Origin of the sequence: Arthrobacter sp. MYb224, assembly GCF_002975455.1 — a bacterium.
Taxonomy (GTDB): Bacteria; Actinomycetota; Actinomycetes; order Actinomycetales; family Micrococcaceae; genus Glutamicibacter.
Map to the genome: position 1 here is coordinate 56,992 of NZ_PCPU01000012.1, position 44,817 is coordinate 101,808.

At 62.2% G+C, this 44,817-nt stretch carries 44 protein-coding genes (1 of these 44 only partly in view); 14 read left to right on the forward strand and 30 right to left on the reverse strand.

Going from position 1 to position 44,817, the window contains the following annotated elements; genetic code table 11:
* The 9 genes from miaB to CQ017_RS16885 all read right to left on the reverse strand — a co-directional run.
* A protein-coding gene (miaB, locus tag CQ017_RS16845) for a tRNA (N6-isopentenyl adenosine(37)-C2)-methylthiotransferase MiaB (RefSeq protein WP_105554685.1) crosses the window boundary here: on the reverse strand, positions 1-1,333 show its 5' portion. The gene continues 179 nt to the left of window position 1, outside the view; 1,333 of the gene's 1,512 nt are visible here — the first part of the coding sequence; the start codon lies at positions 1,331-1,333; its stop codon lies off the left edge, out of view.
* A gap of 345 nt (positions 1,334-1,678) precedes the next feature.
* Positions 1,679-3,754: a hypothetical protein gene (locus CQ017_RS16850; protein WP_105554686.1), complete on the reverse strand. Its 2,076-nt coding sequence runs from the start codon at positions 3,752-3,754 to the stop codon at positions 1,679-1,681.
* Positions 3,755-3,888: 134 nt separating this feature from the next.
* A complete protein-coding gene (locus CQ017_RS16855; RefSeq protein ID WP_146112525.1) occupies positions 3,889-4,653 on the reverse strand; it encodes a regulatory protein RecX in 765 nt (254 codons plus the stop codon).
* 98 nt (positions 4,654-4,751) lie between these two features.
* Positions 4,752-5,795, reverse strand: a complete 1,044-nt coding sequence (gene recA, locus CQ017_RS16860) for a recombinase RecA (protein WP_105554688.1) — start codon at positions 5,793-5,795, stop codon at positions 4,752-4,754.
* A gap of 235 nt (positions 5,796-6,030) precedes the next feature.
* Positions 6,031-6,255, reverse strand: coding sequence for a DUF3046 domain-containing protein (locus tag CQ017_RS16865; RefSeq protein ID WP_096288099.1), 225 nt, complete (start codon positions 6,253-6,255; stop codon positions 6,031-6,033).
* Positions 6,256-6,331: 76 nt separating this feature from the next.
* Positions 6,332-6,754, reverse strand: coding sequence for a helix-turn-helix domain-containing protein (locus CQ017_RS16870; protein ID WP_105554689.1), 423 nt, complete (start codon positions 6,752-6,754; stop codon positions 6,332-6,334).
* Between the two features lie 198 nt (positions 6,755-6,952).
* Complete coding sequence (locus CQ017_RS16875) at positions 6,953-7,435, reverse strand: CinA family protein (RefSeq protein ID WP_105554690.1); 483 nt, start codon at positions 7,433-7,435, stop codon at positions 6,953-6,955.
* Between the two features lie 15 nt (positions 7,436-7,450).
* Positions 7,451-8,062 carry a CDP-diacylglycerol--glycerol-3-phosphate 3-phosphatidyltransferase gene (gene pgsA, locus CQ017_RS16880; RefSeq protein WP_105554691.1) on the reverse strand — a complete coding sequence of 204 codons (612 nt, stop codon included), beginning with the start codon at positions 8,060-8,062 and terminating at the stop codon, positions 7,451-7,453.
* 4 nt (positions 8,063-8,066) lie between these two features.
* Entirely contained in the window at positions 8,067-10,982 is a 2,916-nt protein-coding gene (locus CQ017_RS16885) for a DNA translocase FtsK (protein WP_105554692.1), read from the reverse strand.
* A gap of 139 nt (positions 10,983-11,121) precedes the next feature.
* Between CQ017_RS16885 and CQ017_RS16890 the strand changes: the two genes are divergently transcribed.
* A complete protein-coding gene (locus CQ017_RS16890) occupies positions 11,122-12,192 on the forward strand; it encodes a ribonuclease HI (protein ID WP_105554693.1) in 1,071 nt (356 codons plus the stop codon).
* A 54-nt stretch (positions 12,193-12,246) separates the two neighbouring features.
* On the opposite strand, the gene CQ017_RS16895 is transcribed toward CQ017_RS16890, so the two are convergent.
* The 11 genes from CQ017_RS16895 to CQ017_RS16945 all read right to left on the reverse strand — a co-directional run bounded on the left by CQ017_RS16895 (position 12,247) and on the right by CQ017_RS16945 (position 22,955).
* Complete coding sequence (locus CQ017_RS16895; RefSeq protein ID WP_105554694.1) at positions 12,247-13,041, reverse strand: ABC transporter ATP-binding protein; 795 nt, start codon at positions 13,039-13,041, stop codon at positions 12,247-12,249.
* 28 nt (positions 13,042-13,069) lie between these two features.
* A complete protein-coding gene (locus CQ017_RS16900) occupies positions 13,070-14,194 on the reverse strand; it encodes an iron ABC transporter permease (RefSeq protein WP_105554695.1) in 1,125 nt (374 codons plus the stop codon).
* On the reverse strand, positions 14,191-15,438 hold the full coding sequence (locus tag CQ017_RS16905) for an MFS transporter (protein WP_105554696.1): 1,248 nt from the start codon (positions 15,436-15,438) through the stop codon (positions 14,191-14,193). The genes CQ017_RS16900 and CQ017_RS16905 overlap by 4 nt, the downstream gene beginning before the upstream one ends.
* Positions 15,435-16,730, reverse strand: a complete 1,296-nt coding sequence (locus tag CQ017_RS16910; RefSeq protein WP_105554697.1) for an opine metallophore biosynthesis dehydrogenase — start codon at positions 16,728-16,730, stop codon at positions 15,435-15,437. The genes CQ017_RS16905 and CQ017_RS16910 overlap by 4 nt, the downstream gene beginning before the upstream one ends.
* 3 nt (positions 16,731-16,733) lie before the next feature.
* A complete protein-coding gene (locus CQ017_RS16915) occupies positions 16,734-17,579 on the reverse strand; it encodes a class I SAM-dependent methyltransferase (RefSeq protein ID WP_258133779.1) in 846 nt (281 codons plus the stop codon).
* Positions 17,572-18,495, reverse strand: a complete 924-nt coding sequence (locus tag CQ017_RS16920; protein WP_105554698.1) for a diaminopimelate epimerase — start codon at positions 18,493-18,495, stop codon at positions 17,572-17,574. The genes CQ017_RS16915 and CQ017_RS16920 overlap by 8 nt, the downstream gene beginning before the upstream one ends.
* Positions 18,492-19,514: an ABC transporter substrate-binding protein gene (locus tag CQ017_RS16925; protein WP_105554699.1), complete on the reverse strand. Its 1,023-nt coding sequence runs from the start codon at positions 19,512-19,514 to the stop codon at positions 18,492-18,494. The genes CQ017_RS16920 and CQ017_RS16925 overlap by 4 nt, the downstream gene beginning before the upstream one ends.
* A gap of 264 nt (positions 19,515-19,778) precedes the next feature.
* On the reverse strand, positions 19,779-20,681 hold the full coding sequence (locus CQ017_RS16930) for an ABC transporter substrate-binding protein (RefSeq protein ID WP_105554700.1): 903 nt from the start codon (positions 20,679-20,681) through the stop codon (positions 19,779-19,781).
* Positions 20,678-21,448, reverse strand: a complete 771-nt coding sequence (locus tag CQ017_RS16935; protein ID WP_105554701.1) for an ABC transporter permease — start codon at positions 21,446-21,448, stop codon at positions 20,678-20,680. Before CQ017_RS16935 ends, CQ017_RS16930 begins: the two co-directional genes overlap by 4 nt.
* Positions 21,445-22,131 (reverse strand): ABC transporter permease, encoded by a 687-nt coding sequence (locus CQ017_RS16940; protein WP_105554702.1) that lies wholly within the window; start codon positions 22,129-22,131, stop codon positions 21,445-21,447. Before CQ017_RS16940 ends, CQ017_RS16935 begins: the two co-directional genes overlap by 4 nt.
* Positions 22,128-22,955, reverse strand: coding sequence for an ABC transporter ATP-binding protein (locus CQ017_RS16945; protein WP_096288127.1), 828 nt, complete (start codon positions 22,953-22,955; stop codon positions 22,128-22,130). Before CQ017_RS16945 ends, CQ017_RS16940 begins: the two co-directional genes overlap by 4 nt.
* 220 nt (positions 22,956-23,175) lie before the next feature.
* Here CQ017_RS16945 and CQ017_RS16950 point away from each other — a divergent pair, with 220 nt between their 5' ends.
* Positions 23,176-23,487: a hypothetical protein gene (locus tag CQ017_RS16950; RefSeq protein ID WP_105554703.1), complete on the forward strand. Its 312-nt coding sequence runs from the start codon at positions 23,176-23,178 to the stop codon at positions 23,485-23,487.
* Here the strand turns inward: CQ017_RS16950 and CQ017_RS16955 are convergent.
* From CQ017_RS16955 to dapA, 5 genes are all read right to left on the reverse strand, one after another.
* Positions 23,484-24,002 (reverse strand): hypothetical protein, encoded by a 519-nt coding sequence (locus CQ017_RS16955; protein WP_105554704.1) that lies wholly within the window; start codon positions 24,000-24,002, stop codon positions 23,484-23,486. The genes CQ017_RS16950 and CQ017_RS16955 overlap by 4 nt on opposite strands.
* A gap of 78 nt (positions 24,003-24,080) precedes the next feature.
* A complete protein-coding gene (locus CQ017_RS16960; RefSeq protein WP_105554705.1) occupies positions 24,081-24,587 on the reverse strand; it encodes a hypothetical protein in 507 nt (168 codons plus the stop codon).
* Between the two features lie 82 nt (positions 24,588-24,669).
* Positions 24,670-24,792: a hypothetical protein gene (locus CQ017_RS18455; RefSeq protein ID WP_258133780.1), complete on the reverse strand. Its 123-nt coding sequence runs from the start codon at positions 24,790-24,792 to the stop codon at positions 24,670-24,672.
* Positions 24,793-24,878: 86 nt separating this feature from the next.
* Positions 24,879-26,546, reverse strand: a complete 1,668-nt coding sequence (locus CQ017_RS16965; protein ID WP_374954802.1) for a ribonuclease J — start codon at positions 26,544-26,546, stop codon at positions 24,879-24,881.
* Positions 26,547-26,604: 58 nt separating this feature from the next.
* Positions 26,605-27,516 (reverse strand): 4-hydroxy-tetrahydrodipicolinate synthase, encoded by a 912-nt coding sequence (dapA, locus tag CQ017_RS16970; protein ID WP_105554706.1) that lies wholly within the window; start codon positions 27,514-27,516, stop codon positions 26,605-26,607.
* Between the two features lie 66 nt (positions 27,517-27,582).
* Between dapA and CQ017_RS16975 the strand changes: the two genes are divergently transcribed.
* Positions 27,583-28,755: a heparan-alpha-glucosaminide N-acetyltransferase domain-containing protein gene (locus CQ017_RS16975; RefSeq protein ID WP_181148510.1), complete on the forward strand. Its 1,173-nt coding sequence runs from the start codon at positions 27,583-27,585 to the stop codon at positions 28,753-28,755.
* A gap of 80 nt (positions 28,756-28,835) precedes the next feature.
* Complete coding sequence (locus CQ017_RS16980; protein WP_105554708.1) at positions 28,836-29,711, forward strand: hypothetical protein; 876 nt, start codon at positions 28,836-28,838, stop codon at positions 29,709-29,711.
* A 90-nt stretch (positions 29,712-29,801) separates the two neighbouring features.
* Here CQ017_RS16980 and CQ017_RS16985 read toward each other — a convergent pair whose 3' ends face one another.
* Together CQ017_RS16985 and dapB are read right to left on the reverse strand one after the other, a co-directional pair.
* Positions 29,802-30,263 carry a hypothetical protein gene (locus tag CQ017_RS16985; RefSeq protein ID WP_096288151.1) on the reverse strand — a complete coding sequence of 154 codons (462 nt, stop codon included), beginning with the start codon at positions 30,261-30,263 and terminating at the stop codon, positions 29,802-29,804.
* A complete protein-coding gene (gene dapB / locus CQ017_RS16990; RefSeq protein ID WP_096288153.1) occupies positions 30,260-31,018 on the reverse strand; it encodes a 4-hydroxy-tetrahydrodipicolinate reductase in 759 nt (252 codons plus the stop codon). Before dapB ends, CQ017_RS16985 begins: the two co-directional genes overlap by 4 nt.
* A gap of 196 nt (positions 31,019-31,214) precedes the next feature.
* Between dapB and CQ017_RS16995 the strand changes: the two genes are divergently transcribed.
* The 3 genes from CQ017_RS16995 (at position 31,215) to CQ017_RS17005 (ending at position 33,054) form a co-directional block, all read left to right on the forward strand.
* Positions 31,215-31,622, forward strand: a complete 408-nt coding sequence (locus tag CQ017_RS16995; protein ID WP_105554709.1) for a hypothetical protein — start codon at positions 31,215-31,217, stop codon at positions 31,620-31,622.
* 161 nt (positions 31,623-31,783) lie between these two features.
* On the forward strand, positions 31,784-32,485 hold the full coding sequence (locus CQ017_RS17000; RefSeq protein WP_181150584.1) for an alpha/beta fold hydrolase: 702 nt from the start codon (positions 31,784-31,786) through the stop codon (positions 32,483-32,485).
* Positions 32,486-32,607: 122 nt separating this feature from the next.
* A complete protein-coding gene (locus CQ017_RS17005; protein ID WP_096288159.1) occupies positions 32,608-33,054 on the forward strand; it encodes a hypothetical protein in 447 nt (148 codons plus the stop codon).
* 83 nt (positions 33,055-33,137) lie between these two features.
* On the opposite strand, the gene CQ017_RS17010 is transcribed toward CQ017_RS17005, so the two are convergent.
* Together CQ017_RS17010 and CQ017_RS17015 are read right to left on the reverse strand one after the other, a co-directional pair.
* Positions 33,138-34,508, reverse strand: coding sequence for a M16 family metallopeptidase (locus CQ017_RS17010; protein ID WP_374954803.1), 1,371 nt, complete (start codon positions 34,506-34,508; stop codon positions 33,138-33,140).
* 627 nt (positions 34,509-35,135) lie between these two features.
* Complete coding sequence (locus tag CQ017_RS17015) at positions 35,136-35,627, reverse strand: S-ribosylhomocysteine lyase (protein ID WP_105554711.1); 492 nt, start codon at positions 35,625-35,627, stop codon at positions 35,136-35,138.
* 144 nt (positions 35,628-35,771) lie between these two features.
* On the opposite strand from CQ017_RS17015, the gene CQ017_RS17020 reads away from it, so the two are divergent.
* The gene (locus CQ017_RS17020; RefSeq protein WP_105554712.1) at positions 35,772-36,353 is read left to right on the forward strand and encodes a purine-nucleoside phosphorylase; all 582 of its coding nucleotides are present in this window, start codon (positions 35,772-35,774) and stop codon (positions 36,351-36,353) included.
* Positions 36,354-36,515: 162 nt separating this feature from the next.
* Positions 36,516-37,388 carry a PaaX family transcriptional regulator C-terminal domain-containing protein gene (locus CQ017_RS17025; protein WP_105554713.1) on the forward strand — a complete coding sequence of 291 codons (873 nt, stop codon included), beginning with the start codon at positions 36,516-36,518 and terminating at the stop codon, positions 37,386-37,388.
* Between the two features lie 91 nt (positions 37,389-37,479).
* Here the strand turns inward: CQ017_RS17025 and CQ017_RS17030 are convergent, their stop codons facing one another.
* On the reverse strand, positions 37,480-37,899 hold the full coding sequence (locus CQ017_RS17030) for a RidA family protein (RefSeq protein ID WP_105554714.1): 420 nt from the start codon (positions 37,897-37,899) through the stop codon (positions 37,480-37,482).
* Between the two features lie 145 nt (positions 37,900-38,044).
* Here CQ017_RS17030 and CQ017_RS17035 point away from each other — a divergent pair, with 145 nt between their 5' ends.
* The 5 genes from CQ017_RS17035 to CQ017_RS17055 all read left to right on the forward strand — a co-directional run bounded on the left by CQ017_RS17035 (position 38,045) and on the right by CQ017_RS17055 (position 44,445).
* Positions 38,045-38,905 (forward strand): fumarylacetoacetate hydrolase family protein, encoded by an 861-nt coding sequence (locus CQ017_RS17035; RefSeq protein ID WP_105554715.1) that lies wholly within the window; start codon positions 38,045-38,047, stop codon positions 38,903-38,905.
* Between the two features lie 41 nt (positions 38,906-38,946).
* Positions 38,947-39,429 carry a cupin domain-containing protein gene (locus CQ017_RS17040; RefSeq protein ID WP_105554716.1) on the forward strand — a complete coding sequence of 161 codons (483 nt, stop codon included), beginning with the start codon at positions 38,947-38,949 and terminating at the stop codon, positions 39,427-39,429.
* Positions 39,426-40,319: an acyl-CoA thioesterase II gene (locus CQ017_RS17045; RefSeq protein WP_105554717.1), complete on the forward strand. Its 894-nt coding sequence runs from the start codon at positions 39,426-39,428 to the stop codon at positions 40,317-40,319. The genes CQ017_RS17040 and CQ017_RS17045 overlap by 4 nt, the downstream gene beginning before the upstream one ends.
* 34 nt (positions 40,320-40,353) lie before the next feature.
* The gene (locus tag CQ017_RS17050; protein ID WP_105554718.1) at positions 40,354-41,985 is read left to right on the forward strand and encodes an AMP-binding protein; all 1,632 of its coding nucleotides are present in this window, start codon (positions 40,354-40,356) and stop codon (positions 41,983-41,985) included.
* Positions 41,986-42,054: 69 nt separating this feature from the next.
* Entirely contained in the window at positions 42,055-44,445 is a 2,391-nt protein-coding gene (locus tag CQ017_RS17055) for a bifunctional salicylyl-CoA 5-hydroxylase/oxidoreductase (protein WP_105554719.1), read from the forward strand.
* Positions 44,446-44,817: the final 372 nt, after the last annotated feature.

Below are 44,817 nucleotides of genomic sequence, written 5' to 3' on the forward strand. Positions count from 1 at the left end.
CCTCGGTGATCGGCACGGTGACCAGATCGCCTGGGCGTGGCTGATCGGCGCCTTGCGGTACGGAGAAGTGCACCAGCCGCTGGTCTTGGGCGCGGCCGGCCAGGCGGTGGGTTTCCTCGGACTTGCGTCCGGACTGCTCGGTGACCATGACTTCCACGGTGCGCCCGAGCTGCTTGGCGTTTTCTTCCTTGGCGATGCGGTCCTGCAGTGCGGTGAGCCGCTCGAAGCGTTCCTGCACCACTGCCTTGGGCAACTGGTCGGGCAGCTCGGCGGCAGGGGTGCCCGGACGCTTGGAGTATTGGAATGTGAAGGCGGTGGAGAAACGCGATGCCTCGACCACGTCGAGAGTCGCCTGGAAGTCTTCCTCGGTTTCGCCCGGGAATCCGACGATGATGTCGGTGGTGATCGCCGCCTGCGGGATGCGCGTGCGCACCTTGTCCAGGATGCCGAGGAATTTCTTCGAGCGGTAGGAGCGGCGCATGTCCTTGAGGACCTTGTCGGAGCCGGACTGCAGCGGCATGTGCAACTGCGGCATTACATTCGGGGTTTCGGCCATCGCGTCGATAACGTCGTCGGTGAACGCGGCAGGGTGCGGGCTGGTGAAGCGCACCCGTTCCAGGCCTTCGATTTCGCCGCAGGCACGCAAGAGCTTGCCAAAGGCCAGCTTGTCGCCGAATTCGACGCCATAGGAGTTCACGTTCTGTCCCAGCAAGGTCACCTCGATCGCCCCGTCGGCGACCAGCGCCTCGATTTCGGCGAGGATCTCTCCCGGGCGGCGGTCGCGTTCCTTGCCGCGCAGCGCGGGCACGATGCAGAAGGTGCAAGTGTTGTTGCAGCCAACCGAGATTGACACCCAACCGGCGTAGACCGATTCGCGGCGGGTCGGGAGCGTGGAAGGGAAGACATCCAGAGATTCGAGGATCTCCAGTTCCGCCTTTTGGTTGTGTTCGGCGCGGTCCAGCAAGGCCGGCAGCGAACCGATATTGTGCGTGCCGAAGACGACGTCCACCCAGGGGGCCTTCTTCAGGATCGTTTCGCGGTCTTTCTGCGCGAGGCAGCCGCCAACGGCGATCTGCATTCCCGGTCGGCGGTCCTTGACGCTTTTGAGCATTCCGAGGTTGCCGTAGAGCTTGTTGTCAGCATTTTCACGGACCGCGCAGGTATTGAACACCACGACGTCCGCCGCTTCGTCGTCGTCCGCCTCGGCTTTGCGGGCAAGGCCAGCGCTTTCGAGCAGCCCGGAGAGCCGTTCGGAATCGTGCACGTTCATCTGGCAACCGTAGGTGCGTACCTCGTAGGTGCGCGATGGATTCTCGGTATCTGCTGGGGTCATCTCGTCGAACTCACTCACCCCTCAAGGTTACCGAATCTTGAAGGGCGCGGAAACGTAGGCATGCCTAGGACGAAATATGCCAACTTGTGCTTAGCGCACGGTGCGGGAACCCTGCAGCAATGACATAATCCCAGGAACCGGATTCCGCTAGTTTCCGCGAATTCCCGAACAGGCGAAATCGTCGCTCCTACGTGTACGAACAAATCGGCGAGCCTCACCCAGCGCACGAGAACTATGCGGTAACGGTTACTCCACAGGCAACGGAAGCATTGCCGGAGACCCCGGCCGGCCTACGGGCTCGGTTCATTTCGTGCCGGTCTTGTTGCGGGTCCGGCTCGGGAAATCCTATTTGAACTGTTCGGGCACTCTGCCGTAGCTGTACCAGACGACGTCATCGTCCATCGCGTTCTCATAGGCCAGACGCGGGTATGTCAAGGAACCCCCTTCAAAAGTCAGCGAACCGGCGGCGCATTCGCCCGGAGCCAGCACGCGTTCATCCAGCTGATTGGGGGTTGGGACCAATTCCGCATAGACGTAGCCGTCGTTGAGCATCGTGAAGTCATTGGGTGAAATCCGGCGTTGCGTATCCGGGGCGACGCCATCAGTCTTGGTGTCCTCGCCCGCGCAGATATTCACGTCCACGCTCACCACGTACTCTTGGCGTTCGAGGGTGGGATGCCTGATCTCGAAGTCCGAGGTGGTCAGGACGGTGCCGTTGGCCAGTTCGGCCGGTTCGGTGATGTTCAGCCGTTCGAAGACCGGGCCCGCCGCGCGTTCGGCTACTCCCTGGATCACGGCGGCGCCAATCAGCGCGCCGCCGACGGCCGCAATGCTGCCCCACATGAGGCCAAGCCCGGTTCTGCGGCGCTTGCGCCAGTGCGCAGCGTCGGCTTGGGTGAGCCGTGACGCGACGCGCAACCGAGGTGTGGCGGCAGCGACGCGTTGCGCGACACGTTTGCGCAGAGATTTTGTGAAGAGGTAAAGCTGCGGGTAGATGGTGACCATGCGCAGCTTTTCATCGAGGATGAACATGTTGCCCAGCGAGTCTTCCAGAACCGCGAGTAGGTTTGCGGTTTCTACGGCGTTGCCTGCCGTGGAGCCCGGACGTTTCATCCGCTGCCAGTGCTCCATGAAGATTGAGTCACGTCCCACCACCAGCGGTGGAATCGGTGCGAACGGCCCGCCTTTAAAGCCGCGTGGGGCCCAGGACTTGTAGCGGTGCGGCCATACAACGGCTGGCAGGGACAGAGCGTTGAATACCTCCACGGAAATCTCGGTCGTCGATTCCGTGTGCTTGGGACTGTGCCCGGCTAGCAGGTCATCTGGATCGACGGCCGCATGCAGAGTACCGGAGGCGCGGATAATGATCTCGCGGATGTCGCTTTCCAGCGGGCTGCCATCCGGTGCCATCCCGAGTACGGCTCGTGTTCGCTGCATCGGTGCCGGGACTGCATCCCCGGCGTAGGCCATCATGTCCGCGATCCAGGCATCCGGAATCAGCGACGTTGAGGTGGCGAAGTCGCGGATCAGCTTCCGACGCTGCTGTTCGTCGAGCATGTGGCTCAGGTGGAAGATCGCGCAGAAGTCTTCGCCCATGCCGAGATGTTCTACCCCGACATTCAATTGCCCGTTGACGATGTCTTGGGCGCGTTGGGCCAACTGGCGTTTGAGTATCTGGGAGGCCAGCAATCCGGCCGCGGAGCGTGGGACCAAAACCGAGAGAGCGACCGGAGAATTGTTTCCGTGCACAGCGCCGGTGCTGTTTCCTGCAGCCGGTTGGCTGAACGGATCGAGCGTCGCGAATCGCGCGGAGGGATTCTGGGAACCATGCCGTTTGGGTGTGCCATCGGCCCAGGTTGCGGTCATGCGTCCCACCGGATCGGTGCGCACCGGATAGACGTGGCCGATGAGCGAAGCGTCATTGGTATAGAAGACCGCCGGGGTGCGCTCGGAGTACGGGTTGAGCCGGGCGAAGGTCTCCCGGGCCGGTGTTTCGAGCTGTTCGGGGTAGGCCAGCAACGCGGTTAGTGCCGCAGCGTTCTTTCCCGTGCGTTGCAGAACGTCGGCTGGCCAGAAGGTGTTTTCGTGTTGGATGGGCAAGGTGCCGGCCGGGATGGCCGCGGATGCGAAGAGCGCGGGCAGGCGTTTCCATGCTTCGGCAACGGTGAGGCTGTCACCGCGTACGGTGAGGTCGGTGGTGTCGCTGGCCACGCGCACAAACACTTCGGGCAGCGAGCTGCGGCCGGGGCCCAGTTCCACCGGGCGGGCCAGCTCCGCGCGAATGACCGCGACGATGGTGGCGAGGCTGCCCGTATTCTCCAGCGCCTCATCGAGCAGACCAGTTCCGAAGGTGACGCCGAGGACGGTTTGCGAGTCGATGGGTTCTTCAAGCTGCCAGTTGCTGCCATGCCACACGGCCATATTTCTTCCCCTATTTATTCGGAACGCGGCAACGTGGGCTTGCTCCGGTATCCGTGCCGAGGTCTTAATCTACCAAGCGAAGGACCGGCGCTCGCTGAATTGCCCGGCGGGTGGGGCGGTGTTGCAGAACACAGTTACCGGGCTCCGTAGCGCTCTTCCCATTCTTCGCGCGCCACCTTGAAGGCCATCGAGCCGTGATAGCCCTTGCGCCCGAGCATTCCCACCAGCCGGCGCAGCGCCTTGTCGCGGTCCAGGCCCATGGAGGCCGGGCGTAGTTTGGCGCGCACCAGTTCGCGGGCGCGCGCTTCCTCGGTTTCGTCGTCGATCTGCTCCAGCGCTTCGGCGGCGACCTCGTCTTCGATGCCTTTGCTGCGCAGCTCGTGGCGGATGGCGCCTCGGGCGAGGCCGCGGGAACGGGCCCGGGCGACGACCCAGGATTTCGCGAAGCGCTCGTCATCGACCAGGTTCAGTTCGGCATAGCGTTCGAGGACCTCGTCGGCGATGTCTTCGGGGCATTCCTTTTCCAGCAGCTTGTCTTTGAGCTGTTTGCTGGTTTTGTCGCTCGCGGTGAGCTGCCGCAAGATGATGCCTCGGGCCTTTTCCTGCCACTGGTCATCGCTGAGCTCTTCCGGTTCGCCCGATGCGCGTGCTGCACGGCGTTCGGCTCTGGCCTGCCGGCGTTCTTTTTTGCTAGGGCTTTCGGCTGCCGGGGCGTTATTGGCAAGGATGCTGTCCATCGCGGCGCGAAGCTCATCGACGGTTTGCGGTTTCGCCGGTTCGGCGGTGCCCTGCAGTATTTGCGTTCGCTGGCTGGACTTGGCGGGGCGTGCGGCGCGCTTGGGCGCAGGTTCTTTTAGCTCTTCCAGCTCTTGCTCGGTGGGCTTGGCCCAATCCGGCATTTGGTCGAAGTCGCCCTGAAACTGCGCGGAGACGGACGTAGCGTCCGACCCGGATCTCGATCCGGGTCGGACGCTACGTTTCTGAAAGCCTGAGGCCACTACTTATCGCCCTCGACGATTCGCAGGTCGGCCTCTCCTTCTTCTCCGGTGTCAAGGATGCCCAGCTTGGTCAGGATCTGGCGTTCCAGCTCGTTGGCCAGATCTGGGTTGTCACGCAGGAAGCGGCGTGCGTTTTCCTTGCCCTGGCCCAGCTGGTCACCGTCGTAGGTGAACCAGGCACCGGACTTCTTGACCATGCCGTGCTCGACGCCCATATCGATCAGGCTGCCCTCGCGGGAAATGCCATGGCCATAGAGGATGTCGAATTCGGCCTGCTTGAAGGGTGGGGCCATCTTGTTCTTGACGACCTTGCAACGGGTACGGTTGCCGACGGCGTTGGTGCCCTCCTTGAGGGTTTCAATGCGGCGGATGTCGATGCGCACCGAGGCGTAGAATTTCAGCGCCTTGCCACCGGTGGTGGTTTCCGGGCTGCCGAAGAAGACGCCGATCTTTTCACGCAGCTGGTTGATGAAGATCGCGGTGGTCTTCGAGTTTGAGAGGCGACCGGTGATCTTACGCAGCGCCTGCGACATCAAACGTGCCTGCAGGCCCACGTGGCTATCGCCCATTTCGCCTTCGATTTCGGCGCGTGGAACCAAGGCCGCCACGGAGTCGATCACGATGATGTCCAGCGCGCCGGAGCCCACCAGCATATCCATGATTTCCAGGGCCTGCTCACCGGTGTCCGGCTGGGAAACCAGCAACGCATCGGTGTCCACGCCAAGCTTCTTGGCATATTCAGGGTCCAGTGCGTGCTCGGCGTCGATGAAGGCCGCCACGCCGCCGCCGCGCTGAGCGCTGGCTACCGCGTGCAGTGCGAGGGTGGTCTTACCCGAGGATTCCGGGCCGTAGATCTCTACGACACGGCCACGAGGCAGTCCGCCTATGCCCAGCGCGACGTCCAATGCCACCGAACCGGTGGGGATGACCTCAACGGCGGCGCGGGTGGTGTCACCCAGACGCATGAGCGAGCCCTTGCCGAAAGCCTTGTCGATTTGGCCCAGAACGGACTCGAGAGCCTTTTCCCGATCATTACTTGCCATGGTTCACCTTTGGTCATGCAGGCCATCGCGCGACCTGCCAATCAATCTTTGTACTGTATCTAGACAGTATGAGCGCCAACCGACACTTTAGACCGCTTGGGCCCGAGGTGTGGACAAACTCTTCGTGCTGTTGTTTCTAGAATAACCTAATCCGAACAGATGTTCGAAATTGCGGCGCGGTGTTTCGAATATTTCGTTTCTTCGAAGACGCCGGGGGCGCCTTCGCCGCGTGCGGCTAGGCTTCCTTGGGCTCGATGTCCATGCCGAGCCAGCGCTCGGGCGGGACATCTTGCGCGCGGCAGATCGCTTCCCACACCTGCTTGGGCTTGATTCCCTTGCGTAGCGCCTGGGTGGCGTTGAGGCTGCCCAGCTCCGTCAGCGCGAGCGAGTCGGCCAGCATGTGCGAGTAGCCCGAACCGAATTCATGATCCATGTTCCGCCAGAATTCACTGTTTTTCACGAGTTGTATTCTTCCATGCATAACACGAGGGCCCTCGCATTTGCGAAGGCCCTCGGGTCGAAAACTTAGGTCGGGGTTAAACCGATGCCAGAGGTTTGCCGTTGCGTCCATCGACGTCCATGGCGAACTCGTTGGTCAGATCCAGCGGAACGGTGTCCGGGATGACCACGCCTTCGGCCAAGGCGATGCGATCGGACACTTCACGGAGCATCAACGACAGCGGCACCTCCAACGCGGTGCAGATCGAGGAGAGCAGCTCGGAGGATGCCTCCTTCTGTCCACGCTCGACCTCGGATAGGTATCCAAGCGAAACGCGGGCGCTATGGGAAACCTCGCGCAGGGTTCGGCCCTGGCGCTGGCGAACATCGCGAAGGACGTCACCGATTTCATGTCGGAGTACTACCATTTTGTGTTCCTCCTTCTCGGGCTGGACCGAATGGGCGTCTCCCATATCGCGCCAACGGACGACACCATTGACAGTTACGGGTTGCTTCACCATGTGTATAGCCTCTACTCCTAGGTCCTTCTCGAAAGATGCTTCTTATCCGAAGAGCCAGACCTTGCGGCCCTTCAATTCGTACAACATCAAGTTATACGCTTTTGTTCCCGACACCTTACCCTAATCACAAATATGCGACATACGCCACATTTAGACGGATTATTGTGAAGATCAAGGGGAATAATAGTATCTCGCCTCTTACTGTGAAGAAGCTTTATCCAAAATGGCAGCTAGCTGATTGATTGCAGCTTGCGCGCTTCGTTCGCGAATCTGCGCCCTGTCCCCGACGAAGTGGTGGGCCACGAATCCGGAGTCCTCGCCGTGCGCCCAGCCGATGAAGACCGTGCCTACGGGTTTGCCGTCATGGGCCTGCGGCCCGGCGACACCGGTGGCCGAAACCGCCAGGTCCGCCGCGCAGGCGCGCTGGGCCCCGACCGCCATCTGCCGGGCGACTTCGCCATCCACCGAACCGACCTCGCTCAGCAGCTGGGTATCCACGCCGAGCAGCTCGGCCTTCACCTGCGTGGAGTAGCTGATCACTCCCCCGCGCAGCACGGCCGATGCCCCGGAGATCTCGGCCAGGGTGGCGGCGATCAGTCCCGCGGTCAGCGATTCGGCCGTGGCAAGTTGCTTGCCTTGGGCGATCGCCGCGGCGATCACCGCGGCGCCGTGGTGTTCCATGAATTTGAACCTTTGCTAGTTGGCCTTGGCGGCGGCGCGCAGCTTGGCGGCCTTCCACAGGTATTCCAGCCCGGTGAGCACGGTGACCGCGACGGTGGCCAGCATCAGCACCCAGGCGGTGGTGTGCAGCCAGGAGATGGTGTGGGTGAACGGCAGCAGGTAGAGGCCGATGACTACCGCCTGCATCACGGTTTTGACCTTGCCGCCCATATTCGCGGCGATCACCCCGTAGCGGATGACCACCAGGCGCAATAGGGTGATGCCCCATTCGCGGACCAGGATCACGATGGTGACCCACCACGGCAGCTCGGTGAGGATGGAGAGCACCACCAGCGCGGAGCCGGTGAGCAGCTTGTCCGCGATGGGGTCCGCGATCTTGCCGAAGTTGGTGACCAGCCCGCGGCTGCGGGCCAGGTCCCCGTCGAGCTTGTCGGTGTACATGGCCACCACGAACAGCCCCAGCGCCACCCAGCGCCAGAGCCCCTGCTCCCGGTCGTCGGCCAGCAGGGCCCAGACGAAGAAGGGCACCATCAGGATGCGGATGCTGGTCAGCACGTTGGCGATATTCAGGTTCGGGACCGGGGCGTGCGCCGGTGAGTCCTCCGGCTGCGGGGCGTGCGCGCTCATGGCTTTAGTTTCTTCCTGTCAGGTCCCAGGCGTCCTCGCCCGGTTCGTCGGCTTCGTCGTAGTACTCGGTGGCCGTCTCGCGCTTGGCGAGGTCTTCGGCGACCAGGTCCACCGGCTCGGCGTGGTTCACGTTGGCCTCGTCGACCAGGGCCTGCTCGGCGGCGCTGGCCTGGTGGGCGGCGCCGTCATCCCCGCGCATGGCGGCCAGCACCATCGGCAGGTCATCTGGCTGGATCAGCACATCGCGGGCCTTGGAGCCCTCCGAGGGGCCGACCACTCCGCGCGATTCCATCAGGTCCATCAGCCGTCCGGCCTTGGCGAAGCCGACGCGCAGCTTGCGCTGCAGCATCGAGGTGGAGCCGAACTGGCTGGTGACCACCAGCTCGGTGGCCGCCAGCAAGAGCTCCAGATCGTCGCCGATGTCCTCGTCGATCTGCTTCTTCTTCTCGGCCACCGGGGTGACGTCGTCGCGGTATTCGGGCGTCAGCTGCCCCTTCACGTGGGTGACCACGCGCTGGATCTCGGATTCGGTGACCCAGGCGCCCTGCACGCGCATCGGCTTGGAGGTGCCCATGGGCAGGAAGAGCGCGTCGCCCTGGCCCAGCAGCTTCTCCGCTCCGGGCTGGTCCAGGACCACGCGGGAGTCGGTGACCGAGGAGGTGGCGAAGGCCATGCGCGAGGGCACGTTGGCCTTGATCAACCCGGTGACCACGTCCACGGACGGGCGCTGGGTGGCCAGGACCAGGTGGATGCCGGCGGCGCGGGCCAGCTGGGTGATGCGCACGATCGAGTCCTCGACGTCGCGCGGGGCGACCATCATCAAATCGGCGAGCTCGTCGACGATCACCAAGAGGTACGGGTAGGGCTTCATCACGCGCTTGGAACCCTCGGGCGGGATCACCTTGCCGGCGCGCACGCCCTTGTTGAAGTCGTCGATGTGCTTGTAGCCGAAGTTCGCCAGGTCGTCGTAGCGGGTGTCCATTTCGCGGACCACCCACTGCAGCGCCTCGGCGGCCTTCTTCGGGTTGGTGATGATCGGGGTGATCAGGTGCGGCACGCCCTCATAGGCGGTGAGCTCCACCCGCTTGGGGTCGACCATCACCATGCGCACCTCATCCGGGGTGGAGCGCATCAGGATGGAGGTGATCATCGAGTTCACGAAGGAGGACTTGCCGGCGCCGGTGGCACCGGCGACCAACAGGTGCGGCATCTTGGCCAGGTTCGCCACGACGAAGCCGCCCTCGACGTCCTTGCCCACGCCCATCACCATCGGGTGCTCGGTCTTGCGCGCGTTATTCGAGCGCAGCACATCGCCCAGGGCGACGATTTCCTTATCGGTGTTCGGGATCTCGATGCCGATGGCGGACTTGCCGGGGATCGGCGAGAGGATGCGCACATCCGAGGAGGCCACCGCGTAGGAGATGTTCTTGGACAGCGCCGTGACCTTTTCCACCTTGGTGCCCGGGGACAGCTCGATCTCGTAGCGGGTCACCGTGGGGCCGCGGGAGAAGCCGGTGACGTGGGCCTCCACCTTGAACTGCTGCAGCGTATTGGTCAGCGCCGCGACGATGGCCTCGTTGGCCTCGGAGGCTTCCTTGGCCGGCGGGCCGGCGGGCAGGAAGTCGTCCTGCGGCAGCGTGTAGGTGACATCTCCGGAAAGCTGGAGCTGTTCGGTGCGCTGCGGGATGGGGGCCAGCGCCGGGGCCGGGCGGGTGTGGTTGACCGCGACGGTCGGGATCGCGTCGGTCTCCAGTTCCGGCTCGGCATTGCCCAGGCCCACCTGGTCCATGATCGCGGCCATCTCGGTCTCGGCCTTGGTGGGGCGCTTGACTCCGGGCGGCGGTCCGGCGGGCGCCGCCGGCTTGGCCTCGGCGGCGGGCCGGGAGATCGCCTGGGTGGCGGTGGAATCCGCGTCGTAGACGTCGGTGACCGGCAGCGCGTTGGTGGCCGGTTCGTTCGGTTCGATCACCGCCTTGTCGTAGGCGACGTCGCCGGTGCGCTCGTCGCCGGTCTCGCCGTCCACGTTGTAGACCTCGGAGACGCGCTTGGCCTCGGCCCGGCGTTCGAAGAAGTTCTTCTTCTTGGGTTTCGGAGCCGGCGCTTCCTGCTCCGCGTCCGCGTAGAGGTAGGACTGGTCGTGCGACTCGGAGTTCGGATCGAGCACCGGGGCCTGCGCCACGGTCGGCGCGCTGCGCTCGCGGTGCGGATCCTGGCCGAGCAGCCGGTTATAGCCGATGCGCACCCGCGAAGCGATCTGCAGCGGCGGGGTGGCGGTGACGACCAGCAGCGAGAGCACGAGGAAGAAGATGTGCACGGCCATCGCGCCGGGAACCGAGATCAGCAGGCCCAGCGGGGTGCCCAGGATCGAGCCGACCATGCCGCCGGCGGCCCAGAGCGCCGCGAAGTCGTCGGTGACCGCGGGCGAACCATTGGCCAGGGCGGCCAAGGAGGATCCGGCCATGGTCATCATGAACAGCCCGATGCCGATCCGGTTATTGGCCGAATCCGCTTCCGGGTGGCGGAAGAGGCGGAAGGCACCGATGACCAAAACCACCGGCAGCAGCACCGCCATGAACCCCAGCGAGCCGCCGGCCACCGAGTGCACTCCGCGGCCGAACCAGCCCACGTCGCGCAGCCCCCACCATTCGACGATGGCGACGGTGATCGCGATCAGCGTCAGGAACAGCCCGGTTCCGTCGCGGCGCAGCTCGAAGTCGGGCCGGACGGTGGCGCCGATCCGGCGGAAGGCGCCGCCGAAGATCCGGGCGATGCCCATCCACATGCTGCGAATTGCGCGCAGCGGAAGAGCGAGATCCTGTTCCGGGTTCTCGGGAGTTTTTTTGGCAGGCGAAGCGCCCGACGTCCGCGGTTTGCGCGTCGTCGGCTTCTTCGCCCCCTGCGACTGGGTGCGTGAGGCCATAGTTCTAGGGTATCTCCACCTACCGGATACCGGCCGAATTTACACGTCTCGACGGGGTTTGGCGCCAGCTAGATACTCATCACGTGGAATTGCTCCGGGGTCGAACCTAAATGTCGGTGGGCACCGAGATACTTTGTTCATGGCTGATCTTGTTGAGAGCAAGCAATCCACGGCACTGCTTGAACGACGCCCGCGTGCCGCCTCGATTCCGTGCGCGCCGACATCGGACCATCTCGCGTCGGCATTCCATGCGGCTTTTATTGCGTGGACGACGCCCGAAATCGCCGGCAGCGCGGAGCATATCTACTGGATGATCGCCATTCGCGACGAGCATCAGCGCGTGTCCACGCACCAGGGGCAGTCCAGTTCGCCGCGGCCATTGGTCGAAATCATCGAGCACTTCGAGCAGCTGCTAGCGCAGCACAAATCCAGTATCTGGGTTTCGATTCCGAAGAGGCATTGGTACCTGCCCAGATATCTCCAAGAGGCCGGATTCGCAGTGACGCGAGGACTGAACGACGTGAATCAAGCATCCGGCGTGGTGCATCGGGAAGTGGAGCTCGCGAAGCAGCTTCAGACCAGCGCCGCGCTCCAGGCAGGAAGCGTCTTGGATATGCCGATGGCCATTCCGCCTCGGGGACACCATCCCCAACACGATCCGGCGCCTCAGCAGTGGCAACCGGAGTATTGGGATCTCGCTTCACAAACGCCATCGCGCATCGCCCTGGCGGTCGATGCCTCAACCGATCCCACCGGCGCTTGTGCGGTCGCACTGCTCAGCGAACACGGGGACGCGATCCTCTACGCCGGGGAATCCTTCGACACGATCAGCATGCTCGAATTTGCTGCGCTGGTCGTGGCGCTGGAATACCTCGCGACCACCGGACCGGCCAGCGCAACGATCCATACTGATTCTGCCGATGCCTATCGTGTAGCCCAGGCGCTGGCCCTTGATGGCCGGTGCGCGACCGGCTATTGCGGCATCAGCGAGGACTCCAAGCACCGGTTCCTGCAGGCATGGAACTCCACCGAATCGCAGGTTGCCTTTGAACTGGTCAAAGGGCACAGCGGAGAAAAGCTGAATGAAGGAGCGGATCAACTGGCGTGGGCCGGTCGGGCGGCTTCAAAACGTCCGCGCGAACAGGTCGAAGCAGCGCTGATGTCCCGGATTGCAGAGATTCGCCAAGCATTCGCCAGCCCTCGGGACTGAGCCGGAAGTTGCCTACCTGCCTCGGGGCTGGAACCGGCGGATTCCGCCGCGGTGCTAGCGCACCGCCGCCGGGGACTGCGGCTCGGAATGCTCATCGGCCATGCTGAAGACCAGCTGCAGGGCGCCGCGCACGGAAAACGGTTCGACGTGGATCCCGTACACCCGCAGCAGCAGCTCGGGGGTGAGCACCTCCTCGGGAGTGCCGCTGGCCACTGCCTGGCCGTTTTCGAGCATAACCAGCTTGGTGCAATAGCGGGCGGCCAGGTTCAGGTCGTGCAGCACGACCACGGTGGTGACCCCCAGCTGCCCGACCATGCGCAGCAGCTCATGCTGGTAGCGGATGTCCAGGTGGTTGGTCGGCTCGTCCAGCAGCAGGTGGTCCGCCTGCTGGGCCAGCGTGCGGGCCACCAGCACGCGCTGCTTTTCCCCGCCCGAGAGCGTGGCGTAGCGGCGGTCGGCCAGATCCCGTGCCCCGACCCGGCTCAGCGCCGCGGCCACCGCCTGGTGGTCCTCGCGGGTGAAGGCCGCCAACGCCTTGCGGTGCGGGGCGCGGCCGAGCAGCACCATGTCGGCGACGGTCACCGGCAGGTCGGTAGGCGTCTCCTGCGCGACCACGGCCACCCGGCGGGCCAGCTCGGTGCCGCGCAGCTCCTCGAGGGGCTGCGCGTCCAGGGTGACCAGCCCGGCGCGCGGGCGCAGCGCCGCATACAGGGTGCGCAGGAAGGTAGACTTGCCGCTGCCGTTCGGGCCGATCAGCCCGACGACCTCGCCTTGCCCGGCATGCAGGCCGACGGATTTCACTACCAGTTTGCCGCCGTAGCCCACGGATACATCGGTGGCTGTGATCATGCTTTATGCCCCTTCGGGTGATTGGTTGTCATTGGGTCGGGTTCAGCTTGCGCACCAGCACGAAGAGCAGCGGGGCGCCAAGCAGGGCGGTGACGATGCCCAGCGGCAGCTCCTGCGGGGCCATGGAAGTGCGGGCGAGCACGTCGGCCCAGACCAGGAAGATCGCGCCGAGCAGGGCGGCCACAGGAAGCAGCTTGCGGTGCGTGGAGCCCACGCACAGCCGGGCGATATGCGGGATGATCAGCCCGACGAATCCGATGCCGCCGGAGGCCGCGACCAGCGCGCCCACGCACAGCGCGGTCACCACCATCACCGCCGCGCGCAGCTTCGCCGGGGAGATCCCCAGCGTCTGCGCGGTGGAATCGCCGATGGCCAGCGCATCCAGCGGGCGGGACCAGAGCAGCAGCAGCACCAAGGTGCCCAGCACCACCGCCCAGGTGAGCAGCGCGGACTGGACGGTGGCCTGGCCCAGCGAGCCGAGCGTCCAGAAGAGCACCGAGCGGCCCGCATTCGGGTCATCGGAGGCGAAGATCAGCAGCGAGGTCAGCGCGTGCAGCACGTAGCCCACGGACACCCCGGCGAGCACCAGCCGGGTGGAGGTCATCTGCGAGCCGACCCGGGCCAGCAGGAATACCGCAATCCCGGCGGCCAGCGCCCCAGCGAAGGCGCTGCCGGCCAGCGAAGCCGAGCCGATGCCGGCCGCGCTCCCGAAGAGGATCGAGGCCGCCGACAGCGTGGACGCCCCGGAAGTCACCCCCAGCAGGTAGGGTTCGGCCAGGATATTTCGGGTCAAGGCCTGCAGGGCCACCCCGGCCAGCGCAAGCCCGGCGCCGACGGCCGCGCCCAGCAGCACGCGGGGCCCGCGCAGCAGCAGCACGATGGATTCCTCGGAGTCGGTCCAGGCGCCTATCATTTGGCCGCCGGTCAGATGCTGGCGCAGGATCTGGATCACGGTGCCCGCCTCGATGGCCACCGGCCCGAGGCCCACGGCCACCGGCAGGGTAATCAGCAGCGCGCCGAGCAGCCCGGCGATCCACAGCCAGGTGTGCCGGGTGCGTTTGCCGTGCTCCAGGTCGTCTCCGGTGAACACCAGCGGCGCCGCCGGTGGTGTTGCGCCGCGCGGTTCGCCCAGCGCGGGATCCAGTTGGGTCATGGCTGCCTTTCCATCGATTCGTCATTCGTTGCGGTGCGCAGCGTCAGCGCGGCAATCAGGGCAAGCAGGGTGAACCCGCCGAGCACTGCGGCCGCGGCCAGATACCCCGCCGTACCCAGCGCCGCCCCGGCGGCACCCGCGCCGAGGAACAAGCCCAGGGACATGCCGGCGGCGTTCAGGCTCAGCGCGGTGCCACGCACTTCGGCGCAGCGGCGCACCAGCAGGGTCATCACCGCGGCGGAGACCACCGCGTGGCTGGCCGAGAGCACCGAGGTGCACAGCATCGCCAGCGGCAGCACCGGGGAAAGGTACACCCCGAGCAGGGCCAGCAGCGCCGCGGCCAAGGCGATGCCCATCACCGCCCGGGTGCGCCGCTCGGAGTCCTCGGCGTTCAGCATCCGTCCGGCCAGCAGATGCCCGAGGAAAAAGGATCCTCCGCTCAGCGACCAGACGAAGGCGAACCAGCCGGTGGATAGCTGGAATTTGTCTGCATACAGCGGGGCGAGGAAGGCCAGGTGCCCCATGAGCGCGCCGGCCCGCCCGAAGGAGACCAGCAGCAGGGCGCGTGCCCCGGGGATGGCGGCCAACGAGCGGAAGGCGGCCAGGTAGCCCAACCGCGGGGCCGGTTGGGCCGGTTGCCCCGCCACAGATTCCATCCGGCCGTAGCGCAGCAGTGCGGGCACCAGCGCAAAGGAGGCGATGGCGATGGCTACGAGGTTCCCCTGCCAGCCCCACCACAGTGCCGGCAGCACCAGCAGCGGTGCGCCCACCGTGGAGGCCAGGGTCTGGGCGGTCATCACCAGGGTGGCGGCGCGGCCCGCGGTGGGAGTATTCCCGAAGCGGTCCGCCGCGGCGGTGGACAGCGCCGGGTAGAGCAGCGCGTTGGATATGCCGGTGGCCAGGCAGAAGGCGGCCAGCGCGGCGAGCCCGGAAAAGGTCCCGAGCACCGCGGCGATCCCCAGCAGCGCCAGCGCGGCGGCGGCCACCCGTCCCGGGGCGATGCGCCCGATCAGCGGGGCCAGCGCAACGCCGGTGAGCACCGCGCCGACGCCGGCCAGCCCGCGCAGCGAGCCGACCTCGGCATAGCCGGCCCCGGCCCAGTCGGCGATCGGCACGAGGAAGGTGGAGAGCACGGTGAAGGGCAGCAGGCCCACGGCCGAGGCCAGCAGGGCGGGCCAGATCTCGGCGATGATCTTCCGCTCGCCGGGCAGCTTGCCGGTGGTGTCCAGTTCGGCCCGGCTCATGCGACGCTTCCGATCCCGGCGCGGATCATGCCCAGGTCTTCGCCGAAGTCCTGCACGGCGAAGGCCGCGGAGCGCGGCTGGGTGCCCAGTGCATGCGCCGCCTGCGTCAGCGCGCTCTCGTAGGCGGCCAGCAGGCGGTCGATCGTCGGGCAGGGCACCGCCAAGTGCCGGGCGAGGCCCTGGATGATCTTGGTGCGGTAGTAGTCTTCCCTCGGCATCCGCGGCACGTCCCAGCGGCCTGCGTCGTTGCGGAAGATCGGCCGAATGGGAATGGCGGAGAAGTCGAAGTAGCGCCCGTGGGCATCCGGTTCGGAGAAGGGGTCCACGAGCAGCGAGGCGTAGCGCACGTAGACGAGGTACTCCTGGTGGATGGCCGGCAGCTGCTCGAATGCCGCCACCTGCTCCGGGTCGATGCTCTGCGGGTGGACCGGGTAGCCGTCCTGGAGCATGAAGGCCAGCAGGTTGACTCCCTTCCCGCCCAGCGCGGCGATGATGGCCGAAAGCTCGCGCCACTGCTGGACCATGGCGTGGATCATGGATGGGGTGACCGGCCCCTCTGGGTAGAGCTTGTAGACGTACTGCGTCGGCGGCTTCGCGGCGAACACGGCGCGCAGCGTGACCTCGTTCATGAACAGCGCCGGATGCACGTACAGCGAAATATTCCGCGCCTCGGCTTCGGCTGGCAGGCCGAGCACCGCCAGCTCGGTGCCCGCCGCCTCATGCACGGCGCGCAGCCGTTCCAGTCCCGGCGAGCTGCCGCGATTCGATGCGGCGTAGATGCGGGCCTTGGCTCCGGCGGTCAACACCGCGGCGCCCGGGTATCCCTGCGGCCAGCGGGTGTCGCCCAGGTAGCTGGAGAAGCTGATCACCTCCGGATCCGCGCCCCGGGCGTTGGCGTATTCGCGCACCAGTGACCCGGAGCCCAAGGTGGGCGAGAGCAGGACGATGCGTTCGAACCCGGCCAGCACCTCACCGGCCAGTTGGCGCAGCACCGGGAGGTAGGCATCCGCAGTGACCGCCAGGAGCAGCGTGTCCCATTCCCCGGCCACCGATCCGTACCCGTGGAAGACGTGTTCGATCTGTGCTTCCCCGGCCAGTGCCGCGTGGGCGAGGTTCTGCACCTCGGCGCGCACGGTGCCCGCAGTTGTCTCCAGCGCGGCGAAGAATGCCGCCGCGCGCTGCGATTCGCGGCCCGCAAGGCCCAGGGTCCCGGGGAGCCGCCCGAGCAGCACCGCGCTTTGCACGGCCACCGGACCGGTCCCGGCGATGAGGATATTTCCCAATTCGTCCATCTGCTAAACGTCTTTTCCTATTGAGCGCTGCTTCACGTACAGCGCGATGTCGAATACCTGGTCCGGCTGGCGGATGATGTCGACCAGCCGCCAGAGCGCCGGGTCGACCTGCTGCATCGGGTAGTTGAACAGCGATTTAAGCCCGTCCCCGAAGCGCATGGCCACCACGATGTCCTCGCGGGTCAGCGCATGCATCTGGTGCAACAGTTCGTATTTCACGCCCACCGTGGAGCTGATCACCACGTGGGTGGCCTGCGCGGTGAAGTCCAGCTCGTGGAGCGCGCGTTCCTCCAGCACGATGTCCAGGCCCTCACCGAGCTGGGCCACGACCCGGCGCCCGAGCGCAATGGACTCGGCGTCGATGTCGATCCCGAGCGCGGACGCGCCGGTGCGTGAGGCGACGTTCAGCAGCGTCATCGGGAAGGATCCCGAGCCGACGAGCAACAGCTTGGAATCCCCGGTCAGCGCGACGGCCCCGAATTCCTTGGCGATGCAGGATTCGATATTGGCAAAGTATCCCTCCGCTCCCGCCTGCCCCTCCAGCAGCCGCAGCGCGCGGTACTTCTCGATGACCGCCACGCAGCGCGCCGACTGGCAACGCAGTTGGTCCACCAGCTCATCCGTGCCGGCGGCCGCGGCAAGTTGGGCGAAGGGGGTCACGTTGCCCGGATCGGTGACGAAGCGCGCGTAGTCCGCCAGCAGCTCCTCGAGCTCGCCAGCGTGCCGGGTCGAGCCGTCGTAGCCGTCGGCCGCCGCGCTGAAGTGGCGCAGGCAGCCGCGCAGCGTGGCCAGCATGGCCTGCGCACCGGAGCTCAGTTCCGGGCTTGCGCCAATCGATATTTCAGTCATGGATATATGCCCTCCCCTCGGCCACGATGGCCACGTGTCCGGCGACCCGCAGCCCGGTTACCGTTCCGGAGCCGTAGTCGGCTTCCACGTCCATGGTGCCGCCGGGTTGCCGTACGCTGGCGCAGACCGGAGCGCGGTTCTTCGCGGCCAGGTACGCGCCGAGCGCGGCGGTTCCCGAGCCGCAGCTGCGTTCCCAGAGCAGGCTGCCCAGTGCGGGCACGTTGATCAGCGGGTCCAGCGCCCCGCGCGCCGGATCGTAGAGCATCACCCCGGCAACGGAGACGCCTTCGCTATTGCCCAGCTGCAAAGCCGCCTGTTCGGCGTGCTCGCGCAGCCCCTGGCCGTGGCCGGCGCATTCAATGACAAGGTGCACCGAATCCGCATACCGCACCAGGGCCGTTCCCGAGCGGGCTCCCGGGGACGGGTAGGGTTCGATGCTCAGCGGCAGCGGGCTGTCCAGCTGGCAGCGGTAGCCCGAATCCCGGGGCTCGACTCGGCAGCTCAGCAGCTGATCGGCGCCCGAGGCTTCTAGAAAGAGTTCAACCCGGCCGGTCTGCCCCTGCCTCGAGGCGTGCAGCGCTGCCAGCGCCATCGCGGCGTTAGCGCAGAATTCGTCCCCTGCCATGTGCAGGCGCAACTGCGCCGCGGAGGATTCCGCCGGCAAGATGAACCCGACCTGTTCGGCATGCAGATGCTCGGCGCGCAACAACTGCTCCGCGATGGTGCGGTACTGCCGGGGCGGATGCTGGCTGGTGACCAGCACGGTGGTGTTGGATGTCGGGCTCAGCTTCGCGAAGTCCACTTCGGTGGTGCCCCTGGCCGCAGTGGAACGCGCGTATCTACGTGCAGGCAGCGCGGAGGCGTGCCGGCGGCCGGTGTGGCGCGGGGTCCGGCGCAGCTGTGCTGACTGGCTCATGGGGCGGACAACCGGTCCGCGAGCAGCTCCACGCCGTCCACGGCCAGCGGGCCGGGTGAGGAATAGTAGTAGTTCAGCGGCACCACGGCCGCGTCCTCCTCGATGGCAGCGAGGCCATCGAGCTCGGGTCGATCGCGCAGCGCCTGGAGCACCTCCTGGTCGGTTTCCAGTGCCGAGGAACCGGTAGGCAGGTACATCGCGAAGACCTTGTCGGCGGCGCTGGCGATCAGTTCTTCCGCGGAAGGGTCGAAGTAGCGCTTGGGCACATCGCCGAAGGCATTCTCCAGGCCGAGCAGCTCCATCTGCTCCGAGACCAGCGATTCCCCTCCATAGGATCCGAGGCCGCCGGCGCTCGGCACGTATAGGGACAGCGCGCGCTCTCCGCTGCCCTGCTCAACGCGCGCCGCGGCGGCCGCTACACGCTCGCGCATGTCCTCCACCGCATTCTCGGCCGCCTGATCGGTGCCGAACAACTGGCCGTAGGACTGCACGTCACGGTAGATCTGCTCGAATCCGCTCACTCCTCCGGTGGAGCGGTCTTCGAATCCGGCGCAGTAGCCGCTCACGGTCAGCATCTGGACCCCGGCCTCGTCCAGTCGTTCGGCCAGGGAATCCAGATCGACTCCGGCTGCGATATCGGTGCCGATGACCACGTCGACTCCCGAACCAAGGATCATCTCGTAGGAGACGTCGTGCGAGTCCTCCGTGATCCGCTCGGCGTCCTCCACCACGGCCTTGGTGGCCGCGTCGAAAGGCACCTCCAGGCTGCCAGCGTAGTGCGTCAGCTTGTCGCCGGCTCCAGCTGCGGACAGCAGCGCCGGAGCCTCCGAACCGACCGCGAGCACGCTGCGCGGTGCCGCGTCGAACACCACCTCCCGGCCGCAGCTGTCAAGGGTGATGCTGCCGGCGGCCGATTCATTCTGCGCGCTGTTCACGGTTCCGCCGGGGACGGCGCAGGCGGTGGCCACGGCCAGGATGACGGCGGGCATGGCCACCATCCAAGGATTGATTCTTCTCATAGATCATTGCTCCATTCGGTGCGGCCAGGGCGGGGACCTTAGGTCTCTGAGTACGCCTTTTAGCCAACAATCGTAAACACTAATGAGAATCATTCTCAAAAGTCAAAACGATGACGGCCCGCCGTCTCCTTGAACCCACGCCAGCCCCGCTCGCCCGGATAGGCCGCAGCGCACCTCGGAACAAAAATAGATCGCCCGCCGTACCCGGAATTTCCGGGTACGGCGGGCGATCTCCTGGATATCCAGCCTAGAGAGGATCTGGCATTAAAGCCCTTCAGCGGTCAACCAGGCCGAAGCGATATCGGCGGCCGACTTCTGGTCAACGGTGCTTTGCACATTCAACTCAACCAGGGTCTCGGCACTCAGCTTTTCGCTAACCGGGTTGAGCACCTCGGCCAGATCCGCTGACAGCTCGGCGGAGACCACCGGAACGACGTTCGAAGCCAGGAACAGCGACTCGGGATCTTCTAGCACCACGAGATCTTCAGTTTTGATGCGCGGGTCGGCGGTGAACACGTTGGCAATGTTCACCGTGCCGGCGACCAGATCTTCAACGGTGGTGTCGCCGGTCCCGGAGAAGTCAGCCTTCACCCTATAGACGCTTTCGAGCCCCTTAGGGCCGTAGGGGCGTTCGGCAAGCTCCGGTGGCCCGCCGAGGGTCAACGGCTCGCTAACATTCGCCAAGTCCTTGATGGACTTCAGGTTATTTTCCTCAGCAAACGCCCGGGTCACGGTGTAGGAGTCCTGGTCAGAGGCCTCGGCCGCTTCAAGGACCGCCAGAGAATCCGGAAGCTCCGACGTCAGCTCGGTGTAGACCTCATCGGCGGCACGCGCTTCGGTGTCTTCCTTGAAGAATTGCAGCAGATTGCCGGTGTACTCGGGGAACACATCGATACTGCCCTCTTCGAGCTGAGGCATGTACGCGTCCCGCTGACCAATGCTGTACTTGCGTTCCACCTCTTTGCCGGCACCTTCCAGCGCCTGGGCGTAGATCTCGGCAACGATCTCATTCGAGTAGTAGGCCTGCGAGCCGACAACAATCGTTTCTCCGCCGCCTTGTTCGGCGTTGCTCTCGGTTGCCAGCGGGTCTCCCCCTGCGCAACCAGCCAAGACAAGACTGCCGGCCAGCATTGCGGCTGCGCTCGGGATAGTGCGTTTCAGTTTCATGGCTTTTCCCTTTCCTGGGATGTCGAGTGATCTATTTTCGGGTTTGCATCTTCACCGGCGGTTTTGTCTGGGGCGAGCTTGCGCGGTGCCTTCTTCCTAGCTTTTCCCAGGCCCTCCGGAACTGCCGTCTTTTGAATCACGGCGAACAACAGGTCCAGGAGCAGCGCAAGCACCGCCACCATGAGCGCTCCGCCGAGAACCATGTCGAAGCGCCGCAGATTCAGCCCGGTAATAATTGGCAGGCCCAGCCCGCCAAGGTTCACGTAGGCCGCGATGGTCACCGTTGCGACCACTTGCAGCATGGCTGACCGGATTCCGCCTACGACCAGCGGCAGGCCGAGCGGGATTTCAACCTTGAAGAGGATCTGCCACTCGGTCATCCCCATAGACCGAGCCGCGTCAAGGGTCTTGCGGTCTATGGCTTCAAACCCCGTATAGGCTCCGGCCAGCAGCGAAGGGATGGCCAGTAGAACAAAGGCGACCATGGCTGCTTCGGGTTTGTGCAGCACGCCAAAGAGCAGCACCAATAAGATCAGCAGGCCGAAAGAAGGTATCGCACGGGCGACACCCGCGGCGCCCACGGCGATCTCGCGCCCAATGCCGGTGTGCCCGATCGCCCAACCGGCAGGGATGGCAATGACTCCCGCAAGAAGCACCGCCGCCACCGTGAACAGCAGATGCTGGCCAAGCAATGCCTGCAGTCCCCCGCTGCCTTCCCACTGCTCTGGCGCGGAAATCCATTCAAGTGCCTTGGCAATCAGGTTCATAGCGACACCCGCATTCTGGCCGCATGCGTAGCTTTTCGCTTTGGTTGCTTAATTTGACGTGTCCAAGGCATCAGCCATCGTCCGAGGAGGACTAAGAACAAGTCGATGGCCAGGGCAATCAAGGCCACCGCAAGGATCCCCGAAAAGACTTCTTCGATGATGCGCCGCTGGAGGCCGTTCGTGAACAGGTATCCCAGGTTCGTCACACCCACCAAGATTCCCACGGTCGCTAGCGAGATGGTGCTGACCGCGGTGACGCGCAGTCCGGCGAGAATCACCGGACCGGCAAGCGGCAGGTCCACCTCGAAAAACCGGCGCCCGGGCCCGTAGCCCACGGCAGTTGCGGCCGCGCGCGCGGCAGGGTCTACGGAGTCCAGTCCGTCCACGACGCCGCGGACCATAATCGCAATCGCGTAAATGCTCAGTGCCACGATCAGGTTGGCTTCACTGATCGCGCTCATTCCGGTGAGCACCGGCAGGAGCATCAGCAACGCGAGCGAGGGGATGGTGTAGAGCAGGCCGGTGGTTGTCACTACCGGTCCGCGAACGATTCGAAATCGCCAAGCTACCCAGCCCAGCGGGATGGAAAGCAGGAATCCGATGACGATCGCTATCAGGCTCTGCCGCAAGTGCTCTAGCGACAGCGACCCGATGAGTCCCAGATTCTCGAGTATCCAGTTCACGCCTTGGATCCGTCCTCGACGAGTCTTCCCTGGGTCCGGCCTTGGGAATCCACGAGCACGGCACCGTGGGGCGTATTTTTGACGCTCAGTGCTCTGGCTCCACGGTCTGTGCCGATGAAAGAAGCCACGAACTCGTTGGCTGGGTTTTCAATGATTTCACTCGGGCTACCCACCTGCAGCTTCTGCGCACCGGCGGACAGGATCACCACCTGGTCGCCGAGGAGGAATGCCTCATCGATATCATGGGTGACGAAGACAATCGTCTTATCAAGTTCTTGTTGCAGCCGAATCAGTTCCTGCTGCAGTTCGGCGCGCACAATGGGATCGACGGCACCGAAGGGCTCATCCATGAGCAAAATATTCGGGTCAGAAGCCAAGCCACGGGCCACTCCGACACGTTGCTGCTGGCCTCCGGATAACTGGTGCGGGTATCGGTCAGCCATGGTTGAGGGCAGGCCTACGGTCTCCATAAGTTCCAGTGCCCGGGTTCGGGCAACCTTGCGAGATTTGCCTTCGAGCCGGGGAACCGTGGCGATGTTCTCTGCCACGGTGAAATGCGGGAGAAGCCCCGAGTTCTGCATGACGTAGCCGATACTGCGGCGCAGGCCCACCGCGGGCTTTGTGGATACATCCTGGTCGTCTATGCGGACCGTGCCGGCACTGGGGTCAACCATGCGATTGATCATGCGCAGCAGTGTCGTCTTGCCGCAACCAGAGGAACCCACGAATACGGTGGTGCGATGGGCTGGAATCGTCAGGCTGAAGTCCTCAACAGCTGTGGTGCCGTCTGGATAGTGCTTGGAAACGGTATCAAATTCGATCATGCACTGTTGCTCCCCACTAGCTCGTTGTGATCAGCTGCGTCGTGCCTGTGCATACATTGGCTCCTTGCGGTGGCGTTGAGCCTAATTCTGCCCTAAAAATCCGTTGACGGCACGGCAGACTATGAATTGATTTTCGCTCGATCTTCGAGACAATACGCACTAAACCTTCAAGCCACATTAGGATCGACATAAACATAGTTACTACTTTTGGAGGAATATCTTGCTTATCCCCGCCGTTGTCCTAGCGTCCCTCTCGCTGACCACCGGGATTTTTACGGCCTCTGCGCCAGCGGTGACTGGCCCCGAAGCAGAATTACTGACAGAAATGTGGGATTCGGTGCTGACCCTCGATGCGGCCACCGGGTTGGTCCTTGACGAAAACATGCAGCAGGAATGGGTCTCAATGACGGTCGTGGACGTCCAAACAGGAAAAATTCTAAGTGAGACCACACTGACTCCTGGGTATGCAGGAACTCCGGTCCAGGTTCCGATATCGGTTCTTCCGCTTCGAGATCGCTTGGGCTGGAATTAGTCGCTTTTCGCCGAAGACGGAATGCTCCGACCTCCACAACCGTTCGCTGGACGGAGCTTTGCCTGTTTCCATCGCACGATCATCGTTCTGATAAGCGCCACGAAGGACAGCGGGATCACCATTGCCCCGGCAGCCAGCGATAGATCAGCGGTGATTCGGAATACTCCAGCCTCAGGGAAAGCATCGCTCAGCAGCAGTGCCCATATGGTGCTTGGAATAATTCCCAGAGCCAGCGAGAGCAACGTGAACAGCAGAACGCTCACCCGAGTTGAAACGACGAATCCAAGGAACGCCATCAACCCAGCGAATCCGAGCCACGGCAGCAGCGGGAAACCCAGTGCAAACCACAAACCCGCGTCGAGATAAGTCCACCAAGGGGCACGGGCAAGCAACGGATCCACGACAAGCAACAAGATCGCCCATCCTGATCCGCAAAGCAGCGGCAGAAATCGCCATTTGTTTTTTGTTACCAGTTGATTGTTCCCGACACCGCGCGTTTGCTCAGAGATCTCCACGGATTCGTTCCTGTCGGGTTTTGAAAGTCTTAGTGATTGGACCTGCACCGAGGAGATGCGCTTCGATTGGAGCCTTGCCTATTCCGCGGGTGCTGCCGACTGTGGCCGAATCCAAGTTGCTGCCCTTCGTTGCGCTAGCCCACGAATGCTCATCCACGCGATAGCGAAGCACAGCATGAGGAAGGCCAAAGCAGAGGCAAGCCCGGATACGAGGTCCAGCGCTTGGGAGAAAATTGCGCCGAGCGCCAGTACCACGAAGACCCCGCCGGCGGCGGAACCGATCGCGCCCATCAGCGCCTGGGAGTTTCCGGTAGCTGCGGGTCGCTTCTTCTCACGAATCGCCAGGGCGATGGTTGCCCCCGTGGCGGGAAAGACCGCGGCGATCGCGCCGATCCACGCGCCGTTGGCCAAGGCCAGCACCAGCCCCCCACCAATGCCGGACAGCGAGAACGGTGATTCCTTAGCCAGAATTGGCCAGAAAATTGCGGCGCCGAGCGCGGCGCCAAACACAATGCCGGCCAGGATCGCCAGCCCGAAGAGCGGCAAAGTGAACGATTCGGCCTTCTGCCCAGCAATTTTCACCATATGGTGATCATATCCGATTGCTATTTGACTTGTCGATATTTAATGCGTTGCAGTGATACGTCAGTCTTTGCCGGTTAGTCGTTCAGGTCGTTTGCCCCACGGACCCGAGCTTGGCGGTCAGGGAATCCCGCCGCTGCCAGCAGCCGAGCAGGCCCAGTCTGGGGAGCAGCAAGCTGGCTGAACGCTGCGCGCGGAGCGTTAACATGGCCCCAGCATCGGCAGAGTTCCTTGCCTTGGATACACGAAATGCCCCAAACCGCTGGTGGTTTGGGGCATTTCGAGGATTGAAGCTTAGGCTTCGAGCACTACCGGAACGATCATCGGACGGCGGCGCAGCTTGCGCGACACCCACGAACCGATGACGCGGCGCACGATCTGCTGCAGCTGGTGGGTGGAGTGGTTTGGATTGTTAGCCACTGCCTCCAAGATCGCTGCGGCGATCTTTGGCTTGATCTCGTTGAAGACCGCATCGTCCTCGGCCACGCCGCGGGCGTGGATGTCTGGCCCGGAGATCAAGGTGCCGTTCTGGCGGTTGATCACGGTGATCACCGAGATGAAACCTTCTTCGCCCAGGGTGACACGGTCCTTGAGGTCCTCGTCGGTGATGGTGCCGACCTTGGAACCATCCACGTAGACGTAACCGCATTCGACCTGGCCAACGAGTTCGGCTACGCCGTCCTTGAGGTCAATGACCGAACCGTCTTCCGCGAGGATGACGCTCTCTTCCGGAACACCGGACAGCGCGGCCAAACGGCCATTGGCGATCAGGTGGCGGGTTTCGCCGTGGACCGGAAGAACGTTCTTCGGACGGACGATGTTGTAGCAGTACAACAGCTCACCGGCCGAGGCGTGGCCGGAAACGTGGACCTTGGCCATGCCCTTATGGATGACCTCGGCGCCCAAGCGCATCAGGCCGTTGATCACGCGGAAGACCGCGTTCTCGTTGCCCGGGATGAGGCTGGAGGCCAGGATCACGGTGTCACCCGGGTTGATCTGGACCTTGTGTTCACCGTTGGCCATGCGGGACAGTGCCGCCATTGGCTCACCCTGCGAACCGGTGGACATCAGCACCACCTTGTGATCCGGCAGCTGGTCAACCTGCTTCAGGTCAACAACGACCCCCTGCGGGATGTGCAGGTAGCCGAGGCGCTCGGCGATGCCCATATTGCGCACCATCGAACGGCCGATGAAAGCAACCTTGCGGCCGTGCACGGCTGCAGCATCCAGCACCTGCTGGACGCGGTGCACATGCGAGGAGAAGGAGGCGACGATGATCCGGCGGCGGGCCCGAGCAAACTTCGCTTCCAGCACCGGACCGATTTCGCGTTCGGCGACGGTGAAGCCCGGCACCTCGGCGTTGGTCGAGTCGGTGAGGAACAGGTCCACGCCCTCCTCGCCGAGCTTGGCGAAGTGGCGCAGGTCGGTGATGCGGCCGTCGAGCGGCAGCTGATCCATCTTGAAGTCACCGGTGTGCAGCACGGTACCGGCTTCGGTACGCACGAACACGGCCAGCGCGTCTGGGATCGAGTGGTTCACCGCGACGAATTCGCACTCGAACTCGCCGATCTGAGCCACTTCATTCTCGGTGACCACGTTGGTGATCGCCTTGATGCGGTGCTCGGCCAGCTTGGCTTCGATGAAGGCAAGGGTCAGCTTCGAACCATACAGCGGGATATCTTCGCGCAGACGCAATAGGTACGGAACCGCACCGATGTGGTCTTCGTGGCCGTGGGTGAGCACTACGCCCACCACGTCGTCCAGACGATCCTTGATGTAGGAGAAGTCGGGCAGAATCAGGTCAACGCCCGGCTGGTGCTCTTCGGGGAAGAGCACACCGCAGTCGATGATCAACAGCTTGCCGTTGATCTCGAAAACGGTCATATTGCGGCCGACCTCGCCCAATCCGCCCAGCGGAACGGTACGTAGGGTCCCCTTCTTCAGCTTGGTCGGCTTCTGCATACGCGCAGTATCGGCCTTGCCTACTGAACTTTCAGTCATAAGTGGTTAAGCCCTTTCGTTAAAGATCCCATCCACCTTCACGTAGGTCCGCGCGGATGGCATCGAGTTCTGCGTCCGATGGTGCCAGTAGCGGCAATCGAACGACGGTGTTCGGCAGGACACCCTGCCAGTGAAGTCCATATTTTGCGGCAACTGCGCCCTGAATGTGGCCCATGATGCCGCGCTGGATCGGGTCCAGCTCGAAGTGTGTAGCGCGTGCAGTCGCCAAATCCCCGGCATGCATCGCATCAACAAGCGTACGGTACTTAGCCGCTGCGACGTGAGCCGTCACGGAAACGACACCGGCGGCGCCGGCTGCCATCAGTGGCAAAGTCAGTCCGTCGTCCCCGGAGTACACGTGCAAATCGGTGTTAGCCAGCACGGTGGTGGTCGACTGGTAGTCGGCCTTTGCATCCTTCAACGCAATGACCTGAGGAATCTGCGCTAATTCAATGATAGTTTCCGGGCTCAGCGCGATTCCGGTGCGTCCAGGGATGTCGTACATCATGATCGGCAGGTCAATGGCCTCGGCAATCGCCTTCACGTGGGCGATGATTCCAGCCTGACTTGGCTTGTTGTAATAAGGCGCGGTGACCAGGATGCCGTGAACTCCGGCCTCCTTAGCACCGAGCGACAAACGGATGGAGTGGCGAGTGTCATTAGTTGTGGAGCCTGCCAGCACCGCTGCGCGGTCGCCCACCGCATTGACGACGGTGCGGAACATTTCGATGTTCTCTTCGTCGGTGAGCGTCGAGGTCTCCCCGGTAGTGCCGGTGACGACCAGACCGTCGCAGCCTTCATCAACGAGTTTGACAGCCAGCTTGGCGGCGACATCATAGTCAACCTCACCTGCCTCGGTGAAGGGGGTGACCATCGCGGTCAGCACGGTACCGAACGGGAACGACTGATTATCAATTTCACTAGTTGCCATGGCTTAAATCTACACGCGGAAGTGTCTTGATGGCATATTCATGTTGTTCCGTGATGCGATATGTCTATGGACGTGGAAACAAAGGCCCGCAGACTGCCCGGATTAGATGCAGCCAGGGCGCTAGCCATCTTGGGAATGTTTGCCGCCCATATCTTTGATCTCTTCGCCCGCGATGCGACGGGTGCGCTGCAGCCAACCCTGACCGGAGCCGCGGCAAATGGCCGCTCCTCGGTGCTCTTCATGGTGCTCGCCGGTGTTTCGCTGACCTTGTTCGCCCGCGCGCTGGAACGCAAGGGCATGGATCGCAAGTCCTCGTCGCTGGTGCTGCTGCGCCGCGCGGCGGTTATCGCGGCGCTGGGCATGCTGATCGGCCCGGCGAACGAGTCCATCGCGAACATCCTGGTGCACTACGGATTGCTGTTCCTCGTGCTGATCCCGGCGTTATTCGTGCCAGCGAAAGTTCTGTGGGCACTGGCCGGTGGCTGGCTGCTGCTCGCTCCACTCATCTGGCGGCCGCTGGCGGCCGGTGATGCCGGAGCGTCGCTGAACCACAACCCGACCTTCACCGACTTTGCGCACCCGGGATTGCTGCTTGAGGACCTGCTGGTCACCGGGTACTACCCGCTGCTGATCTGGATCGGCTATGGCCTGCTCGGGGTAGCTGTGGGGAAACTTCGACTGGCTAGCCGAGGCACGGTGGCATGGTTGGCAGCTGGCTCGGTAGTCGTCGCGGCGCTAAGCCTGCTCATTGGATGGCTGAAGATCCTGCCTTGGGTCGATGGGATCGGCGCGGTCTCCGGGGTTCCTCGCTCGCAGCTGTTTACCGCGCTGGTCACCGGGCGCTCACCGTCCGGGAACCTCGACTCGTTCATGACTCAATCCGCTTATATTTGGCTTCCCACCGCGCACTCAGGGTCGCTGATTTTCACCATTCATGCAGCCGCCTGCGCCGTTGCGCTCTTGGCGGTATCGCTGCTCTCAATCCCCTATCTGGGCTATTTCGGCCAGCTCATTGCAAGCGCCGGGAGGGCTCCGCTGACACTCTACATCGGTCATTTGATCTTGTTGCCGATGCTGCAGCTGGGGCTCTCGCAGTGGACCCAATGGTGGGTATTGTGCGTGCTGATGCTGCTCACCGCGTTGATCTTGCACCACACCCGTAGGGCAGGCCCGCTGGAAGCTGGAATTCGCTACCTGAGTGAATTGCCGAATGCGGACCACAAAGAGAACCCAAGCTAAGCTCTCCGCCAGTCCCCGAAGGCAAGAAATATGCATCTCGCTATTAGGCCAACTGACAAGGGATTAGTTAGACTTTCCTTATGATCAAACGCGTCCATTCCCGGCAGAGGCTGCATAATATTCCGCTCAAATCTTCGTGCATTTTGCTTGCTCTTGCGCTCATCGGATGCTCTTCGGCGCCCATCGATCCACCGCGCGAACCTTCATCTGCACCATCCGAATCCCCCGCTGCCCCAAGCCTTCGCGAATTTGATCTTGACAACGCGTTATGGGAATTAAGCGACGGATACGGTTCCGAAGAATCCACAGCGCTTCAGTTCAAGAACGGCAAGGCGAACCTCAACACCGCCGAATACTCCATTGGGGACGTAGTCTATTCGGATATGAACGGCGATGGAGTCGAAGATGCCTTAGCGCCGGTCGAAATGCTAGACGGCAACAGCTTCTCCTCGCTTTGGTTTATCTGGCTAGCGGCCATCGAACAGCCAGAACAATTAATCCACCCTGTAGCGGCCAGCAGAAGCTGCGGTGATTTCATCAATGAGGTGACCGCCATACCCGGTGGCATAGAGATTACGGAAACTCGTCGCACCATCTTCGATGAGGACCGATCATGCGCAGAGGGAGGAACCTGGGAGGAAACGCGAACCATCGCCGTCGAGCAATTTGGCGAGGACAAGATCTGGCTTCCCGTTCAAACGGGCCCCGAACGCGGCTACGGCGGCGTTTGCAATGAAGAACTGCCCGGCGATGTCGTGCCCTTTGACGAGCCCTACTACCTGGCGCCCACGACGGAAGCCAAGGAGGAATTCTCATCTGGTGAGATCCGCGGGATCAGCATTGCTGGACTTGAAGATCAAGGCACTGAGGGCGGAGAACCCGGCGGGTGGCGGCTCTACAACGTGGTGGAGAATGACGACTCCGTAGAGCGCTGCATCTGGCTCCCCATCCACTAGAGCTAGACTTCTGAAATATCTCAATTAAAACGGCAGGAGCTTCGAAACCAAGAGTAGGTTGCGAAGCTCCTGCCGTTTCATGTGTTCAGATCACTTGCTCGTTGTGCTCGCGTTCTTCTCGGCCACGAAGAAATTCACGGCAGTTCGCATCGAAGCTCGTGCACGTTTCCGGTCTCCACTGGCGTCATAAGCCAAAGCCAAGCGGTACCAAGACTTCCAGGATTCAGGATGGGCCTCGACGTCTTGCTTGTGGATCGGGAAGTCAGCGTCAGCAGCTTCTCGCACGAACCTGCCCGAGGGCATGCGTGGCAAGTCTTCCGGCAGTTCGCCGAGTTCTGCGAGAATTTTTCCCATCTTCTCGGTGCGCAGTCCGAAGAGAATCTCGCGGATCAAGATCCACACGCCCAGCGCAGGAATGACGAAGACCGCAACGCCTATGGCGATGGCGATCGGTTCGCCGGTGCGCATGAAGCGCATCGCTTGGGTGAAGGACATGGCAATATACAAAACGAACAGCAGCAGAATGCCGCCTACCCATAGTTTGGTTTTCACTGGCCCAACTCCAAGTAGCCGTCGAGCCCATAGGTAAGTCCTGGGCGCGAGGCGACGGTACGCAGGCCGAGCAGCACCCCTGGCATGAAGGATGCCCGGTCATAAGAATCGTGGCGCAGGGTGAACTGCTCGCCGGGGCCGCCGAAAAGAACTTCCTGATGGGCCACCAGACCGCGCAGACGCACTGAATGTACGTGCACGTCGTCCACGAGGGCGCCTCGGGCACCGTCAAGTTGGGTTTCCGTTGCGTCCGGGCTTTTCGCCACGCCGGCGTCCCTGCGGGCTGCGGCAATCAGCTCGGCGGTGCGCACCGCGGTGCCGCTGGGTGCATCCACCTTGTTGGGGTGGTGCAGTTCGATAATCTCTACCGACTCAAAGTATTTTGCGGCCGTGGCCGCGAAGGCGCTGGCAAGCACCGAACCAAGAGCAAAGTTTGGGGCGATCAGCACACCTGCTTCGGGGTGCTGCGCGAGCAGGTGCTCAAGCTTCGCACGGCGCTCGTCGTCCCACCCGGTGGTTCCCACTACTGCGTGCAAGCCATTCTCCACGGCGAAGCGCACGTTGGCTTCGGTGGCTGTCGGTACCGACAGGTCAACGATGTGGGTTGCGCCTGCCTCAAGAATTTCTTTCAGGTCTGCGCCTCGTCCAAGGCTCGCCACGAGATCCATATCGGCGGCTTCGGAGACGGCTTTAACCGCTTCCGCGCCCATTCGTCCTGCGGCGCCAAGCACCGCAACCTTAATCTGTGCACTCATGGGTTTAAGCCTATCGCCTGTACCCTGCAGGTCTTCGCATCGGTGACGTGATCTGCGCCTGATCCAGTCGCGACGGCACCGCGGGGATCCACCTCCAAGATTTTGCGATCATCTCGAGATATACGGCGTGTAGCTTGTAATTCAATTCTTCACAAGGAAAAATGGAAGACAGGATCTTTCTAGGAGTTGTCAAGTAATGGGGACCGTCCTGAAGCGATGGCGCGCTATCACATTCATCTTATTTGCTGTTGCTTGTGGAACTGTCGCTTGCGGTTCCGGCGATGTACCGACGTCGTTAAGCGATGAAGAGCGCTCTAGGCTCGTTGATCTGCTGGAGCAGGAAAGCTCGTGGATCGACACGCCATCATGCCAAGTCGAAGTTTTCCGTCAGGACGCCGATACCACCTATGGCTGGGCGACTTGCGTGACCGCAGCCTCGGCACCCGATCAGGAAATAGACCAGGGGCATTCCTACCCTTTCCGTGCCGATGGCAGTGAAGTAAGCACTCCCGGTGACGGCAGCGACTATCAAAAAAACGTTGAAAAGCTCTTCCCCAAGGACCTTTGGCCGGCAATCGAGCAACACGCGGTGGGTCTGCCTTAAAGCTGCAATGCACCATTGCTCGCGATGATTGGCTATCCTTGATCCTCAGTTAACTGAATACTAGATTTTTCGTGGAATCGTCCGCGGACGGAAGGTTATGTGTGCGGCACGGTTATTTTGGACAGGTCCCGGAGTCTTTGCGCACTCGATTATCGGTGCGCGTGGCCGGCGAAGGTCCGGACGTGGTTCTCATCCACGGGTTGGGAGCTTCAAGCCGCTATTTCACTCCTCTGGCCACGGAGTTGGCCTGTGACCATCGAGTGATTGTGCCCGAGCTACCCGGGCATGGCAAAAATATGGATGATGGACGCCCAGTCAGCGTGGCACGCTTCGCCCACGAAGTGTCCCTAGCGCTGCGCACGCTCAACGTGAAAAATGCGGTGATTCTCGGGCATTCGATGGGGGCACAGGTGTCCATTGAGATTGCACGGACCCGACCCGAACTGCTCGAACACCTCATCATTGCCGCACCCGCGGTCAATGACCGGGAAGACACGCTTTTTCGTCAAGCGCGCCGTTTAATCCAAGACTTCCCTCAAGAGTGGAACGCGGTCAAGGCGATCCTGCTCGTTGACTACCTACGCTGCGGGATTCCGTGGTGGGCTAAGAGCTGCTCGGAAATGCTCGACTACTCGACCATTGATCTGTTGCGCACCGTCCCCGTTCCCGTGGATGTGGTCTGCGGTACGCAAGATTCACTTTCACCGCCTGAATTTGGGCTACGGCTGACGGCTAAGGCCCCGCAGGCGAAACTGACGGTGTTCCAGAACGCTGCTCACGGTTTTAATTACTCGCATTTCGAAGAGCTCGCTGAGCTTGTACGCAAAGCAAAAAATTCGGCTGTTTCAGCGTCAACGTGCTGACGTTCAAAAGCAAGAAGTGTATTGGCGGACTGTCCAAACCTGTATCTCCAACCCCTTGAATTAGAGTTTCGCTCGGCATAGGGTTGCCCTGAGAAACATCAACCCAGCATGTGAGGTAAGCGATGAGGCGCACTCTGCGAACATTTGCAGCAGCGGCAGCGCTTACCCTGGCAGCCACGACTCTGGCGGTTCCCGCACAGGCCTACGAGAGCTACAACATGGACAATTCTTGGGCGAAAAGCAGCGGTAAAGTATGGCGCGATGACAATCGAAGCATCGGTTTCAATCTGGCGCTCACCGATGACAATCGCGATGGCAAGTGCGTCTACTACCAATACCAGGGAGTACGCAACAATGCTCCGGATACCGGATGGTCCCGGCTGACCACCAACGTGTGTGGTGCGGGAACGACAAAATACTATCGAGACGATTCCAAGCGCGTCATTCCGTACTATTCGCTCACCGTCAACGGGTTCCGCGTGCGAGCCTGCAAGGCAATCAACAACGCTCCCGACACTTGCACCGCGGCCTCGTACGTCGCCACTCGAGGCAAATACAACAAGGGATAGCGTTTTTCCGGCACAAATGAAGGGACGCCAGGTCAAGCAACATTTAGTGCGACCTCGCGTCCCTGCAAATTCTCTGCTTGCGTTTAGCGTCCGAGCGCCTGCGCCGACTCGAATGGGCCAACCACGGTGATGGTCCGCTCCTTGGCCGCAAGCTCTTGAGCCAATGCCTGTACGTCCTTGGTGGTGACCGCGTTTACGCGGCTCAGCGCCTCATCTATGTCCTGGAATTCGCCGGTGACCATCTCGGCCCGACCCAGACGCGACATACGGCTTCCCGGGTCTTCCAGTGCCAACACCGTTCCGCCGGCGAGCTGGCCTTGGGCCTGAGCCAGCTCGGAATCGGTGATGCCGTCGCTTGCCAAACGGTCCAGCTCGGATTCGAGCAAGCCGATGACTTCCCCGGCTTTTGCCGGTGAGCAACCTGCGTACATGCCGAAGTAACCGGCATCCGTGTATGCGGCCGAGAATGAATAAGTGGAGTAGGCAAGACCGCGCTTTTCACGGATTTCTTGGAAGAGTCGTGAACTCATGCCGCCGCCGAGGACCGCGTTGAGGACCGCGAGGACCTGACGCCGGTCGTCTTGTCCGCTAATGCCAGGGCAGCCGATGATGATGCTGGCCTGCTCGACCGGACGGTTGATGACTTCTATGCCGGGTACCGAAACGATCTGTGCCGGTTCCGAAGAACGGCGAGGCTCGGGCACGGCCATGGGATCTAGGTCCCAGCCAGCCTCGGACAACGAAGTGAGCACCATGGAGCACAATTCATCATGGTTCAGCGAACCAGCTGCGGTGATGATCACTTCGCTCGGGCGGTAGTGGGCCCGGTAGTGTTCCATCACTGCCTCGCGGGAGATCTCCATGATCTCGGCCGGGGTTCCGCCTATCGGGCGAGCCAGCGGATGATCGCCCAAAACCTTGGCGACGAAGCGTTCGTGGGCGACCTCGGTGGCGTCGTCGGCGTCCATGGCAAGTTCCTCGATGATCACCCCGCGCTCCTGCTCCAGCTCCAGCGGATCGATTACCGCGGAAGTCACCATGTCCGCGATGACATCCATCGCCATCGGCAGATCAGTGTCCAGCACTCGCGCGTAGTAGCAGGTTGATTCCTTCGCCGTCGCGGCGTTCGATTCGCCACCTACCGCGTCAAAGGACTGAGCTATTTCAAGTGCGGTGCGCTTCTTGGTTCCCTTGAACAGCAGATGCTCCAAGAAATGCGTCGAGCCGTAGTGTCCGGCTTCTTCATCTCGGGATCCCACCGGGACCCAGAAACCAACGGTGGTCGAACGCTGGCCTGGCATGGCTTCGGTCAGTACACGGACGCCTCCCGGAAGAATGCTGCGGCGAACTTCCGCGCCACCTTCACCGCGGTGGACCAGCGAGGGGTCAGCCGGGTCAATCGGAGAGAACTGTTGAGCCTCTACCGAGTGCAATGGCAACGGAATCATGACCACAGAGAAACATCCTTAAATCATTGGGTCCCGGAGCCTTGGTCCGGGCAGAACATTGTCCCTATTCTCCCACAGCCCCGCAGTCGAATACGTGGAACTAGGGGCAACCTCTCAATTGCTGGCCGCGCTTCATTTTCAAGGCTTTCCGAAGATACGTCGCCTAAGCAGCCCGACTCGAAGCAACGGCAATCAAGGTCCGGCTCACCAACAGGTGAGCCGGACCTTGAGTGAAACGCATCGACAGACGGAGTTGAGAGCCAAGAACCTGCCGCTGGTTCAGCTGCTCAGCTATCGCTAGGCGTGGTCGGATCAAACGGTGGTCGAATGCTGGGACCGCCCGGGTCGGGTCGGTCAGGTGGAGTAGTCGGATCTGGAGGAGCGGCGGGAGTCGTTGGATGGTCCGGCACGTTCGGCCGCGGTGGCTCGGCAGGAGATGGCCAGCCTGGTTCTCTCGGAAAATCTGGATCGGTTGATTCCATATTATTTTCCCCTTAGCTCCGGTGAACGATTCCCCGCTATTGCGGCTATCCGTCCATTCAAATACTCCACGCAGGATATTTCAATAGCCACGAAGGGATCCGGTGCGCACAAACTAAGGCAGTGAGCAGAGAAACTATGCGATGCCGCCGGCTATGCGATGTTGGTACGGTCAAACGCGTCGAGGCTGATGCCCTGCTCCAAGATCAATTTGGCCCATTCCTTGGCCGAGTGCAGGCTGTGGTCACGGTAGTTGCCGCAGCTGACTGCCTCGGTGCCCGGAACATCATCCCAGGTGACGCGCTCTGCCAGATCTTCCAGGGAAGATTTGATCGCCGCGGCAACTTCTTCAGGCGTTGGCTCGCCCCATGCGATGAGATGGAACCCGGTACGGCAACCAAAAGGCGAGAAATCGATCAGGCCCTCGAAACGGGTACGGATCAGGCCGGCCAGCGTGTGCTCGATAGTGTGCAGGCCCGCAGTAGGGATCTCACCATGATTAGGCTGGACAAAACGGATGTCGTAGTTGGAGATGGCGTCCCCCTTGGGACCATGGTCCACCCCGATGCGACGCACGTAGGGGGCCTTGACCTTGGTGTGATCCAGGGCGAAACTTTCGACTTCGGCAAGTTCAATATCACTCATAGTTTCAGTCTATCCGCTCCCCCGTGAGCAAAATCGAAAAACTTCATCGTCCGTAACCGATAAACTCTGATGCGAACACTGGTTGCTCTTTCACCGTATTTTCCAGCCCGTGCCAAAGACTTGTTTGTTGTTGAGAGGAACCCAATGTCGGATCAGAAGACCCTGCTTGTATTCGCGCACAGTGACGAAGCCTCAGCTTTTACGGACGTACCGCATGTGGTCTCGGGGGTAGGCAAGGTCAACGCCTCGGTAGCTCTTGCCGGTGCGCTCGCCGAGGGCAACGTTGAGCGAGTAATCGTTTTGGGCACCGCCGGTGTCGTCGGCAGCGCCGACGAAGACCGCCCCAGCTTGGACACGATCTATCAGGTCACCCGATTGATCCAGCACGACTTCCCATTGGCCTCGGCCGACGTAGTGCCTGCCGGTGAGATCCTGCTGCCAGATACGCAGGCGACCATGGCCACCGGCGACGTATTTGTCAGCAATGACGAGCAGCGCACGCACATCTCCGGGCTGAACGCGGCTTTGGTGGATATGGAGGGCTACGCCTATGCCAGCATGTGCCAGCGGTTCGACGTTCCGCTGCAGATCTTCAAGGTGCCATCGGACTACGCCGACAGCGCCACCAGCATGGATGACTGGGATGCGATTGTCGTGGCCAAGAGCGTTCAGCTTCGCGAGTTCTATGATGCGCACCTGAGCTCGGCAATCGACGCCGCTAAATAATACTGAGGGCTCAAGAGCTGGGCGGTTTCGTCGGACAGGTGAGCGGCTGAACATCGGCTGCGGCCGATGAGCCGAACACCAGGCGCAATCCCGTTGCCTTGCGTTCTCTCACCTGCGGTTCGCACTAGAATCGAACCACATGCATCGAACGGAGAAAGTTTCATGACGGCACCGTCAAACGCACGTGTCAGTGCAGGAGACCTCTCTGTGCCTCGTCATCATCAGTTGATTGTCTCGCTGTTCGGACTTTATGCTCGCCAGCACGGTGGAGCGCTGCCGGTGGCCACGATCATCACGTTGATGCAGGATGTGGGAGTTGAATCAGCCGGAACTCGCTCCTCGATATCTCGGTTGAAAAAACGGGGAGTCATCGAGAGCATTCAGGTGCGAGGCCGAAGCGGGTACTCGTTGGCTGAATCGGTATTGACCACTTTCGCCGAAGGCGATGAGCGCATCTTCCATCCGCGCCGGGCCACGGCCCAAGACCGCTGGCTGCTGGCGACGTTTACCGTGCCCGAAACCCAGCGGAATATTCGGCATAAAATCCGCTCTTCGCTGGTGCGGATGGGCTTCGGTTCGGTGGTTCCAGGACTATGGATTGCCCCAGAACATGCCAAGGACGCGGCATTGGCCTATTTCTCCCGGCACGGCTTGAATGAGTATTTCGAGTTTTTCCTTGCCGAGCACATCGGCGGTGCGCAAATTCAGAAGAATCTTGATTCGTGGTGGGATCTGGACTCACTCGATCAGCTTTATTCTGAATTTTTGAACGAAAATCGCGGCAGGTTGGAAAGCTGGCGGCAACGCGTCGGCAGCGGGGACAGCAATGAGCTTGAGGCTCGGGCATTCGCAGATCATTTGATTCTGCTGACCCAGTGGCGCCGGCTCCCCTATTCCGACCCCGGGCTGCCGGCAGAACTGCTCCCAGATGGATGGAATGCGTTAAAGGCCGAGGATCTATTCCACGACCTGCACACTCTCTTGGCGCCAATGGCGGCCCGCCATGCCCAACGTGTGATCGGTGCGGAAGACTGATACAACCCGTATAAATTAACCGAGCTCCCCACGCAAGCAAAGGACCACGAAATCACCCGGTGATTTCGTGGTCCTTTGCTGTTTCTAGTGCCTAGTTGCGATCCTGAATCACCGCGACGCCCTGAATTTCGATCAGCGCTTCCTTCTGCCACAGGCGCGTGACACCAACTCCGGCCATGGCCGGGTACTCGGTGCCAGCCATTTCACGCCACAGTCGGCCAATTTCGCGGCCATTGGCCATGTAGTCATCAACGTCGGTGAGGTAAATGGTGACGCTTACCAGGTCCTCCGGGTGCCCGCCCGCTTCAACCAGAGTGGTCAGCACGTTGGAGAACACCTGCTTGAACTGCTCGACAATTCCGCCGGGAACGATATTCATATCCTTGTCCAGGGCAGTCTGTCCGCCAAGGTAGACCGTGTCTCCGGCTTTCATTCCATGGGCATAGCCAGAGGGCTTCGCCATGGAAGCCGGGTTGATCGTCTCATTGCGGTGAAGCTTGGTTTCAGTCATGTCCTGCTCCTGTTCCGGGCCAATCAAATTTGCCCCATTTGGCTCTAGCGCCATCTTTGTGATGCGTGCTACATTGAGCTTACGTGACGGCAGTAAAAAAGTCGACACATAGATTCAGTGCCGAACGACCAAGGGGAACACACTAATGAAACTCGCAACGATTCAAGCTGGAGGGAAGTCCCTGGCCGCGATCCAGGTTGCTCAGGGCTACCTCCCGCTTCCAGCCAGCAATCTCAGCGAGCTTTTGAAAGAAGAGGCTTGGTTCACCACCGCCTCCCGGATACTTGAAAATCACGGCGAGGACTCACTGATCCCAACCGACGAAGTTCAGCTGCTTAACCCGGTTCCCGCGCCCTCCAAGGTGATCTGCTGTGGCCTGAACTACGCGGATCACATCTTGGAGATGGGACGCGAACTTCCTCAATACCCCACCTTGTTCGCCAAGTTCGCCGACACCCTCACCGGCCCGGATTCGGAAATCATCAGCACCGTCTCAAGCGACGTTGATTGGGAAGCCGAACTTGCGGTAGTGATCGGAGCCGAGATCTCCAACGCCTCCGAAGAAGAAGCCACAGCCGCCATTGCCGGCTACACCGTGGCCAACGATATTTCGATGCGCGATTGGCAGCGCCGCACACTGCAATGGTTCCAAGGCAAAGCCTTCGACGGCACGACGCCGCTGGGCCCGGTGCTCGCCACTGCCGAAGAAATCGACCCGGAGATGGGCGTAGAGGTCATTTGCCGAATTAATGGCGAAGAAGTCCAACGCGGCAACACCTCAACTTTTGTCTACTCAGCGGCCCGGCTCATCGCCTACATCTCCGAATTCACCACGTTGCGTCCCGGCGACATCGTGCTGACCGGGACGCCTGGCGGAGTCGGCATGGGCATGAATCCACCACGCTTCCTCTGCGACGGAGACGAGCTCCAAACAGAAATTCCAGGAATCGGAACCCTAATAAACCGCTTCCGGCTACGCGTGGACGTTCCGGCGGCAACACATTAATAGCCAACTATCAAGCATCATTCATTTCGAAGGAGAACACCATGACTGAAGCACCAATGACCTACCGCACCGAAGGCGACAATTCGATCTACGCCTCCGAAAATGGCCAGGTCGTCCCTGTGGTCACCCGCGCCGGATCGGAAGACACCAATACCGCGCAGTCCGGGGATTGCATCCGCGTTTCGGGTGTGAGCATCCAGCACACGCCCGCCACGAAGATCTGGTTCGGTCAGGTCTCCAATGTGCCTGGCTACCGCTCCTTGCCTCATCATCACGGCGAAGCTGAAACTGGCGGCTACGTGTTGCGCGGCCATGGCCGGATCTACTTCGGCGAAAACTATGAACAGTACGCAGATATGAAGGCCGGAGACTGGGTCTTCGTCCCGCCCTTCATGCCGCATGTGGAAGCGAATATGTCGGTAACCGAGGAGCTGGTGTGGCTCACCGCGCGTACCCCGGAAAACATCGTGGTGAACTTGCCCGATGTTTCCGACGACTCGCTGGAAGGATACCGCCGAGCATGAACACCACCGCACTTTCCGCGCAAGTATTCCTCGACGCCATCGAACTCACCCAGTGCGAGGCCGAAGTCTTCGACCAGGCGTTCACCGCGGTTCCGCAGTACGTTCCATGGCCCAAGGCCTACGGCGGAGACATGGTTGCCCAAGGCGCGTTGTCCCTGATGAAATCGGTGGACACCGATCGTTCCCTGCACTCGATGCACTCGTACTTCTTGCGCCCAGTGGATATGCACCAGGCGGTGCGCTACGAGGTGGAGCATTTGCGCGATGGACGCGGATATTCCACCCGTCAAGTACGTGCGTTCCAGAATGGCAAACCCGTCTTTGCGGCGTTGGGCTCTTTCCACGTCCCCGAAGACGGTGCCGAATATTCCCAGGACGCTCCGGGCGAATCGCTGGATCTAGATCCGGAAACGCTGGCAAGCGCTGCCGACGTCCTGCAGGGAGTCGAAAGCGATGCCGCCAAGTACTGGGCCGGCGGACGGAGCTTCGATATGCGCCACGTGCCCGAGCCAATCTATCTACCCGGTGAGCGTGAAAAAACCGCCAAGCAGGCCGTATGGATCCGCGCGTTCTCGCCCCTTCCGGATGACGCCATCATCCAGAAGTCGGCCCTGGCCTACGTCTGCGACTACACCATCTTGGAGCCGATCATGCGCAGCCTCGGGCTGAGCTGGGCAGACCAGGGTCTGGTGACGGCCAGCCTGGATCACTCCATGTGGTTCCACCGGGAAGGCCGCATGGACGATTGGGTGCTGTATGCCCAAGAAGCCGTGTCCAGCCAAAATAACCGCGGTCTGGCCCTTGGGCGTTTTTACACCCGCGAAGGAAAGCTCTTGGCCACCGTCGCCCAAGAAGGGATGATCCGCCCCGCGCGGACCACCACTGACTAGGACATCCGAACGAATCACCAAACGGAGTTGCCTTATGGAACTATCACCCTCAGCTCATGAAGATACCTTCACCCGAGACCACCTCCCTCCACGGGAGCTGTGGCCGACAATGGAATTCACCTTGCCCGAGCTGCAATACCCGGAACGGATGAATGCCGCGCAGGTCCTGATCGACCAGACCGTGGCGGATTTCGGCGCGGATCGCACCGCGCTGCTGGCTCCGGATGGCACCAGTCTTTCCTACGGCAAGTTGCAACGCCAGGCCAATCAGGTTGCCCAGGTGCTGGTCGAGGACTATGGCCTGCGTCCCGGAAACCGGGTGATGCTGCGCGGGCCGAATAATTCCTGGCTCGTCGCCTCCTGGCTTGGCGTGCTCAAGGCCGGCGGAGTAGTGGTCACCACGATGGCGGCGCTGCGTGCCGCGGAGATCAGCAAGTTGGCCGAGCTGACGCGCCCGTTGCTGCTCATCACCGATCACCGTTTCGCCGACGACGCGCGGCAGGCTAGCAACGGCGGGTATCCGGTCCTCAGCTACGGCGGCGCGGGCAACGATGACCTGGTCAAGCTGGCCGAGCGCAAATCAGGTGATTTTACTGCGGTGGATACGGCCGCCGACGATGTGGCATTGCTTGGACCGACCTCGGGCACCACCGGCGTTCCCAAGATCACCATGCATTTCCACCGCGATGTGCTGGCCAACGCGGACACCTTTGCCCGCTACATCCTCCAACCCACCCAGGATGACGTCTTTGCGGGGTCTCCCCCATTGGCATTCACCTTCGGCCTCGGTGGCCTGGTCGTATTCCCTTTCCGCTTCGGTGCCAGCTCGCTGCTGACCGAACGAGCCACACCGGTGGAGCTGGCCGAGTATTCCCATCAAGCCGGTGCGACCATCTTGTTCACCGCTCCCACCGCATATCGCGCGATCCTCAAAAACGGCAAAGAGGACCTGCTCAAGCCGCTGCGCGTCGCGGTTTCCGCCGGGGAACATCTGCCGGCAGAAACCTGGCATCAGGTCAAGGACGCCACGGGGCTGGAATTGGTCAATGGCATTGGCGCGACCGAGCTGCTGCACGTCTTCGTTTCCGCAGCGGGTCAGGACATCAGACCCGGCGCCACCGGCAAAGCGATTCCTGGCTTCCGAGCAACGGTCCTGGACGAAGCTGGCAACGAAGCCGCTCCGAACGAGCCAGGCCGGTTGGCGGTCATCGGGCCTACCGGATGCCGCTATCTCGATGACGAGAGGCAGCATAACTACATCTGCAACGGCTGGAATATCACCGGAGACATCTTCTACAAAGACGAAGATGGCTACTTTGTGTATCAAGCGCGCAGCGACAACATGATCGTCTCCTCCGGCTACAACATCGGTGGACCGGAGGTCGAACAGGCCCTCGACCAGCACCCGGACGTGCTGGAGAACGCCGTGATCGCCCGCCCGGATCCAAACCGCGGATCGATCGTTTGCGCCTTCGTGGTCCTCGTCGAAGGTGCCGAGGCCAGCGATGCGAAGGTCAAGGAATTGCAAGACTTCGTCAAAGCCACGATCGCACCTTACAAGTACCCGCGCGAGGTCCGTTTTGTTACGGAGCTGCCGCGCAATCCCAGCGGCAAGCTGCAGCATTTCAAGCTCCGTGAAGCGGCCAACGGATCACCGGTCGCTTAACCCCCTAATAACTTATCTGGGCCTTGCCGGCCCCCGCTCCCCTCTTTGGGGTTGTTGAAAGGACACATCATGAAAATTGCAGTTATCGGCGGAGGCCCGGGCGGACTCTACTTTGCGGCCCTGATGAAGCAGCTCGATTCGAACCACCAGGTCACCGTGTGGGAACGAAACGCAGCATCGGATACCTTCGGATTCGGCGTGGTGTTTTCCGACGAAACCCTGGGCGGCATCGGCAACGCCGACCCGGTGGTGGCCGAGTACATGTCACGGCGCTTCGCCCGCTGGAGCGATATCGACATCCACTTCCGCGACCAGATGCATACCGTAGGCGGGCAGGGCTTTGCCGCCATGAGCCGCAAGGAACTTCTCGAACTGCTGCAGCGTCGCAGCATCGAGCTGGGTGTGGATGTGCGCTTCTCCACCATGGCTCCGGACGTGGAGCAGCTATCTGCCGAATACGATCTGGTGCTGGCCGCCGACGGGCTGAACTCCGCGGTGCGCACCAAGTACGCCCAGTCCTTCAAGCCTTCGCTGGATCCGCGCACCTCCAAGTACATGTGGCTGGGCACCGACCAGGTGTTCGAGGCCTTCAAGTTCTTCGTCAAGGAAACCGCCGCCGGTACCATGCAGATCCACGGCTACCCGTACTCCGATGAGGGCTCCACCTTCATCGTGGAGATGCACGAGGATGTCTGGCGCGCAGCCGGGTTCGACGAGACCGAGAACGAGGTTTTCGCCCCCGGTGTGAGCGATCAGAAGGCGGTGGACAAGGTCACCGAAATCTTCGCCGACGAACTGGCCGGCTACAAGGTGCTGACCAACAACTCGAAATGGATCAACTTCACCACGGTGCGCAACGAGAACTGGCGCCACGAGAACATCGTACTGCTCGGCGACTCCGCGCATACCGCCCATTTCTCCATCGGCTCGGGAACCAAGCTCGCCATGGAGGATGCCCTGGCCCTGGCAGCCTGCCTGCACGAGCACGCGGACGTGGATCGCGCCTTGGCCGCCTATGAGACCGAACGCCGCCCGGTGGTGGAATCCACCCAGCGCGCCGCCCAGGCCTCGCTGGAGTGGTTCGAGAATATCGGCCAGTACAAGGACCAGGACCCGGTGCAGTTCTGCTTCAACCTGCTCACCCGATCCCGGCGCATCACCGCCGAAAACCTGAAGCTGCGCGATCCCGGATTCGCGCAGACCGTTGAGGCGAACTTCGCCAGGCTCAACGGGCAGCAGCACAGCGCCCCGGCTATGTTCCAGCCCTACACCCTAGGCGGCATCGAACTGGCCAACCGAGTGGTGGTCTCCTCGATGGACATGTACTCGGCCTCCGAGGGCGTCCCCGGGGAGTTCCACTTGGTGCATCTGGGTTCAAAGGCCCAGGGCGGCGCAGGGCTGGTGATGACCGAGATGGTCTGCGTTTCCGACATCGGGCGCATCACCCCGGGCTGCACCGGGCTGTACAGCGATGAACAGGCCACCGCTTGGAAGCGCATCACCGAATATGTGCATTCCAACTCGCAGGCGAAGATCGGTGCGCAGATCGGGCACTCGGGCCGCAAGGGCTCGACGAAGCTGATGTGGGAAGGCATCGACCAGCCGCTGGAAGAAGGCAACTGGGAGGTGCTGGCTCCAAGCGCGCTGCCCTACGGGGAAGGCTGCCATGTCCCCGTGGCAATGGACCGCACCCAAATGGATGAGGTCCGCCAGCAGTTCGTCGACGCCGCCCGCCGCGCCGACGCCGCCGGATTCGACGCGCTGGAAGTGCATATGGCCCACGGCTACCTGCTTTCCTCCTTCCTTTCCCCGCTGTCGAACCAGCGCACCGATGAATACGGCGGCAGCTTCGCCAACCGGCTGCGCTTCCCGCTGGAGGTACTCGACGCGGTGCGCGAGATCTGGCCGGCCGACAAGGCCTTGGGCGTACGTGTCTCGGCCACCGATTGGGCCGAGGGTGGGAACACCGATGATGATGCGGTGCTGATCTCCCAAGCCTTCATCGAGCACGGCGCCCAGTTCATCGATGTGTCTTCCGGACAGGTCGTCAAGAGCGAAAAGCCCGCCTTCGGGCGCAGCTACCAGACCCCGTTTGCGGACAAGATCCGCAACCGAGTCGCCGCCGCGGCCGGGGTGGCCGTGATCGCCGTCGGCGCGGTATCCACCTGGGATGACGCGAACTCTATCCTGTTGGCCGGCCGTGCGGATCTGATAGCGCTGGGCCGCACCCACCTGTACAACCCGCAGTGGACGCTGCAGGCCGCGGCCGAGCAGGACTACGCCGGTGCCGCGGCTCTCTGGCCGAAGCAGTACAAGGCCGGGCGCCGCAAGCCGCCAAGCGCGCGCACCGATGCGGTACGCCCTCGCCTGTCCCTGCTGCCGCAGAATCAGGAAGAGGATCTGACCCATGTGCGCTGGACCCCGGATGCAAATGCCTCGGCCCTGACAGCCAGCCACTAGGCGGCAATTAGCCAAGCAATGCCGCACTTGCCGGGTTCGCCGAACGACATCGTTCTGCGAACCCGGCAATTTCCTGCCTTAAAATCCGGCCCGGGACAGGGCCCAAGCTAGAAAATTCCCCAATCAACCGCAGAGGACTGTGCGCAACCGGCCCGAAGTGGCGTCCATTGGGCTGATTATTGGGCTGTGCATTGTTCAATCGTCCCGCCGCACGGACCCGCGGAAAACCGTGCAGTTCACCTCCCGCAGATATGTATGTTAACGACAACCACGAGGTTAAAAATGAGCTCCTCATTAGCCCAGATTTTTCATGGAGACTCTCAAGCCCACCGGATCGGTATCACGCCGGACTTCCGGTGGGTTTCCTGAATT

Excerpts from the sequence above, each read along its gene's own strand:
- CQ017_RS16965 (WP_374954802.1), bottom strand. The coding sequence starts at position 26,546 with ATGCAGAAGCCGACCAAGCTGAAGAAGGGGACCCTACGTACCGTTCCG.
- CQ017_RS17025 (WP_105554713.1), top strand. The coding sequence starts at position 36,516 with ATGACGGCACCGTCAAACGCACGTGTCAGTGCAGGAGACCTCTCTGTG.
- CQ017_RS17015 (WP_105554711.1), bottom strand. The coding sequence starts at position 35,627 with ATGAGTGATATTGAACTTGCCGAAGTCGAAAGTTTCGCCCTGGATCAC.
- CQ017_RS16875 (WP_105554690.1), bottom strand. The coding sequence starts at position 7,435 with ATGGAACACCACGGCGCCGCGGTGATCGCCGCGGCGATCGCCCAAGGC.
- dapB (WP_096288153.1), bottom strand. The coding sequence starts at position 31,018 with ATGAGTGCACAGATTAAGGTTGCGGTGCTTGGCGCCGCAGGACGAATG.
- CQ017_RS17035 (WP_105554715.1), top strand. The coding sequence starts at position 38,045 with ATGAAACTCGCAACGATTCAAGCTGGAGGGAAGTCCCTGGCCGCGATC.
- CQ017_RS16920 (WP_105554698.1), bottom strand. The coding sequence starts at position 18,495 with ATGAGCCAGTCAGCACAGCTGCGCCGGACCCCGCGCCACACCGGCCGC.
- CQ017_RS16975 (WP_181148510.1), top strand. The coding sequence starts at position 27,583 with ATGGACGTGGAAACAAAGGCCCGCAGACTGCCCGGATTAGATGCAGCC.
- CQ017_RS16960 (WP_105554705.1), bottom strand. The coding sequence starts at position 24,587 with ATGGTGAAAATTGCTGGGCAGAAGGCCGAATCGTTCACTTTGCCGCTC.
- CQ017_RS17050 (WP_105554718.1), top strand. The coding sequence starts at position 40,354 with ATGGAACTATCACCCTCAGCTCATGAAGATACCTTCACCCGAGACCAC.
- CQ017_RS17020 (WP_105554712.1), top strand. The coding sequence starts at position 35,772 with ATGTCGGATCAGAAGACCCTGCTTGTATTCGCGCACAGTGACGAAGCC.
- CQ017_RS16945 (WP_096288127.1), bottom strand. The coding sequence starts at position 22,955 with ATGATCGAATTTGATACCGTTTCCAAGCACTATCCAGACGGCACCACA.
- dapA (WP_105554706.1), bottom strand. The coding sequence starts at position 27,516 with ATGGCAACTAGTGAAATTGATAATCAGTCGTTCCCGTTCGGTACCGTG.
- CQ017_RS16910 (WP_105554697.1), bottom strand. The coding sequence starts at position 16,730 with ATGGACGAATTGGGAAATATCCTCATCGCCGGGACCGGTCCGGTGGCC.
- pgsA (WP_105554691.1), bottom strand. The coding sequence starts at position 8,062 with ATGAGCGCGCACGCCCCGCAGCCGGAGGACTCACCGGCGCACGCCCCG.
- recA (WP_105554688.1), bottom strand. The coding sequence starts at position 5,795 with ATGGCAAGTAATGATCGGGAAAAGGCTCTCGAGTCCGTTCTGGGCCAA.
- CQ017_RS16900 (WP_105554695.1), bottom strand. The coding sequence starts at position 14,194 with ATGACCCAACTGGATCCCGCGCTGGGCGAACCGCGCGGCGCAACACCA.
- CQ017_RS17055 (WP_105554719.1), top strand. The coding sequence starts at position 42,055 with ATGAAAATTGCAGTTATCGGCGGAGGCCCGGGCGGACTCTACTTTGCG.
- CQ017_RS18455 (WP_258133780.1), bottom strand. The coding sequence starts at position 24,792 with ATGTTAACGCTCCGCGCGCAGCGTTCAGCCAGCTTGCTGCTCCCCAGA.
- CQ017_RS17045 (WP_105554717.1), top strand. The coding sequence starts at position 39,426 with ATGAACACCACCGCACTTTCCGCGCAAGTATTCCTCGACGCCATCGAA.
- CQ017_RS17005 (WP_096288159.1), top strand. The coding sequence starts at position 32,608 with ATGAGGCGCACTCTGCGAACATTTGCAGCAGCGGCAGCGCTTACCCTG.
- CQ017_RS16855 (WP_146112525.1), bottom strand. The coding sequence starts at position 4,653 with ATGCCGGATTGGGCCAAGCCCACCGAGCAAGAGCTGGAAGAGCTAAAA.
- CQ017_RS16870 (WP_105554689.1), bottom strand. The coding sequence starts at position 6,754 with ATGGTGAAGCAACCCGTAACTGTCAATGGTGTCGTCCGTTGGCGCGAT.
- CQ017_RS17030 (WP_105554714.1), bottom strand. The coding sequence starts at position 37,899 with ATGACTGAAACCAAGCTTCACCGCAATGAGACGATCAACCCGGCTTCC.
- CQ017_RS16935 (WP_105554701.1), bottom strand. The coding sequence starts at position 21,448 with ATGAACCTGATTGCCAAGGCACTTGAATGGATTTCCGCGCCAGAGCAG.
- CQ017_RS17040 (WP_105554716.1), top strand. The coding sequence starts at position 38,947 with ATGACTGAAGCACCAATGACCTACCGCACCGAAGGCGACAATTCGATC.
- CQ017_RS16930 (WP_105554700.1), bottom strand. The coding sequence starts at position 20,681 with ATGAAACTGAAACGCACTATCCCGAGCGCAGCCGCAATGCTGGCCGGC.
- CQ017_RS16925 (WP_105554699.1), bottom strand. The coding sequence starts at position 19,514 with ATGAGAAGAATCAATCCTTGGATGGTGGCCATGCCCGCCGTCATCCTG.
- CQ017_RS16895 (WP_105554694.1), bottom strand. The coding sequence starts at position 13,041 with ATGATCACAGCCACCGATGTATCCGTGGGCTACGGCGGCAAACTGGTA.
- CQ017_RS16890 (WP_105554693.1), top strand. The coding sequence starts at position 11,122 with ATGGCTGATCTTGTTGAGAGCAAGCAATCCACGGCACTGCTTGAACGA.
- CQ017_RS16885 (WP_105554692.1), bottom strand. The coding sequence starts at position 10,982 with ATGGCCTCACGCACCCAGTCGCAGGGGGCGAAGAAGCCGACGACGCGC.
- CQ017_RS16915 (WP_258133779.1), bottom strand. The coding sequence starts at position 17,579 with ATGACTGAAATATCGATTGGCGCAAGCCCGGAACTGAGCTCCGGTGCG.
- CQ017_RS16995 (WP_105554709.1), top strand. The coding sequence starts at position 31,215 with ATGGGGACCGTCCTGAAGCGATGGCGCGCTATCACATTCATCTTATTT.
- CQ017_RS16980 (WP_105554708.1), top strand. The coding sequence starts at position 28,836 with ATGATCAAACGCGTCCATTCCCGGCAGAGGCTGCATAATATTCCGCTC.
- CQ017_RS16850 (WP_105554686.1), bottom strand. The coding sequence starts at position 3,754 with ATGGCCGTGTGGCATGGCAGCAACTGGCAGCTTGAAGAACCCATCGAC.
- CQ017_RS16905 (WP_105554696.1), bottom strand. The coding sequence starts at position 15,438 with ATGAGCCGGGCCGAACTGGACACCACCGGCAAGCTGCCCGGCGAGCGG.